This window comes from Corynebacterium wankanglinii, from assembly GCF_013601005.1.
In the GTDB taxonomy this organism is placed as follows: Bacteria; Actinomycetota; Actinomycetes; order Mycobacteriales; family Mycobacteriaceae; genus Corynebacterium; species Corynebacterium wankanglinii.
In genome coordinates, this window is the sequence record NZ_JABFED010000002.1 from 282,649 (window position 1) to 339,009 (window position 56,361).

General features: G+C 64.8%; 53 protein-coding genes and 1 pseudogene (2 of these 54 cut by a window edge). 13 read left to right on the forward strand and 41 right to left on the reverse strand.

Annotation, left to right across the window (positions count from 1 at the left end; translation table 11 throughout):
• The 9 genes from HMA55_RS04365 to rimP all read right to left on the reverse strand — a co-directional run.
• A protein-coding gene (locus tag HMA55_RS04365) for a 4'-phosphopantetheinyl transferase family protein (protein WP_181191842.1) crosses the window boundary here: on the reverse strand, positions 1-35 show its beginning. 628 nt of this gene lie to the left of the window's left edge; only the first 35 of its 663 coding nucleotides appear in the window; its start codon is at positions 33-35; its stop codon lies off the left edge, out of view.
• Entirely contained in the window at positions 35-835 is an 801-nt protein-coding gene (locus HMA55_RS04370; RefSeq protein ID WP_181191843.1) for a metallophosphoesterase family protein, read from the reverse strand. Before HMA55_RS04370 ends, HMA55_RS04365 begins: the two co-directional genes overlap by 1 nt.
• Positions 832-2,169, reverse strand: a complete 1,338-nt coding sequence (locus HMA55_RS04375; RefSeq protein WP_181191844.1) for an MATE family efflux transporter — start codon at positions 2,167-2,169, stop codon at positions 832-834. The genes HMA55_RS04370 and HMA55_RS04375 overlap by 4 nt, the downstream gene beginning before the upstream one ends.
• Positions 2,162-3,172, reverse strand: a complete 1,011-nt coding sequence (locus tag HMA55_RS04380) for a DHH family phosphoesterase (RefSeq protein WP_181191845.1) — start codon at positions 3,170-3,172, stop codon at positions 2,162-2,164. Before HMA55_RS04380 ends, HMA55_RS04375 begins: the two co-directional genes overlap by 8 nt.
• Positions 3,165-3,617, reverse strand: coding sequence for a 30S ribosome-binding factor RbfA (rbfA, locus tag HMA55_RS04385; RefSeq protein WP_181191846.1), 453 nt, complete (start codon positions 3,615-3,617; stop codon positions 3,165-3,167). Before rbfA ends, HMA55_RS04380 begins: the two co-directional genes overlap by 8 nt.
• A 99-nt stretch (positions 3,618-3,716) precedes the next feature.
• On the reverse strand, positions 3,717-6,605 hold the full coding sequence (gene infB / locus HMA55_RS04390; protein WP_181191847.1) for a translation initiation factor IF-2: 2,889 nt from the start codon (positions 6,603-6,605) through the stop codon (positions 3,717-3,719).
• Between the two features lie 104 nt (positions 6,606-6,709).
• Entirely contained in the window at positions 6,710-7,042 is a 333-nt protein-coding gene (locus HMA55_RS04395; protein ID WP_181191848.1) for a YlxR family protein, read from the reverse strand.
• Positions 7,043-7,210: 168 nt separating this feature from the next.
• Positions 7,211-8,218: a transcription termination factor NusA gene (gene nusA / locus HMA55_RS04400; protein ID WP_038612107.1), complete on the reverse strand. Its 1,008-nt coding sequence runs from the start codon at positions 8,216-8,218 to the stop codon at positions 7,211-7,213.
• The gene (rimP, locus tag HMA55_RS04405; RefSeq protein WP_181191849.1) at positions 8,215-8,766 is read right to left on the reverse strand and encodes a ribosome maturation factor RimP; all 552 of its coding nucleotides are present in this window, start codon (positions 8,764-8,766) and stop codon (positions 8,215-8,217) included. Before rimP ends, nusA begins: the two co-directional genes overlap by 4 nt.
• Positions 8,767-8,797: 31 nt before the next feature.
• Between rimP and HMA55_RS04410 the strand changes: the two genes are divergently transcribed.
• Positions 8,798-9,613, forward strand: a complete 816-nt coding sequence (locus HMA55_RS04410) for a DUF4439 domain-containing protein (protein ID WP_257802310.1) — start codon at positions 8,798-8,800, stop codon at positions 9,611-9,613.
• Positions 9,614-9,759: 146 nt separating this feature from the next.
• Here the strand turns inward: HMA55_RS04410 and HMA55_RS04415 are convergent, their stop codons facing one another.
• On the reverse strand, positions 9,760-11,547 hold the full coding sequence (locus tag HMA55_RS04415) for a proline--tRNA ligase (protein WP_181191850.1): 1,788 nt from the start codon (positions 11,545-11,547) through the stop codon (positions 9,760-9,762).
• A 31-nt stretch (positions 11,548-11,578) separates the two neighbouring features.
• Here HMA55_RS04415 and HMA55_RS04420 point away from each other — a divergent pair, with 31 nt between their 5' ends.
• Complete coding sequence (locus HMA55_RS04420; RefSeq protein WP_181191851.1) at positions 11,579-12,265, forward strand: YaaA family protein; 687 nt, start codon at positions 11,579-11,581, stop codon at positions 12,263-12,265.
• A gap of 10 nt (positions 12,266-12,275) precedes the next feature.
• On the forward strand, positions 12,276-13,001 hold the full coding sequence (locus HMA55_RS04425) for a DUF1648 domain-containing protein (RefSeq protein ID WP_181191852.1): 726 nt from the start codon (positions 12,276-12,278) through the stop codon (positions 12,999-13,001).
• An 89-nt stretch (positions 13,002-13,090) separates the two neighbouring features.
• Here the strand turns inward: HMA55_RS04425 and HMA55_RS04430 are convergent, their stop codons facing one another.
• Entirely contained in the window at positions 13,091-13,891 is an 801-nt protein-coding gene (locus HMA55_RS04430; protein ID WP_181191853.1) for a hypothetical protein, read from the reverse strand.
• A gap of 342 nt (positions 13,892-14,233) precedes the next feature.
• Here HMA55_RS04430 and HMA55_RS04435 point away from each other — a divergent pair, with 342 nt between their 5' ends.
• A complete protein-coding gene (locus HMA55_RS04435; RefSeq protein WP_181191854.1) occupies positions 14,234-14,971 on the forward strand; it encodes an NAD-dependent deacylase in 738 nt (245 codons plus the stop codon).
• On the opposite strand, the gene HMA55_RS04440 is transcribed toward HMA55_RS04435, so the two are convergent.
• The 3 genes from HMA55_RS04440 to cobA are packed head-to-tail and all read right to left on the reverse strand — an operon-like array spanning position 14,968 to position 16,905.
• Complete coding sequence (locus tag HMA55_RS04440; RefSeq protein ID WP_181191855.1) at positions 14,968-15,186, reverse strand: type II toxin-antitoxin system Phd/YefM family antitoxin; 219 nt, start codon at positions 15,184-15,186, stop codon at positions 14,968-14,970. The two genes, HMA55_RS04435 and HMA55_RS04440, sit on opposite strands and share 4 nt — an antisense overlap.
• A 23-nt stretch (positions 15,187-15,209) precedes the next feature.
• On the reverse strand, positions 15,210-16,163 hold the full coding sequence (locus tag HMA55_RS04445; RefSeq protein ID WP_235961733.1) for a class I SAM-dependent methyltransferase: 954 nt from the start codon (positions 16,161-16,163) through the stop codon (positions 15,210-15,212).
• Between the two features lies 1 nt (position 16,164).
• Complete coding sequence (gene cobA, locus HMA55_RS04450; protein ID WP_181191857.1) at positions 16,165-16,905, reverse strand: uroporphyrinogen-III C-methyltransferase; 741 nt, start codon at positions 16,903-16,905, stop codon at positions 16,165-16,167.
• A gap of 24 nt (positions 16,906-16,929) precedes the next feature.
• Here cobA and HMA55_RS04455 point away from each other — a divergent pair, with 24 nt between their 5' ends.
• A complete protein-coding gene (locus HMA55_RS04455) occupies positions 16,930-18,135 on the forward strand; it encodes a protein adenylyltransferase SelO family protein (protein WP_181191858.1) in 1,206 nt (401 codons plus the stop codon).
• A gap of 32 nt (positions 18,136-18,167) precedes the next feature.
• Here the strand turns inward: HMA55_RS04455 and mqo are convergent, their stop codons facing one another.
• Complete coding sequence (gene mqo, locus HMA55_RS04460) at positions 18,168-19,679, reverse strand: malate dehydrogenase (quinone) (RefSeq protein WP_181191859.1); 1,512 nt, start codon at positions 19,677-19,679, stop codon at positions 18,168-18,170.
• 128 nt (positions 19,680-19,807) lie between these two features.
• Between mqo and HMA55_RS04465 the strand changes: the two genes are divergently transcribed.
• From HMA55_RS04465 to HMA55_RS04480, 4 genes are all read left to right on the forward strand, one after another.
• Complete coding sequence (locus tag HMA55_RS04465) at positions 19,808-20,812, forward strand: alpha/beta hydrolase (RefSeq protein ID WP_181191860.1); 1,005 nt, start codon at positions 19,808-19,810, stop codon at positions 20,810-20,812.
• Positions 20,813-20,853: 41 nt separating this feature from the next.
• Complete coding sequence (gene mtr, locus HMA55_RS04470; RefSeq protein WP_181191861.1) at positions 20,854-22,281, forward strand: mycothione reductase; 1,428 nt, start codon at positions 20,854-20,856, stop codon at positions 22,279-22,281.
• A gap of 322 nt (positions 22,282-22,603) precedes the next feature.
• Positions 22,604-23,014: a hypothetical protein gene (locus HMA55_RS04475; protein ID WP_181191862.1), complete on the forward strand. Its 411-nt coding sequence runs from the start codon at positions 22,604-22,606 to the stop codon at positions 23,012-23,014.
• Positions 23,015-23,066: 52 nt separating this feature from the next.
• On the forward strand, positions 23,067-23,564 hold the full coding sequence (locus HMA55_RS04480; protein ID WP_181191863.1) for a hypothetical protein: 498 nt from the start codon (positions 23,067-23,069) through the stop codon (positions 23,562-23,564).
• A gap of 119 nt (positions 23,565-23,683) precedes the next feature.
• On the opposite strand, the gene map is transcribed toward HMA55_RS04480, so the two are convergent.
• Genes map through dxr form a run of 5 tightly spaced genes read right to left on the reverse strand, consistent with a single transcriptional unit; the run spans position 23,684 to position 30,050 of the window.
• The gene (map, locus tag HMA55_RS04485; protein ID WP_181191864.1) at positions 23,684-24,583 is read right to left on the reverse strand and encodes a type I methionyl aminopeptidase; all 900 of its coding nucleotides are present in this window, start codon (positions 24,581-24,583) and stop codon (positions 23,684-23,686) included.
• A 52-nt stretch (positions 24,584-24,635) separates the two neighbouring features.
• Entirely contained in the window at positions 24,636-26,450 is a 1,815-nt protein-coding gene (locus HMA55_RS04490) for a penicillin-binding transpeptidase domain-containing protein (RefSeq protein ID WP_181191865.1), read from the reverse strand.
• Position 26,451: 1 nt separating this feature from the next.
• The gene (gene ispG, locus HMA55_RS04495; RefSeq protein WP_181191866.1) at positions 26,452-27,615 is read right to left on the reverse strand and encodes a flavodoxin-dependent (E)-4-hydroxy-3-methylbut-2-enyl-diphosphate synthase; all 1,164 of its coding nucleotides are present in this window, start codon (positions 27,613-27,615) and stop codon (positions 26,452-26,454) included.
• 20 nt (positions 27,616-27,635) lie between these two features.
• Positions 27,636-28,844 carry a M50 family metallopeptidase gene (locus HMA55_RS04500; RefSeq protein ID WP_181191867.1) on the reverse strand — a complete coding sequence of 403 codons (1,209 nt, stop codon included), beginning with the start codon at positions 28,842-28,844 and terminating at the stop codon, positions 27,636-27,638.
• Between the two features lie 15 nt (positions 28,845-28,859).
• A complete protein-coding gene (dxr, locus tag HMA55_RS04505) occupies positions 28,860-30,050 on the reverse strand; it encodes a 1-deoxy-D-xylulose-5-phosphate reductoisomerase (RefSeq protein ID WP_181191868.1) in 1,191 nt (396 codons plus the stop codon).
• A 159-nt stretch (positions 30,051-30,209) separates the two neighbouring features.
• Here dxr and HMA55_RS04510 point away from each other — a divergent pair, with 159 nt between their 5' ends.
• Positions 30,210-30,644 carry a DUF2631 domain-containing protein gene (locus HMA55_RS04510; RefSeq protein WP_257802319.1) on the forward strand — a complete coding sequence of 145 codons (435 nt, stop codon included), beginning with the start codon at positions 30,210-30,212 and terminating at the stop codon, positions 30,642-30,644.
• A 145-nt stretch (positions 30,645-30,789) separates the two neighbouring features.
• On the opposite strand, the gene rlmN is transcribed toward HMA55_RS04510, so the two are convergent.
• Genes rlmN through frr form a run of 3 tightly spaced genes read right to left on the reverse strand, consistent with a single transcriptional unit; the run spans position 30,790 to position 33,435 of the window.
• On the reverse strand, positions 30,790-31,893 hold the full coding sequence (gene rlmN / locus HMA55_RS04515; protein WP_181191870.1) for a 23S rRNA (adenine(2503)-C(2))-methyltransferase RlmN: 1,104 nt from the start codon (positions 31,891-31,893) through the stop codon (positions 30,790-30,792).
• A 54-nt stretch (positions 31,894-31,947) separates the two neighbouring features.
• Complete coding sequence (locus HMA55_RS04520) at positions 31,948-32,871, reverse strand: phosphatidate cytidylyltransferase (protein WP_181191871.1); 924 nt, start codon at positions 32,869-32,871, stop codon at positions 31,948-31,950.
• 6 nt (positions 32,872-32,877) lie between these two features.
• A complete protein-coding gene (gene frr / locus HMA55_RS04525) occupies positions 32,878-33,435 on the reverse strand; it encodes a ribosome recycling factor (RefSeq protein ID WP_181191872.1) in 558 nt (185 codons plus the stop codon).
• Between the two features lie 76 nt (positions 33,436-33,511).
• On the opposite strand from frr, the gene HMA55_RS04530 reads away from it, so the two are divergent.
• Entirely contained in the window at positions 33,512-34,597 is a 1,086-nt protein-coding gene (locus tag HMA55_RS04530) for an amidase family protein (protein ID WP_181191873.1), read from the forward strand.
• Here HMA55_RS04530 and pyrH read toward each other — a convergent pair.
• From pyrH to rpsB, 3 genes are all read right to left on the reverse strand, one after another.
• Positions 34,594-35,277, reverse strand: a complete 684-nt coding sequence (gene pyrH / locus HMA55_RS04535; RefSeq protein WP_219910414.1) for a UMP kinase — start codon at positions 35,275-35,277, stop codon at positions 34,594-34,596. The genes HMA55_RS04530 and pyrH overlap by 4 nt on opposite strands.
• Before the next feature lie 226 nt (positions 35,278-35,503).
• On the reverse strand, positions 35,504-36,322 hold the full coding sequence (gene tsf, locus HMA55_RS04540; protein ID WP_181191875.1) for a translation elongation factor Ts: 819 nt from the start codon (positions 36,320-36,322) through the stop codon (positions 35,504-35,506).
• A 211-nt stretch (positions 36,323-36,533) separates the two neighbouring features.
• Positions 36,534-37,517 (reverse strand): 30S ribosomal protein S2, encoded by a 984-nt coding sequence (gene rpsB, locus HMA55_RS04545; RefSeq protein ID WP_235961734.1) that lies wholly within the window; start codon positions 37,515-37,517, stop codon positions 36,534-36,536.
• Between the two features lie 302 nt (positions 37,518-37,819).
• On the opposite strand from rpsB, the gene HMA55_RS04550 reads away from it, so the two are divergent.
• Positions 37,820-38,359 (forward strand): M23 family metallopeptidase, encoded by a 540-nt coding sequence (locus HMA55_RS04550; RefSeq protein ID WP_181191876.1) that lies wholly within the window; start codon positions 37,820-37,822, stop codon positions 38,357-38,359.
• On the opposite strand, the gene HMA55_RS04555 is transcribed toward HMA55_RS04550, so the two are convergent.
• From HMA55_RS04555 to rpsP, 13 genes and pseudogenes are all read right to left on the reverse strand, one after another.
• Positions 38,322-39,215 carry a tyrosine recombinase XerC gene (locus HMA55_RS04555; RefSeq protein ID WP_181191877.1) on the reverse strand — a complete coding sequence of 298 codons (894 nt, stop codon included), beginning with the start codon at positions 39,213-39,215 and terminating at the stop codon, positions 38,322-38,324. The genes HMA55_RS04550 and HMA55_RS04555 overlap by 38 nt on opposite strands.
• A gap of 11 nt (positions 39,216-39,226) precedes the next feature.
• Complete coding sequence (locus HMA55_RS04560; protein WP_181191878.1) at positions 39,227-40,414, reverse strand: DNA-processing protein DprA; 1,188 nt, start codon at positions 40,412-40,414, stop codon at positions 39,227-39,229.
• A complete protein-coding gene (locus HMA55_RS04565) occupies positions 40,415-41,938 on the reverse strand; it encodes a YifB family Mg chelatase-like AAA ATPase (RefSeq protein WP_181191879.1) in 1,524 nt (507 codons plus the stop codon).
• Positions 41,925-42,305: a YraN family protein gene (locus tag HMA55_RS04570; RefSeq protein WP_181191880.1), complete on the reverse strand. Its 381-nt coding sequence runs from the start codon at positions 42,303-42,305 to the stop codon at positions 41,925-41,927. The genes HMA55_RS04565 and HMA55_RS04570 overlap by 14 nt, the downstream gene beginning before the upstream one ends.
• Positions 42,306-42,402: 97 nt before the next feature.
• Positions 42,403-42,708: a DUF2469 domain-containing protein gene (locus HMA55_RS04575; protein WP_038612190.1), complete on the reverse strand. Its 306-nt coding sequence runs from the start codon at positions 42,706-42,708 to the stop codon at positions 42,403-42,405.
• Positions 42,705-43,361 carry a ribonuclease HII gene (locus tag HMA55_RS04580; RefSeq protein WP_181191881.1) on the reverse strand — a complete coding sequence of 219 codons (657 nt, stop codon included), beginning with the start codon at positions 43,359-43,361 and terminating at the stop codon, positions 42,705-42,707. The genes HMA55_RS04575 and HMA55_RS04580 overlap by 4 nt, the downstream gene beginning before the upstream one ends.
• Positions 43,362-43,365: 4 nt before the next feature.
• On the reverse strand, positions 43,366-44,088 hold the full coding sequence (lepB, locus tag HMA55_RS04585) for a signal peptidase I (protein WP_257802344.1): 723 nt from the start codon (positions 44,086-44,088) through the stop codon (positions 43,366-43,368).
• 218 nt (positions 44,089-44,306) lie between these two features.
• A complete protein-coding gene (gene rplS, locus HMA55_RS04590; protein ID WP_181191882.1) occupies positions 44,307-44,654 on the reverse strand; it encodes a 50S ribosomal protein L19 in 348 nt (115 codons plus the stop codon).
• Between the two features lie 113 nt (positions 44,655-44,767).
• Positions 44,768-47,062 carry a Tex family protein gene (locus HMA55_RS04595; RefSeq protein WP_181191883.1) on the reverse strand — a complete coding sequence of 765 codons (2,295 nt, stop codon included), beginning with the start codon at positions 47,060-47,062 and terminating at the stop codon, positions 44,768-44,770.
• Between the two features lie 24 nt (positions 47,063-47,086).
• Positions 47,087-48,472: an anaerobic C4-dicarboxylate transporter gene (locus HMA55_RS04600; RefSeq protein ID WP_181191884.1), complete on the reverse strand. Its 1,386-nt coding sequence runs from the start codon at positions 48,470-48,472 to the stop codon at positions 47,087-47,089.
• Between the two features lie 326 nt (positions 48,473-48,798).
• A pseudogene (gene trmD, locus HMA55_RS04605) lies at positions 48,799-49,635 on the reverse strand (tRNA (guanosine(37)-N1)-methyltransferase TrmD); the annotation flags it as partial.
• Positions 49,628-50,128: a ribosome maturation factor RimM gene (gene rimM / locus HMA55_RS04610; protein WP_181191886.1), complete on the reverse strand. Its 501-nt coding sequence runs from the start codon at positions 50,126-50,128 to the stop codon at positions 49,628-49,630. The gene rimM and the pseudogene trmD, both read right to left, overlap by 8 nt.
• A 159-nt stretch (positions 50,129-50,287) precedes the next feature.
• The gene (rpsP, locus tag HMA55_RS04615; protein WP_181191887.1) at positions 50,288-50,794 is read right to left on the reverse strand and encodes a 30S ribosomal protein S16; all 507 of its coding nucleotides are present in this window, start codon (positions 50,792-50,794) and stop codon (positions 50,288-50,290) included.
• 343 nt (positions 50,795-51,137) lie between these two features.
• Here rpsP and HMA55_RS04620 point away from each other — a divergent pair, with 343 nt between their 5' ends.
• Positions 51,138-53,291 carry an acyltransferase family protein gene (locus HMA55_RS04620; protein WP_235961735.1) on the forward strand — a complete coding sequence of 718 codons (2,154 nt, stop codon included), beginning with the start codon at positions 51,138-51,140 and terminating at the stop codon, positions 53,289-53,291.
• Positions 53,292-53,416: 125 nt separating this feature from the next.
• Here the strand turns inward: HMA55_RS04620 and ffh are convergent, their stop codons facing one another.
• Both ffh and ftsY read right to left on the reverse strand, forming a co-directional pair.
• On the reverse strand, positions 53,417-55,042 hold the full coding sequence (ffh, locus tag HMA55_RS04625; protein WP_181191888.1) for a signal recognition particle protein: 1,626 nt from the start codon (positions 55,040-55,042) through the stop codon (positions 53,417-53,419).
• 110 nt (positions 55,043-55,152) lie between these two features.
• Positions 55,153-56,361 carry the 3' portion of a signal recognition particle-docking protein FtsY gene (ftsY, locus tag HMA55_RS04630; protein WP_181191889.1) on the reverse strand. The gene runs 501 nt beyond the window's last position, so only the last 1,209 of its 1,710 coding nucleotides appear in the window; its start codon lies off the right edge, out of view; it ends in the stop codon at positions 55,153-55,155.

A 56,361-nucleotide genomic window follows, 5' to 3' on the forward strand; every position in this document is an offset into this window, starting at 1 on the left:
CGAGCCTCCGGAGGAAAGAGTGCGACGTCTTGCATCACTGCTCAACCTCCATGACCGGGTACGGGAACTGCCGTGCTGACGGGTAGTGCTCCCATTCGCGCGGATAACCGAGGGACGCTTCGATGTGCGGGATTCCTTCGACAGTTGTCACCCCCGGCATGTGCAGGTGACCGTACACCACCGCCTGCGCACCATATCGTTTGGGCCACGTCCGCGTGTGGCGAGTCCCACACCAAAGGGCGATGTCCGACCACCGCATCCGCTGCACGGGTTCCTGCACCAGGGGCCAATGGTTGACCAGAATCGTCGAGCCACTGATACGCGAAAGGCGCTTGGTGGTGTACGCCAGCCGGTCCCAACACCAGGCACGGATGTCCACGAAAGGTGCGATCGCCACCTCGTCCGTCATCACCACATTGTTTTCGTGCGCCGCGGCCAGTGCTTCCTCAACTGTCAGGTCGCGGGCCCGAAACGAGTAATCGTAGAGGGTGAACAGCGGGCATATGGTCACCCCGCCAAACACCGGGAACCGGTCCTCCGGGGTGACCACGCCGATGGAACGCATCGCCTGCACCAGCATCGTGTACTTCTCCCGGCCCCGGTAGCGGTCTGCAGAGCGGCAAAACAACTCGTGGTTTCCGGGGACCCAGATCACGGTGTCAAACCTGTCTGCAAGCTCCTCCATCACCTGGACGATCAATTCGCCTCGCTCCGCCACGTCTCCGGCGACGATGAGCCAATCGGACGGATCAGCCGGCCGGATCGCGTCGATCTGCGCTGCGTTGCGCTTTACCGCCGCGTGCAGGTCGCTGACGGCCCAGAGCGTCGTGGTCATCCTTCTTTCTTACCATCGACACCCGACACAGCCCACCGCATCGAGCGGAAGCGCCACACCACGCCAACCAGTCGGGTGAGCACCTGGCCGAGCTGACCGATCCAGATGCCGGCAAGCCCCCAGCCGAACACGGCCGACAACAGGATCACCGGCAGTGCCACTGCCAGCAACGAAAAAAGTGTGAGGTTGCGCAAAAATGCCGCGTCAGCTGCGCCGAGGAGCACCCCGTCGAGAGCGAAAACCGCTCCACCCGCCAAAATCATCGCGATAAGCAGCATCCACGGCACCCGAAGCGTATCCACGACTTCCGGATCGGATGTGAACACACCCTGGATCTGCGGCGCGAACACCGCGAAGACCGCGGAGAGCGCCACCGCGAACAGCATCGAGTACCGCAGCGCCTGCACCCCCACACCGCGTGCCTTCTCGGCGCCACCTCGGCCAAGCGCCGACCCGGTCAGCGTCTGAGCTGCAATGGCGAGGGAATCTAGCACTAGGGTCAGGAAGTTCCACAGCTGAAGCATGAGCTGGTGCGCTGCCAACGCCACCACACCGAAGCGGCCTGCCACCGCCGCGGCCGCAAGCAGCGACACCTGGAACGACAGGGACCGCAATACCAAATCTCGCCCGAGCACCAGCTGGCTTCTGATCACCCGCCAACGTGGTGACCAGTCGCCGTCGTACCTCGCGTGCTCGCGTGCCAACACCACGACAAAGAGTGACGATGTGATGCCCATTCCGACGACATTCGAGATGGCCGACCCGACCAGCCCGAAGCGCCCCACCAGGACTGGTAGTAGCGCCGCGCCGGGAATGACCCCGCAAAGTGTCAGGTAGAAGGGCAGCCGGGTGTTTTGTACCCCGCGCATCCAGCCGTTGCCCGCCATGATCACCAGCGTCATGGGCACTGCAAAGGCAGAAACACGCATCCACTGCGCGGCGCGGACAGCGGTGTCTTGGTCGCCGGCCAGTGCCTGGGCGAGAGGCTGTGCAAAGACCCCGACTATAAGCGCAAGCAGTGTACCGATGCCGAGCGCAACCCAGGTGGCCTGCACTCCCTCAGCAACTGCCCGGTCCCGTCGCCCAGCACCGAAAAACCGAGAGCTGCGAGCGGTGGTGCCGTATGAAAGGAACGTCAGCTGGGTAGTCACCGTCGACTGGATCGCTGACCCCGCGGCAAGCGCCGCAAGCTCGGCGGTGCCGAGTTGGCCCACCACAGCCGTGTCGAGCAGCAGGTAGAGCGGGTTCGCCGCCAGCACTCCGAGAGCTGGCAGCGCGAGCGCTAGGATCTCGCGGCCGACGGAGCGATTGCTTAAGTTCGTCGGCTTAGACATTGGACGCGGGGGGCTCCGGGAATGCGTCGAGAAGCTCGCGGATGACCTGATTGCGGCTTCCGGTGGCGGAATACCCCGCGGCCGCCCAGTGGCCACCGCCGCCGAGGCGCTGCGCTACGGCAGAAACGTCCACCGCTGTCGAGCGCAGCGACATCGCCCAATATTTCGGCGTTTGTTCTTTCAGCACCACACCAACGTCCGTGCCCTCCAGCGACCGGGCGTAATCGATAATCGCCTCCACCGCTGTTTGGCTCATACGTGAATGGATTCCCGCCGGGATGGTCAACACCGCGACCGCCAGCCCCTTCGTCGGCACGATCTGCGTTTTAGCCAGCACTGCACCCATGAGTTGCAGATCCACGGGACTCATCGTGTCCATGAGATCCAGCGCGATCTGGCGGGTATCCAGACCGAACTGCATGAGCTCCGCCGCAAATTCATGCATGCGGGGCGTGCCCCACCGGAAGCTACCTGTATCCGTAACCAAACCGGCGTAGAGGCCGTAGGCGATGTCCGCATCCAAGTCCACGCCCAGGTATCCGAGCAGTTCGCGGACCATCACCGTGGTGGACTCGCTCTCGACGATCACGTTGATGCCGCCGAACCCTGGGTTGGTGTTGTGGTGGTCGACGACGACCACGCGCGACGGGTCGCGCAGAATCGCGGGCATGAGCGCACCAGTGCGGTCCGCGGAGGCGCAGTCGACGGTGACCACCAAGCCGTCCGCAGGCAGTGGCTCGTCGTAAAGAATTTCGTCCACGCCCGGGATGGTGCGCATGTTCGCCGAGTGCGGTAGCGGCTGGCCGATAAGCACCTGCACGTCCACGCCCAACTTGCGCAGCCCGAAAGCCAGTGCGCAAGCGGAACCGATAGCGTCCGCGTCCGGCTTGATGTGGGCGACCACCGACACTTTCGACGCGCCGCGCATACGGGAGGCGGCGGCCTCGAACTGCGCCGCCGCCTCCGGCAGATACCTCAATGGCTGGGGTGTCTGGCTAGACATCGTCACCCGGGCGATCGGATGCCCGCTTGTACGGGTCGCTCTCCCCCGCCGGCTTCGCGTTCGCGCGGAGCTGGGCCAGCTCCTCGTCGCGCGCACGGGCCCGGTTCAGCAGCGCCTCCATATGGGCGGAAGTCTCCGGGACAGTGTCGCGCTCAAAGGCGATAGTCGGTGTAAACCGCACGCTGAGCTGGTCGCCCACAATCTTGCGGATCTGGCCGCGTGCGCGATTCAGCGCCTCCGCGGCTTGGTCGTAATCCGGCTCGTCGTTGATGTCGCGGCCGCGCACGGTGTAGTACACCGTTGCGTCGTGCAGGTCGCCGGTGACGCGGGTGTCGGTGACGGTGACAAGTTCCAAGCGCGGATCTTTCACCTCGCGCTCGATGGCAGACGCCACAATCGTCTGAATCTGCTTTGCCAGGCGCTGTGCGCGAGGGTTCTCAGCCATTCTCAACTCCTATGTCCAAAACTTTCAATAGTGTAACCCCCGCCCCGCGCAGGTCGCGCGGAACGGGGGTTGCGTGGATAAGCAACTGCTTAGCAGCGCCTAGTCTCGCGGCACCTCAACCATCTCGTAGGTCTGGATGAGGTCGCCCACCTGGATATCCGGGTAAGACAGCACCATGCCGCACTCGTAACCCTTGGCAACTTCGTTGGCATCGTCCTTTTCCCGGCGCAGCGACTCGATCGTCGCGTCCGGGGTGATGACGTTGCCGTCGCGCACCAGGCGCAGCTTCGCGCCGCGCTTGACCTTGCCCTCGGTGACCATGCAGCCGGCGATGAGGCCGACGGCGGAGGCCTTGAAGATTTGGCGGATCTCCGCCTCGCCGAGGTCCCGCTCCTCGTAAACGGGCTTGAGCATGCCCTTGAGCGCGTTCTCCACGTCCTCGATGGCCTGATAGATCACCGAGTAGTAGCGGATCTCCACGCCTTCGGCATTGGCCTCTTCGGTGGCCTTCCCGTCAGCACGGACGTTGAACCCGATGATGATCGCGTCCGACGCCGCCGCCAACGTGACGTTGGTCTGGGTCACAGCACCGACGCCACGGTCGATGATGTTGACCTCGACCTCGTCGTCGATCTCGATCTTGAGCAACGCCTCCTCCAGGGCTTCCACGGAGCCTGCGTTGTCGCCCTTGAGGATGAGGTTGAGCTGGCTGCGCTCCTTGAGCGCCTGATCCAGGTTCTCAAGCGAGACGCGCTTCTTGCTGCGCGCCTGCATCGCCGCCCGGTGGCGGGCGTCGCGCTGCGCAGCAATCTGGCGCGCCACGCGGTCGTCTTCCACCACGAGCAGGTTGTCGCCCGGGCCCGGGACGCCGTTGAGACCCTGCACCTGGACCGGGCGGGACGGTCCCGCCTCTTCCACGTCGTTGCCCCACTCGTCCACCATGCGGCGCACGCGGCCGAAATTGCCGCCGACGACGATGGAGTCGCCGACCCGCAAAGTACCGCGCTGCACGATCACGGTGGACACCGGTCCGCGGCCGCGGTCCAGGTGGGACTCGATGGCCACACCTTGCGCGTCCATGTCCGGGTTCGCGGTCAGCTCCAGCGCGGCATCGGCAGTCAGCAACACAGCCTCGAGAAGGTCGTCGATGCCCGTGCCCTGCTTCGCGGAGATGTCGATGAACATGGTGTCGCCGCCATACTCCTCTGGAATCAGCCCGTACTCGGTGAGCTGGCCGCGGATCTTGTCCGGCTGCGCCTCCGGCTTATCCACCTTGTTCACGGCAACCACGATCGGCAGATCCGCCGCCTTCGCGTGGTTGATCGCCTCAACCGTCTGCGGCATCACGCCGTCGTCAGCGGCCACCACCAGGATGGCCAAGTCCGTCGACTTCGCACCACGGGCACGCATGGCGGTAAACGCCTCGTGGCCCGGGGTATCCAGGAACGTAATCTTGCGCGGCTCGTCCTCGAGGGTGACCTCCGTCTGGTACGCGCCGATGCCCTGGGTGATGCCGCCGGCCTCGCCGCGGCCCACGTTCGCCTGACGGATGGAGTCCAGCAGGCGAGTCTTGCCGTGGTCGACGTGGCCCATGACGGAGACCACCGGCGGGCGCTGCTCCAGCGCCTCGTCGCCGCCCTCGTCCTCGCCGAACTGCAGGTCGAAGGACTCGAGCAGCTCGCGGTCCTCGTCCTCGGGCGAGACGATCTGCACCTCGTAGTTGATCTCGGCGCCCAGAAGCTGCAGCGTCTCCTCGGAGACCGACTGCGTCGCGGTCACCATCTCGCCGAGGTTGAACAGCGCCTGCACTAGCGACGACGCCTCGGTGTTGATCTTCTCAGCCAAGTCGGACAGGGTCGCACCTTGACGCAGGCGCACAGTCTGGCCGCCGCCGTCGGGGAGACGAACGCCACCGATGACGTTCGGCTTGTGCATCTCCTCGTACTCGGCCCTCTTCTGGCCTTTAGACTTGCGGCGCTTGCCGGGCGCGCCACCCGGACGGCCGAATGCACCGGCGGTGCCGCCGCGACGGCCGCCGCGTCCGCGGAAGCCACCACCGCCGGCACCCGGGCCACCGAAGCCGCCCCGGTTCGGGCCGCCCTGACCGCCACGGCCACGTCCGCCGCCAGCACCGCCGCGACCGCGGCCACCGGGTGCCGCCGCCTTGGACGGCATCTGGGTCGGAGACGGACCTGCCGCCATATCAGCCGGCGACGGACGGGAGCCGCCACCCTGGCGCGCGCCACCCGGACGCGGACCACCCTGGCCCGGACCCGGACGCCCCTGGCCCTGGCCGGGACGACCGCCACCCGGACGCGGTGGGCGCTGCCCGCCGCCGGAGTTGGACGAGAACGGGTTGTTGGCCACACGCGGGCGCCCCGGCTTCGGCACCGGTCGCGGCATCGCACCCGGCGTCGGGCCATCGCCCTTCGCCGCCGGCTTCGGCGCCGCGGGCTTCGCTGCGCCCGGCTTGGGGGCGCCAGCGGGCTTCGGTGCGGCCGACTTTGCCGCCGCAGGCTTCGGGGCCGCGGGCTTTGCAGCACCGGGCTTGGCGGCACCGGGCTTCACGGCACCAGGCTTGGCCGCACCTGGCTTCGGGCCACCAGCTTGTTTGGGGGTCGGCTCACCCGCCGCGGGCTTCGCGGCTGGGGGCTTCGGCGCTGCCGGCACCGGCTTCGCCTCCGCAGGCTTCGCAGCTGCTGGCTTGGGAGCGCCGGCCGGTTTCGGAGCCGCCGGCTTCGCACGATTCTGGCCCGGCTTCTTCAGCGGCGGCTTCTTCGGCGCGGCTTCGTCCTTCTTCTGGTCAACCGCATCCCCACCGCCGTTTTGCTTGGCGTAGTAGGCCTTCATCTTCTTCACGACAGGCGGCTCGATCGTCGACGACGCCGTCTTCACAAACTCGCCCTGCTCCTTGAGTGTGGCGAGCAGTTCCTTACTTGTTACGCCGAGCTGCTTGGCCAACTCGTGAACGCGTAGCTTTCCGGACACGTATCTCCTCTTGGTTGTTGCTAGGAGCAGTGCCCTTCGGCTACCTGCCCCTAGACGTTGGCAGTGACATTCATCGCTGATGCTGCTTCATCGCTGCGTACTCATCAGTGTTCAGTCTTTCCTTTTTCGTCTGGGTCGTTCACCTCGCCGCAGTTGCTTTGCGACGACGCAAGGTACGTACGTACATGACCTAGGTCCACCGCGGTGGACAGACGGAGCGCGCGCCCGAAAGCACGACGTTGTTCCGCCAGCTCGACTGCATCCAACGAGGGCGTGATCCACGCACCCCGGCCAGGAAGTTTCCTGCCAGGATCCGCGAGAACCCGCCCAGGCACCTCCGGATCGGCGACAACCCGCAGCAGCTGGGTATCCGGCTGCACGGTACGGGTGGCGATACAGGTGCGGGTGCGAATCGGCTGCTTACGCGCAACGCCCATCCGCGATCCCTTCCTTCATCAGCTCACTCGGTCGCCGCACCTAAAGCGTGCGGACACAAAAGCCGTAAAACACTCTACGCCAAAACCCGCCGGATCTATATTTCCAGCGGGTTTGATGGTTACAACGGTGTGATTCCGTTGTGTATTCCAGCGACTACGGCTCGAGCGCTACTGCGCTGCGTCGGCGTCGGAGCGAATGTCGATCTTCCAGCCCGTCAAGCGGGCGGCCAGCCGCGCATTTTGGCCCTCTTTACCGATAGCTAGGGACAGCTGGTAGTCCGGCACAGTCACCCTGGCCGCCTGGGCTTCGCGGTCGAGCACCTCCACGCTTACTACCTTCGACGGTGCAAGCGAGTTGCCTACGTATTTCGCCGGATCCTCGTCCCAATCGATGATGTCGATTTTCTCGCCGCCGAGCTCCTGCATGATGTTGGTGACGCGGGCGCCGCGCGGGCCGATGCATGCGCCCTTCGCGTTCACGCCCTTCACCGTTGCGCGCACCGCCACCTTGGAACGGTGGCCAGCCTCGCGGGCAATGCCCACGATCTCCACGGAGCCGTCCGCCACCTCAGGCACCTCGAGCGCGAACAGGCCGCGCACCAGCTCCGGGTGAGTGCGCGACAGGTTCACCTGCACACGCTTATCCCCCTTGTTCACGCCGACCACGTAGGCCTTGATGCGGTCGCCGTGCTTCAGACGCTCCCCCGGGATTTTCTCCGCGGGCAGCAAAATGCCGTCCTGCGGATCCGCCTCGGTACCAAGCTGGACAATGTTCAGGCCGCGGGACTCCGCCTGGGCGTCGCGCTGCACGATGCCGGAGACAACCTTGCCCTCGAAGCCGGCGTACTCGTCGTACACGCGGCCGGCCTCGGCCTGGCGCAGACGGCCCTTGATCGCGTCGCGTACCGCCACCGAGCCGATGCGGGAGAAATTCACCGGGGTGTCGTCGTACTCGGAGATGACCTCACCGTCAGCGTTCAGTTCGCTGACGATGACCGCGACGTTGCCGGTCTCGGTATCAATGTCGACGCGGGCCTTAGCAGCCTCGTCTGCTTCCCCCTCCTTGAACTCGCGGTAGGAAAACAGCAGCGCGTTCGCAATGGTGCCCAGGAGGTCGTCCATGGGGATGCCTTGCTGTTCCTCGATCGCCTTCAGCGCGTTCAAGTCGATATTCACTTGTTTTCCTTCCCTGCCGTCGCAGCGGCCTCAAGATCTTCAAATACACGGTCCGCCAGCAGCGTTTCTGCTGCCAGCGGCGCGTTGAACTCAATTTCTACCACTGCGCCGGACAATTCAGAAACCGGCGAAATACGAATCTCTTCGTCCTTCTTCGTCGCCCGCACCAGCGCCACCTGCGTCTCGTCCGCGTTCAACGGGCCGAGGCGCCACAGCTGATCGCCCACCTTCACTTTGCGCCCGCGGTTGCGGCGGAAGTGGCGCGCAGCCGTCAGCGGCAGATCAACGCCCGGCGTGGTCAGTTCCAGGGTGTAGCCCGCGCCGAAGTTCACCTCGCCGCGTTCCTCGGCATCGTCGAAAAGCGTAGAGAGCTCGTTCGACACCTCCTCGAGGTCGTCGAGCGTCGGATGCTCGTCAGCGTCCAGAGCGATGACCACCTGCGACTTCTTGCCCGCCTTAACCGTGCGGATCTTTTCAACGTCCATGCCGTAGGTGCGCGCAACCGGTTCGACCAAGCGCTCGATTGCCTCGTTTGTGGGAAAAGCCATGCCGACCAACCTAGCGTGTAACGTGCAGCGCGTGAAGAAACTCCTCCTGCTGCCCGCCGCCGCGCTTGTGCTCACCGGCTGCTCCGTGATGGACGTTGTGGGCCCACGCGCGAACGGCGAGATCATGGCGCTGGCGAAGCAGGCGTCCGCCGACTGGGTTTTCGGGGACCCCGCACGGGAGCAGTGGCGCGAGATGCGCAAGAAGCAAGGCGAGGAGCTGCAGGGGGAAGCGCTCAGGCTGTGCGGTGTGGACGCTTCCGGCAACACCCCCTCCTCCTGCAACGTGGGCTACGGCGACACGGACCTGCCCGCCACGGGAAACGCGGACACGCTGCTCGAACACACCGTCGCCGCCGCCGACAAGGTGCCGGCGGAGTCCGTCGACCTCATCGTCGCCCAGGCTATCGACGCACTCACGCTCTCCCCCGTCGACCTCGCGCCTATCACCGAAACTGTCGCGAATGCCGCGGACACAGAAGCGGCCCACGACCTGCTCGCCCGCGAAAACGCCATGTACTACGGTCTCGGCGTCGCACTCGCCTACGCCGATTCCGATCTGCGCGAGCGCGTTAGCGAGCTGCGCGAGGCCTCCCACGAGCGCACCGCGGCGCTCACCCGCGTGCTGGGCCCTGTCGAAGGCGCGGGCGAGGAGGCCCCCGTCCCCGCCGCCGGCTACGAATTCGCCGACGGCTACAACGAGCCCGCAAACGCGGAAGAGGCCGCCCAGCTGGTCAAAACCATGCAGAGCGACCTGGTCGCACAGTGGCGCTACGCCGCCGCCCACGCTGAGTCGGCGGCCTGGCGCGAGGACGCCATCCGGTTGGCCGCACACGCCCAGTGGGTCTAGGCCGGTGGCAGCAGGCCGCGGACGCCGCAAACGGCAAACCTCGTTAGTCGCACCTCGTTACTCGCGGTATTCCGGCGACTAACGAGGTGCAACTAACGAGGTTTGGACAGTGGGTTGGGCGCCCCCGCGCCCCCGCGCCCCCGGAACTAGCCGAGGCGCTCGGCGACGAGCTCTTGGACCTTGGCCACGATCTCGTCGGCCGGAACCTCCAGCGTCTCGCCGCCGCGGATACGCAGCTCCACCACGCCGTCGGCGAAGGAACGGCCGAGGATGACGATAAACGGCATGCCGAGCAGCTCGGCATCCTTGAACTTCACACCCGGTGACACCTTGGGGCGGTCGTCGAACAGCACTTCGAGGCCGGCGTCGGAAAGCTCCGCCGCGATGCGGTCGCCCGCCTCAAGTGCTGCGGCGTCCTTGTTCGCCACCGCCACGTGCACCTGGTACGGCGCGATCTCGACCGGCCAGACCAAGCCTTTGTCGTCGTGGCGCTGCTCGGCCACCACCGCGAGCATGCGGGAGATGCCGATGCCGTAGGAGCCCATGGTGGGCACGGCGCGCTTGCCGTTTTCATCCAGGATCTGCACGTCCATGGCCTCGGTGTACTTGCGGCCCAGCTGAAAAATGTGGCCCAGCTCGATGCCGCGGGCGAGTTCCACGGTGCCGTTGCCGGACGGGGACGGGTCGCCCTCCTTGATCTCCGCAGCCTCGACGTAGCCGTCGACGGTGAAGTCGCGGCCCGCCACTAAGCCCACCACGTGCCGCTGCGGGGCGTCGGCGCCGGTGATCCAGGAGGTGCCCTCCACCACGCGCGGGTCCGCCAGCACGCGCACGCCGTTTGCCAGCAGGGCGCGCGGGCCGACGTAGCCCTTGACCAAGAAGTCGTTCTTGGCAAAGTCTTCCTCGGAGGCGAGCTCGAACGTCGCGGGTTCCAACGACGCCTCGAGCCGCTTCTCGTCCAGCTCGCGGTCGCCCGGGATGAGCACGCCGACAAGCTGCGGGCCTACCGGCTGACCGTCCTCGTCGACCTGGCGCGGGTCGTTGACCTTCACCATCATGCATTTGAGGGTGTCGCAGGCTTCGGCGGAGCGGCCGTCGACAAGCACGCCCGCGCCCTGCGCCCACTCCACAAGTGCGGCGATGGTCTCGGAAGACGGCGTGTCGTACTCGACCGCCTCGGGCAGGCCGTCGAACGAGCGCGGCTCGGGCGCAACCGTAGTCACAGCCTCGACGTTGGCCGCGTAATCGCCCGCGGTGGAGATGACGAAGGTGTCCTCACCGTTGTCGGAGTACGCCAGAAACTCCTCGGACGCGGAGCCGCCCATGGCGCCGGAGGTGGCCTTGCAAATCTCGTAGCGCAGACCCACACGGTCGAAGATGCGCTGGTACGCGGCCCGGTGCTTGGCGTATGACTGCTCCAGGCCCTCGTCCGTCATGTCGAAGGAGTAGCTGTCCTTCATCACAAATTCGCGCCCGCGCAGGATGCCGGCGCGGGGGCGCGCCTCGTCGCGGTACTTCGTCTGAATCTGATACAGCGTGACCGGGAAGTCCTTGTAGGAGGAGTACAGGTCCTTCACCGCGGTGGTGAACATCTCCTCGTGCGTGGGGCCGAGCAGCATGTCCGCGCCCTTGCGGTCCTTCAGCCGGAACAGGTCGTCGCCGTACTCGGTCCAGCGGTTGGTGGCCTCGTAGGGCTCGCGCGGCAGCAGCGCCGGGAAGAGGAGTTCTTGGCCGCCCATTGCGTCCATCTCCTCGCGCACCACGCCTTCGATCTTGCGCAGGGCGCGCAGGCCCAGCGGCAGCCAGGAGTACACGCCAGGCGCGGCGCGGCGCACGTAGCCAGCGCGCACCAGCAGCTTGTGGCTGGGCACCTCAGCGTCGGCGGGATCTTCGCGCAGCGTGCGCAGGAACAGCGTGGACAGGCGTGTAATCATGGTTGGAAAGCTTACCGCTAGGGTTTTGCGCATGCTGATCGTGCTCCCGCCTTCAGAGACCAAGGCACCCGGCGGCATCAAAGCGCCGATGGCGCTGTCGTTTCCGTCGCTTCACCCGGTTCGCACGTCGCTTCTCGACGCCCTCACGGCCACCGACGTGGACACCCAAATGTCCGAGCTGAAAATCCCCGCTGGCAAACGCGCCGAAGCCGAAGAGAACCTCGCGCTGCGCGCGGCGCCGGTGATGCCCGCGATCCGGCGCTACACCGGGGTGCTCTACGACGCGCTTGACCCGTCGACCTTGGCTGATGAGACCTTGTCCCGCCTGGCCGTGGGCTCGGCGTTGTTTGGGTTGGTGCGCGCGGGCGACATGATTCCGCGCTACCGCGTCTCCGGCGGATCCAAGTTGGGTGGGAAAACCATGAGGGCGTGGTGGGGCACATCGGTAAGCGATGCGCTCGCCCAGCAGGACTTCGTGGTGGACATGCGCTCCGGCGCCTACCAGCAGCTCGGGCCGGTCGCGGGAGCGCTAACGGTGCGCGTGGAGCAGGCAGACACCGGCAAAGTGGTCAGCCACTTTAACAAGCGGTACAAGGGCGAGCTGGCCCGCGCGCTTGCGCCGCATGACGCAGCGTCGGCCGAGGATGTTGCCGACATCGCTTCCGCCGCCGGCTTCGACGTTGCTGTCGACGGCACGCTGCTCACGATGCGTGTGTAGCGTGAGCGTTATGCCCGCCCACTACCGTCGCTACGCTGTGGCCGCACTGATCTACGCCGCCGGGTTCGCTTACATCTTGCTGCGCTGGGACGCAATCCCCGACCCGGTGCCGGTGCACATCGGCCCCACCGGCGAGGTGGACGGGTTCGCACCCAAGACGCTGCTCAGCACGACTGCGCTGATCATCATCGGCTTCGTCGTCTCTGCGGTGATGCCGCTGTTGCTGCCGCCGCGGGCGTTTGCCCGACGCACCGTCGACGTCCCGGCGGAGGACGCGCTGCCGTTTTCGGAGACGGTGGCCCGGCGCGTCGAGAAGCTTTGCGACGCCTCCGCAGACCTAGTCTCCAAAATCATCCTCGCGCTGGCCGCGCTGTTCGCGGTGATGAACATTGCCATGGTGGTACCCGACGTGAGCCTGCCATTCTGGCTAGAAGCCGCGCTGTGGGTCTGCTTTATCGTCTACGTGGTCGTGATTGCGGTGCGACTGACCTCCGAGAAGGACGGTATCGAACCGGACGCAGAGGAACAGGCGCGCAACGAGCAGCTGCGCTACCAGGGCGGCATGGGTACGTATTCGGCGCCGAACGATCCGATGGTAGCGGCGGTGCTGCCGTCGAATCCGGGAAAGATCGCGGTGAACACCGCGCACGCGCCGGGCAAGCGCTACTTACGCCGGATGATCCTCGGCGTGGTTGCGACCCCCGTCGTGTGCATCGTGCTTCCTTTCGTGATGTAGCGGGGGCTAAGCCTTCGCGGCCCGCAATTTATCGGTTTATCGGCCGAGGCGAATTTATCGGTTTATCGGTTGCACCTGCTCTACCTGCGTTAACTCGCCACCCGTTCAACCTTTTCTGCCAACGCGAGAAGCCGGCGCACATCGGCCACAAACTCTCCTTCCCTGAACAGTAGGTCGCTGGGCGACGGTCGCAGCAGCTTCGCGCCAACCTTCAGCAGATCCTTCTCGCGGCGACGTTCTTTCCTTAGCGTCTCGTCGGTGGGTTTGAACGTCACCCCGTCGTACTTGTAGTCCCCGTCAATCTCCGTCACGAACATCCCGCGACGCAGATCCACCTCGTAGCCGGCGAACATCCCGTTAACTATCCAGTCTTCTGCCACCCGTTCTATCAGTATCGCCCGACCATACGACTCGAACGGCGAGCGCGAGTTGTTCACCGCGAACTTCACTACTTTCCTCAACGTGCCAATCCCTCGCACCCGGCCCAGCTTCTCCATCTCGGCCTCGACTGTGGCCCTGTCCGCGTAGTATCTCAAGATCCAGTCCATCGCCACTAGCCCTTCCCGGAAACCATGTCGCAGCGCGATTTCGAACGCCGTTGTCAGTTCATCCGTTGCACGCAGAGTGTCGAAGTGCCGGATCGTCGCCGGCCGTCTCCTCGCCCGGTGATAGACCGTATTCGTCGGCTGCTGCTTCTTCGGCGGTGCTTTGCCGTTTGGCAGGAGTAACTCCACCGGCTCGTTTACATCGGTCGTTACCACCCACATATCCAGCGCTCGTGCTGCTGAGCGCCCCGCAAGTGCTGCCTTCCTCGCAGCTTTTCCCACAGCGATGGCTTGGATCCACCGCTTCTCAAAAAACGCGAGCTGAGCGAAGTCGGCCTGCGACATGCAATGCTTTGACGACAGGACCACTGCACCTGCGCCATCGTTACTCTTATCCCGTACGCGTAGCTTGCGCACTATCTCTACTTGTCGCCCCCGATCCATACCGCGATCGTGGCAGAGGGTCAAGCAAAACGGAAGGGCTTACGCTCTTGTGTGGATAACTCACCGGTGAAGTTGTCCACAGCTCCGGTTCTTGGGAACCACGACTGCACAAAAGACGATATCGGCGTTTACCATCCTGGCCCGACCGCGACCAGTGCTTTTACCGCCGTGCTTGCCCCAAATGCCGATATCGGCGTTTGCATCCGGATGCCCCCATACACCGCCGCGGGTAGCGTCACCACTATGACCACCCCGAGCACCATCGACACCGCCCGCGCTCTCCTCGCAGACGCCTCCCACATCGAGGTCTTCACCGGCGCAGGCATGAGCGCCGACAGCGGCATCGCCACCTACCGCGACGCGCAGACCGGCCTGTGGGAAAACGTGGACCCGCAGGACATGGCATCCATCGACGCGTGGCACGACGACCCGGACACCATGTTCGCCTGGTACCTCTGGCGCGCCCGCCTCGCACAGCAGGCGGAGCCGAACGCCGGCCACGTCGCTATCGCCCGCTGCCCGAAGACGACGGTGACAACGCAAAACATTGACAACCTCCACGAGCGCGCGGGGAGCAAGGAGGTCGTCCACCTGCACGGCTCGCTGTTTGAGTTTCGCTGTTCGCTTTGCGACGAAACCTTCGGCGAGCCCATCGCCCTGCCCACAGCCCCCGTGGAGGCAATCACTCCCCCGGCCTGCCCACTCTGTGGCGGGCCGGCGCGCCCCGGCGTGGTGTGGTTCGGCGAGGCCCTGCCGGAGGCCGAGTGGAAAGAGGCGGAGCGCCGGATGCGCACCGCGGACGCGCTGGTGATCGTGGGCACCTCCGGCGTGGTCTACCCCGCCGCCGGTCTGCCGTTGATGGCGCACGCCCGGGAGATCCCCATCATCGAGGTCACACCGATGCGCACGGAACTGTCCCACCTGGCCGACGTGGTCATCGAGGACACCGCCGCCAACGCGCTGCCCTCTCTTCTGGGCTAACGGGACACTGCTTGGTCGTAGGCCCGGATAAACCTACGTGCATTCGCGGGCGTGCCGAGAATGTGGGCAGTTTCCTTCCAGGATCGAAATTCGGCCGCAGGAATCAGCACGGCATCACCGACGCGTGACTGGATCTGTACGTGCTTGCCCGCAACGGTTACCTGCCGCATCAGCTCGTCGAAGTTCTCGCGTGCTTCGTCCACTGTCAGTGCCATCCTGCCTCCTTGCGCATTTCAGCCTAGCGGCTGGCCCGAAGCACCGTGAAGGTCTTATCGCGCGCGACCTGCTCCACGGATGCGAATCTGCGCTCCACCTCGCCGCGGTAGCGCAGGTGGGAGTTGTGCACCAGATACAGCGCGCCGCCGGGTGCGAGCAGGCGCACGGAGGCGTCGAGCAGGTGCTGCACGAGGGTGGCGTCGACGGTGGTGCCGTCGTGGAACGGCGGATTGAGCGCGATGGTGTCGAAGGACGCATCCGGCAAACGTGAGCCGGCGTCGTCCCACGTCGCCTCCAATCCAATGGCGCGCGCGGAGAGCACCGCGTCCGCGTCCGCGTCCGTGGCCACGCCGGAAAAGCCCCGGGTGACCGAACCGTTGCCACAGCCCAGGTCTAATAGGCGGCCGGGAGCGGCAGGCAGGCAGGAGCGGAGCAGCTCCCCGCCGCGGTCCGGCTTTGCGCCGGAAAAGACTCCGCCGACGGCGACCAGGCCGTCGCCAAGCGTTGGCTCATAGGTCACCTCCCGCGGGCCGGAAGCGACCAGGCAGCGGAACTTGCCGCGGCCGAGTGAAGCTGCAACGTCGTCAAAGGACTCCCCCAACACCGCGTTCATGCTGCGTGCGAGGTGCTTGTTGTTCGCGCCGAGCACGACACGCACACTGTCGTAGCCCGCGCCCGCGATGGAGCGCGCCAGGTAGTCCAGCCGGGCCAGGGACTTGGGCATCTCCCCGACCGCCACAGCTGAACCGGTTGCCCCGGCCAAGAACTCGTCCAGGCGCACGTCGCCCGCGATCTCGGCGCCCATTGCCGACGCCTTCCGGCTTCGCGCGTAGTCCGAGTCTAGAAACACCACTGGCGCGTCCGTCTCTACCGCGGCACGGGTGAGATCCAGCGTTGGGTCGTGGCAGATCAACACGGTCTCCGGCCCCTCGTTACCCAAACCTTCGGAGGCGCCTAACGCGGTGTCCCAGATCAAGCTATCCAGCGTGCGCAAGACCCGCGACCTCTCCGAACACGTACACGGCCGGCGCCGCGACGCTTTCAGTCTCCATCACGTCGGCCAAGCTCGCTGCGGTGGCGAAGTACACCCGCTGCGCGTCCGTCTCGCCCTCCTGGATCACGGCGGCGGGCGTCTCACCATCCAAACCGGCCTCCACCAGCGCCTCTGCGATGGCGCGGGCGTTGCGCACACCCATCACCACCACGATCGTGCCGCCGACGCGAGCCAGCGCGCCCCAGTCAACCAACGACTTCTCGTGTCCCGGCGGCAGGTGCCCGGATACCACCGTGAACGCGTGCGTGACCCCACGCTGCGTCACCGGCACATCCGCCGCCGCTGGCACGGACACCGCCGAGGTCACACCCGGCACCACCGAGCACTCCAGGCCGGCGGCCGCGCACGCCTGCAGCTCTTCGAAGCCGCGGCCAAACACGTACGGGTCGCCGCCTTTGAGACGCACCACGCGCTTTCCCGCACGCCCGTACTGCACCAAGAGTTCGTTGATGCGCTCCTGCGCCACCTGTCTCGCGTACGGCAGTTTGGCTACGTCCACGACCTCCTTGCCGGTTACGTCGAGGAAGTTCTCGAGCTGCGCAGCCGGACCAAGGTGGTCGGCGAGGATGACGTCGGCAGCCTCCAAAGCGCGAAGCCCGCGGATGGTGAGCAGGTCCCACGCGCCGGGGCCGCCGCCTACGAGTGTGATGTGGCCGGTACTCATGGACCATCAGTTTAGGGTGGAGCCATGAACCGACCTCAGCTCGCCCACACGCTCGCCGACACCCTGCCGGAGCTCGCACACGAGGAGCCCGGCACCCAGTTTGAGAACCCGCAGCTGGTAGCGTTCAACGAGCCACTTGCAGCGGAGCTCGGACTCGACGTGGATTGGCTGCAGTCTGACGACGGCCTGAAGTTCCTCACCGGCGCCGGCGGCGGCCACGCCATGGCCTACGCAGGCCACCAGTTCGGGCAGTTCGTGCCGTTGCTAGGCGACGGCCGCGCCCTCCTTCTCGGCGACATTGCCGGCTACGAGATCCAGCTCAAAGGCTCCGGGCCAACCGCGTTTTCCCGTCCGGGCTCCGACGGCGTGGGCGCGATTGGCCCGATGCTGCGCGAGCACCTGGTGTCTACATTCATGCACGCGGTCGGTGTGCCAACTACGCGCTCGCTTGCCGTGCTCACCACCGGCGGCACCGTCGTCCGCCAGCAGGGCGCGGTCCCCGGCGGCATTGTGGTGCGCGTGGCGAAAAGCCACCTGCGCGTGGGAACAGTGCAGTACGCGGCGACACAGTCGGAGGAACTGACACGCAAGGTCATGGAGGCCGCGGGCTTCGCCGACGCTGCCGAGATGCTTCAGACCGTCACGCGGCGGCAGTTCGACCTAGTCGCCCATTGGATGCGCCTCGGGTTCGTTCACGGTGTCATGAACACCGACAACGTGGCGCTGTCCGGCGAGACCATCGATTACGGCCCGTGCGCCTTTACGGAGCGGTTCGACAGCAACATAAGCTTCAGTTCGATCGACCGCCAGCACCGCTACGCGTTTGGCAACCAGCCGAACATCATTGCCTGGAACATGGCGCGGCTGGCGGAGGCGCTCTACCCGCTACTCGGCCAGGAGAAGGTGAACGAGTACGTCGGCACCGTCCAGTCGGCGTGGGACGAGGCGTGGAACCACTGGATCGGCCAGGACTTCGACGGCCTCAACGGGGCGGAAGACATCACCACCTACAACCGAGATCGCGGCATCAACGGCGCACCCGGCCCCGTCTTCGTGCCTCGCAACCAGATGCTGCAGGAGGCTATCGACGCCGCCGAGCTCCGCGGCGACTACGCACCGTACAACGAGCTGCTCGCTGCTACCAGCGACCCGTACAACGAAAAGGCCGGGCCCGAATGGATGGCCCGGCCTGAAGGACAGCTGCCCTACGTCACGTTCTGCGGGACGTAGGGCGGGCGCCCCCGTAGAGCGACGAAGGAGCTCTACAGCGTGTTCTCGGCGGTGTCGAGGCCCAGCGTCTTCTGCGTCCACGCCCACTGCTCCTCGTAGGCGTCCTTGTCGCGCTTGAGCGACTTGCCGTACGTCGGGAACATCTCGTGCAGCTTGTCCGCCCAGTCGATCATGTGCTCGCCGAAGCAGCGCTCCAGCAGCTCGATCATCGCCGCCGGGGTGATCGAGGCACCCGGGGATGCACCGAGCACACCGGCGATGGTGCCGTTCTGGTCGTTAACCAGAGCGGTGCCGAACTCGAGGGTGCCGAAACGCGGGAACGCGGCAGGCTTGATCACCTGGACGCGCTGACCTGCAACCACGACCTCCCAGTCCTTCCCGTCCGCCGCCGGGTAGTACTCGTGGAGCATGTCAACCTTGCCGTCGAAGTCGCGGAAGACTTCCTGCACCAGGTATTTCACCAACCCGACGTTGGTCGCGCCGACGCCGAGGTAGGACGGGATGTTGTCCAAACGGATGGACTTGAACAGGTCCAGGTAAGAGCCTTCCTTGAGGAACTTCGGGCTCCAGCCGCCGTACGGGCCGAACAGCAGCGACTCTTCGCCGCCCACCACGCGCAGGTCCAGGTGCGGCACGGACATCGGCGGAGCGCCCACTTTCGCCTTGCCGTACACCTTGGCCTTGTGCTGCTGCACCAGCTCCTGGTTCGTGGTCTTGAGCCACATGCCGGAAATGGGGAAGCCTGCGTAGCCGTGCACCTCGGGAACGCCCGCCTTGCGCAGCAGGTCGAGGGCGTAGCCGCCAGCTCCGACGAACACGAAGCGGGCACGCACGACCTGTTTGTCGCCGGTGTTGACGTTTTTGGCGGTGACCTTCCAGAAGTTGCCTTCGCGCTTGATGTTGGTCACTTCGCGCCCGTAGCGGATTTCGGTGCCGTTTTTCTTCGCGGCGTCCAGAAACTGCTGGGTCAGGGAGCCGTAGTTGATGTCTGTACCGGCGTCGGTCCAGGAAATGGCAACCTGTTCGGCGTCGAAGTCGCGGCCTTGGGACATCAGCGGCAGCTTTTCGGAGAAGGTCTCGCGGTCGTCTGCGAACTGCATGTTGGGGAACATGTGGTTCGCCGACAGGTTGTCGTAGCGCTTGCGGAGGTACTTCACCTGATCCTCGCCCTGGGCGAAGGAGACGTGCGGAACCGGGTTGATAAAGGCGCGCGGATCCGTGAGCACACCGTTTTCAACCTGGTAGGACCAAAACTGTCGAGAAAGCTGGAACTTCTCGTTGATGGCCATTGCCTTGGACACATCGACGCGGCCGTTCTTTTCCGGCGTGTAATTCAGCTCGCACAACGCGGAGTGCCCGGTACCGGCGTTGTTGAACGGGTAGGAGGACTCCTGGGCGGGCCCGTCGAGCCGCTCGAAGATCATCTGGCTCCACTCGGGCTCCAGCTCATGCAGCATCGAGCACAGCGTGGCGCTCATGATGCCGGCGCCGACGTGCAGGATGTCCACCTCGTCCGCGTACTTGTTACCACCGTTGTCAGACATACGTAGTCATCCTTTGAGGTTTTTCGACTTTTGGGAGTGATGCTCATATTACGTCCCCTTTCCTGCGAGAGTACAAAGGCTTGTCGACGACCACAGGTCACCCCCGCCCCGCCAGTACTATCGGCGCCATGGTCGACAGCGAAACACCTTTGAATTGGCAACCCGACGTCCTCGGCAGCGGCTTCGAACAGGTTGCGCTTCCTCAAGGCAAAGACCCGGATAGTGGCACTCGCGTAGATGCGGTGCTGGTACGGGACGTGCGCGCGTCGCAAAGCGCGATGCGCAAGCCGGCGGTGTTGTGGGTGCACGGCATGTCCGACTACTTCTTCCAGACGCATGTTGCGGACGAGTTCGCCTCTCAGGGCTACCCCTTTTACGCCTTGGACCTGCGCCGCTGCGGGCGGGCGCTAAACAAAGGCGAACGCCCGCACTTCACTTTGAGCATGACACGCTATTTTCCGGAGCTGACCCAGGCGCTGCGGATCTTGGCCCGCCAGCACGGCTCAGTGATAGTTCTCGCGCATTCCACCGGCGGGTTGATCGTGCCACTGTGGGCGGACCACCTGCGCCGCGAACATCCCGAAGACCACTCGAAACTCCACGCCGTCATCCTCAACAGCCCATGGCTGGACATGCAGTTCCCCGCGTGGCAGGTCGCGCTGCTAAAGCCAGTATTAAACGCCTTCGGCGCGATTTTTCCATCCCTGCCCCTACTGCAACGCGGGGAGGGCACGTACGGAAAGTCCATCCACAAGGACTTTCACGGCGAGTGGGACTTCAACACCACATGGAAGCCCATTAACGGCCACCGCAAGTACCTGGGCTGGATCCGCGCGGTGCTGCAGGGCCAGGAACAGATTCACGCTGGAAACGTTTATACCGGTGTGCCGACGCTGACCTTGTGCTCGTCGCACTCATACCTCGGCGAGGAATACTCACCCGCCGCGGACACCGCCGACACTGTGCTGGACGTGGATCAAATTCAGCGCTGGGCGCCAACCTTATCCGCGCATGCGCAGGTACAGGCCATCGACGGTGCGCGCCACGATGTATTCCTGTCCGAACGGCACGCACGCGAGGCTGCGTTCAAGGCGGTTTTCACCTGGCTCGACGGCCTCGCCGCCACACAGTAACGTTTCACACCGAAACACACATATATATAGAGGAGGACTCCATGCCCGCTGCATCGAGCGAAACGCAGGAAGCAACCCAATACGACGTAATCATTGTGGGGGCGGGTTCCGGAAACTCCATCCTCACCCCGGACTTCGACGATAAAAAGGTCGCTCTTGTTGAAAAGGGTGCGTTCGGTGGCACGTGCCTGAACGTGGGGTGCATCCCGACAAAGATGTACGTTCTCGCCGCCGAGAAGGCTTTCGCCGCCCGCGAAGCCGGCAAGCTGGGCATTGACCTGGAGTACAAGGGCGCGGACTGGCCAGCGATTGTGCAGCGCGTGTTTGACAACCGCATCGACCTCATTGCGAAAGGCGGCGAGGACTACCGCCGCAACGGCTGCGACAACGTCACCGTCTACGACATGGAGGCCTCTTTCGTCGGCCCCAAGACGTTGAAGACCGGACGCGGCGAGGACGAAGAGCTCATCACCGCCGAGACGATCATCCTCGCCGCAGGAGCTCGCCCCTACATCCCCGACTGGGCGCACGGCGTGACCTTCCACACCAACGAGGACATCATGCGGCTTGAGCGCCAGCCGAAGTCGCTGACCATCGTCGGCGGCGGCTTCATCGCCATGGAGTTCGCGCACGTCTTCGATGCGCTGGGCACCGACGTGACCGTGATTTCCCGCTCGCAGCTGCTGCGCAAGCTCGACTCCGACATCGCTGAGCCGTTTAACGCGCTCGCCGCCGAGCGCTACACGACCCACATCGGCCGCACTGTTGCCAGCGCCGAGGAAACCGACACTGGCATCACGCTCACGCTTGACGACGGCTCCGCAATCACCTCCGAAGCCCTCCTCATCGCCACCGGGCGTGTGCCCAACAGCGACACCCTCAACGTCCACGCAGGCGGGATAGACACCCACCCGGACGGCCGTGTCGCGGTTGACGAATACGGGCGCACCTCGGCCGACGGCGTGTGGTCACTCGGAGACCTCTCGTCGCCATATCAGCTCAAACACGTGGCGAACGCCGAGCAGCGTGCGGTCACGCACAACGTCCTCTCTACGTGGTCCGGCTCCGAAGACTCGTCGCTGGTCCCTTTGCCCCACGACCACGTTCCTTCGGCGATTTTCACGCGCCCCCAGATCGCTACCGTGGGCATGACGGAACAGGAAGCCACCGATGCCGGGTTCGATGTCACGGTCAAGGTCCAAAACTACGGCGACGTGGCCTACGGCTGGGGCCTGGAGGACTCAACCGGTTTGGTGAAGCTCGTCGCCGACCGATCTTCCGGCAAGCTCCTCGGCGCGCATTACATGGGCCCGCAGGCGTCCACGCTCATCCAGCAAATGATCACTGTGATGGCCTACGGGCTCGACCTCCGGACCTTCCCCCGCGCTCAATACTGGATCCACCCGTCCCTCGCCGAAGTGACGGAAAACGCGATCCTCGGTCTCGACCTGACGTTCAAAGAAGTTTAAACCTCTGCTTCACCCCACTTTCGGGGGCTGCGAGCTAGCCCCCCTTCTTTTTGGTCGCAGCAGTCTAAAAGAGCAAGTGAGAGTTCATTTGCCTAGCCGAATGCTCCCAGCCAACCCCAAGCTTTCAAACCTTTGGTTGAACTTCTGGATAATTATCCGGGCCAACTTGCATTCAGCTGGAAGTGTTCGGCTATTGTCGAAGCAGACACCGGGACCGAGCCCCACAAGGGCTTGCTATCGGTCCTAGGAGCTCAATGCCCCTGGACTTCTTTGAATTCCACCCGGACGTCGTGCAAGAACTATCAGAGAAGGATTTCGTTTCATGCGTAATTTCCGTAAGGCAGCCCTCGCCGGCGCTACCGCCGTCGCTGTGGCATTCGGCTCCACCGCAGTCGCAACCGCCGTTGAGGGCGCCGAGGACAGCAAGGTAGCTGAGTCCACCTACGTCGCTCCGACCCGTAAGATCGACGCGGACGTCGACGCTGCTAAGGACCAGGAGCCGGGCCTCTCCTCCAAGATCGCCGGTTCCAAGACCCTTGGTTTCCAGAAGGACGGCGAGCTCCAGGGTGCCGATGGCCAGGCCATCTTTGGTAAGGACAATAACCTCGAGTCCCAGCCTGTGTGGGCAAAGGTTGCCTTCGCCCTGACCATCTTCACCTCTGTTTCCGCTGTAATCGGTCTGATTGTCGGCCCCCTGTACAACTTCATCGTTCACGGCCCGGTTAACTTCTAAGTAGCGGATTCCCGCAAACCGATCCCTATTAACTTCCGAAAGAAGGAACAAGATGCGTAACATCCGCACCGCCGCTGTTGCATCCGCAACCGCTCTGACCGTCCTCGCTGGCGGCACCGCAATCGCTTCCGCCGAGGGTGCGCCCCAGAACAAGCCGGCAGAAGAGACCAACTCCTCTTCCAAGGCTGAGGACAACAAGGATGCCAAGGCTGACCGCGCCGTAATTTTCGCCGGCAAGCAGACCGACGGCGTCAAGGCTAACGGTAAGACCGAGGCCGATAAGGATTTCGGTCAGGTCGTCTCAGACGGTACCAAGGGCCTCTTCGGTGGCCACGGCTCCTCCCAGTACGTCACCCAGGAAGACGCTAAGACCCCGTTCTACCCGACCGACGCTTTCGGCAAGAAGACCAACCCGGAGCTCGTTCCGCAGTGGGCACGTCTTTGGATCGACGGCACCGTCGTTGCCGGTATCGGCGCTCTCGTCGGCCTGGTCATCGCTGGTGTGAACTTCGCTTCCTACAACGGCTGGATCCAGCTGCCGCAGTTCTAAGCCCATATTCTTAGAATTGCTTATCCCCGTCACAGCGTGGCGGGGATTTCGCATGTGATATCCAGCAACAGAAAGGGCCACCCATGACTACGCCACGGGTGGCCCTTCGTGATGCTGGTCTACTCCCCCAGCATGTGCTGTCCGGCAGCGATGTCAGCGTCCGGGATGGTGAGGATCTCGTTGCCGTCATCGGTGATCACGATGGTGTGCTCGAACTGGGCGGTGTACTCGCCGTCGATGTTCTGCACGGTCCAGCCGTCGTCCCACACGCGGTATGGCAGCTCGCCGAGATTGATCATGGGCTCGATGGTGAGCGTCATCCCCGGCTCGAGGACGTCTGTGTAGGCGTCAGAGTCGTAGTGCAGAACCACCAGGCCGTTGTGGAAGGTGGTCCCCACGCCGTGGCCCGTGAAATCGGTGACCACGTTGTAACCGAAGCGCTTGGCGTAGGACTCGATCACGCGCCCGATCACGTTAATCTGGCGGCCGGGTTTCGCTGCCTTGATGCCGCGCATCATCGCCTGGTAGGTGCGGTCGACGAGGTCCTTGTGCTCCTGCGCCACCTCGCCGGCCAAGAACGTGGCGTTAGTGTCGCCGTGCACGCCGTTCTTGTAGGCGGTGACGTCGATGTTGACGATGTCGCCTTCCTGAATCACCGTGGTGTCCGGGATGCCGTGGCAGACGATCTCGTTCAGGGAGATACAGCTGGACTTGGGGTACCCGCGGTAGCCGAGGGTGGAGGGGTAGGCGCCGTGGTCGATGAGGTAGTCGTGGACGATACCGTCGACTTCGTCGGTGGTTTTCCCGGGGGCGACGGCCGCACCCGCGAGAGCGAGCGCGTTGGCGGCGATCTTGCTGGCCTCACGCATGGCCTCGATGGTCTCCGAGGACTGCACTACCGGCTCGCCGATATTCTCTTGAACCTCGTCCTTCCACGCGTATTCAGGGCGCTCGATCGACTTCGGAACCTTGCGCTCAGGGGTGGATTTTCCTGGGGTAAGTAAGCCTCGTGGATTCATGGTCTCAATGGTAGACCTCCGGTCAAACGGGCTAGCTCACCGTTAAAGTCGGCTACGGCGCGGGCGTATCCAGGTTGAGCAACATGCGGTCGGTGACCGCCACCGCCGCCTCGGAACCGCCGCCGAGGACAACCAGGGTCGCAAACGCAATGTCGTCATCTACCCGGTAGCCGGTAAACCAAGCATGGGAGCCTCCATTGATCTCCGCCTCGCCGGTTTTGCCGCGGATATCGCCGCCGGCGCTGAGGCCCCCTGCGGTGCCGCCGGGACCGGTGACTGCCGCCATGAGTTGGCGGAGCTCGTCGATAGCCTGCGGGTCTACGGGAGCCGGGTCTTCGCTTAAATTCGTCTGCTCCCCCTGTACGAGGAACGGTACCGGCAGCGTGCCCCGCGCAGCCGTGGCGGACACGAGCGCCATCCCGAACGGGCTGGCCAAATCCAGACCCTGGCCGTAGCCGGCTTCGGTGCGGTCCAGAGGCTCTTCGCCCTCCGGGATGGAACCGGTGATGGTTTCCACGCCGGGAATCTCCATGTCCAGCCCAAGGCCGAATTGCTTGCCTAGTGCTTTCAGCTCCCCCGGTGCCAGCTTCGTCGAGATGTCGGCGAAAGTGGTGTTGCAGGAACGGGCGAAGGCTGTCTCTAGCGGCACCGTGCCCAAGCCGAAGCCCGCGTAGTTGGTCACGGTTCGCCCGAAAATGTTCATGGTGCCGGGGCACGGCACGGGCGAGCCGGGTACGAGGCCCAGTTTGGTCAGGCCCGCAAAGGCCGTGAGGATCTTAAACGTAGAGCCCGGCGGGTACTGGCCCATCGTGGCCAGGTTGCCCTCCGCGTCCGCGGCCGGAGTCTGAGCGACGGCCAAGATGCCCCCGGTGGAAGGGCGGATGGCCACGATCATGGCTTGCTGGCCCGCCACCGGCTCCAGCGCCCGCTCGGCGGCGCGCTGCACGCGGTGGTCGAGGCTGATGTGCACCGCGGGAGCAGGTGCCGGATCTTCGCGTGTGATCTCCTCGTAGGAGGCCCCGTTTTCGTTAACCACGTCAACGCTCCAACCGGAATCGCCCTGCAGGTCGTCGCGAACCAGCTCGCCGACGCGAGCCATGATGTCCGGCGCGAAATCGGGTTGCGCGTTGACCATCGCGGCCTCTTCGTTGAGCCGCACACCGGGCTCTGCGCCCAAAGCGGCTTCGAACGCATCGCGAGCGGGAGCCGGCACCACGGCCACCGAGTAGGTTCCGGAGGCCCCCTCCAGCTCCCTGGTAAGGCCCTCCTCGTCGCGCAGAGGCACCCCGCGGTCCGTCTCGTGCGCGCTCCCGAGCGCACGGCTAATCCCCGCCGCTGCGGCACCCGCCGAGCGCATCTGATCGGTGTCGACCAGGACGCGGTAGGCGGTACCGGGCGTGAGCAGCTCCACTCCATCTGAGGAAACCACGCTGGCCTGCGAAGGAGCAACGGCTCGCAGCTCTAGGTGCTGGTTCGCTCCCAGCCGGGGGTGGAGCACGGATGGCTGCCAGCGCACCCCCCAGTTGTCGCCGCTTTGCGTCAACGTCATCTGCGCCGTGTACGTGAGGTCACGCTCGCGCGGGAGATCCCAGTGCAGCTCATACGTTGCGGTGGCGAGGTTGTCTTCCTGGTTGACGCTGAGAAGCGAGGCGCTCAGCCCCTCCGCCTGGAGCCCGCCCCACGTTTCGTTGAGGGAGGACTCGGCGGCGGAGGCGTCGTCGGTAAGCGACGCGTTTACCTCACGCTCCTCCAGCGCCTTCAGAAACGCCGTTGCGGCAGGCTCCGCGTCGTTCGGACGCGGGGTGCAGCTGCTTATCGACGCCGCCAGCGCCACCACCGCAACCCCCGCCACACTGCGACGGAGCATGTCAGCGCGTGACCTTGACCTCAGCCTTTGCACCGGCGACCTCCTCGAGGCCCTCCTCCTCGGCGATGCGGTGCGCGTAGTCAATGAGCGTCTCCACGATCTTCGACTCCGGCACCGTTTCCACTACCTCGCCCTTGACAAAGATCTGACCCTTGCCGTTGCCGGACGCCACGCCGAGGTCCGCATCGCGCGCCTCGCCCGGGCCGTTGACCACGCAGCCCATGACGGCCACGCGCAGCGGGAACTCCATGCCGTCCAGGCCAGCGGTGACCTCCTCGGCCAGCTTGTACACGTCCACCTGCGCGCGGCCGCAGGACGGGCAAGAAACGATCTCCAGCTTGCGGGGGCGCAGGTTGAGCGACTGCAGGATCTGGTCGCCGACCTTGATCTCCTCCACCGGGTCGGCGGACAGGGATACGCGGATGGTATCGCCGATACCCTCGGACAGCAGCGCGCCGAAGGCCACGGAAGACTTGATCGTGCCCATGAACTTCGGGCCCGCCTCGGTCACACCCAGGTGCAGCGGGTAGTCCGTCTTCTCTGCCAGCTGGCGGTACGCCTCGACCATGAGCACCGGGTCGGAGTGCTTCACGGAAATCGCGATGTCGCCGTAGCCGTGCTCCTCGAACAGGCCGGCCTCATAGATAGCCGACTCCACCAATGCCTCCGGGGTGGCCTTGCCGTACTTAGCCAAAAGACGGGGATCCAGGGAGCCACCGTTGACGCCGATACGGATCGGGATGCCCGCGTCACCCGCAGCCTTCGCCACCTCCTTGACTCGGCCGTCGAACTCCTTGATGTTGCCCGGGTTCACGCGCACCGCCGCGCAACCAGCATCGATGGCGGCGAAGATGTACTTGGGCTGGAAGTGGATATCCGCGATAACCGGGATCGGCGATTTCGCGGCGATGGCCGGCAGCGCGTCCGCGTCCACGGTCTTCGGGCACGCGACGCGCACGATGTCGCAGCCAGCGGTGGTCAGCTGCGCGATCTGCTGCAGTGTGGCGTTGATGTCGTGTGTCTTCGTGGTGGTCATGGACTGCACGGAGATCGGGTGATCCGAACCGACACCCACATCCCCCACCATCAGCTGGCGGGTCTTGCGGCGCGGAGCCAACGTCGGTGCCGGGCCTTCTGGCATACCTAATCCGATGGGGGTGTTCATGGTGGCTAACTCTAGCACCGTCAGCCAAATATCCGGACGGGGTTGACCACGTCCGCGGCCATCACCAGCACGCCCACTCCGAGCAGCACCGCCGCCATCACGTAGGTCAGCGGCATCAACTTTTCGTAGTCGGCCGGGGCGCCGGGGCCGAGGCCCCGGAGGCGTCGAAAAGCGTCGCGAACCCGCTCGTAGAGCACGACCGCAATGTGACCACCGTCCAGCGGCGGCAATGGCACCAGGTTGAACAAGGCGAGGAAGAAATTCAGGCTCGCCAGCATCATCCAGAACGCGGACCACATGTTTTGCTCGACTAGCTCACCACCCGTGCGCGAGGCACCAATGACACTGATAGGGCCAGCGACGTCGCGCTCAGCACCGAAAAGCGAGGCGACCACGCCCGGGATCTTGCCCGGGAATGACACGATGCCCTCGACCGTCGCACCGAGCATTTGACCGGTGAAGCGCGCAGTCGCTGGCACCGCTTCAACTGGGCCGAACTGCTTCACCGCATCCTGCACGGGGGCTGCAACAATGCCGACTGCCCCTTGCGTGACGCGCTCCCCGGTGGCCGGATCAATCCGCTGCACTGCGGCCACGGGCACGTCTATGACCATGGGGACCCCGTCGCGCGAGACTTCAAGAGCCACGGTTTCGCCAGGCCGCTTTGCGACGGCGTCCCGCAGATCCCCAAACCCATCAATGCTCTGCCCGTCCACCGACACCAACGTGTCACCCGCGCGCACACCCGCCCGGCCGGCGGGCCCCTCGCCCGAGCACTCGTCCAGCGTTTGGGCATCCTTTTGATCCGCAACACACACCGTTTGGCCCACGCGCGGCGTGAAGTCCGCATCTGGGTTGGGGATGCCGGAGAATACAGCAACAAGGTAGGTGATTACCACGCCAATGAGCAGGTTCATCACAATTCCACCGGCGAGCACCGCGATACGCTGCCACGCAGGCTTGTTCACCATTGCGTGCGGAGCCTCTTCAGGCGTGAGGGGATCCATCGCCGTCATGCCGGCGATATCGCAAAAACCACCGAACGGCAGTGCCGCGATGCCGTACTCTGTGTGCCCCTTGGTGGTCGACCACACCGTGGGCCCGAAGCCGATGAAGTAACGCCGCACACGCATGCCGAACGCACGGGCGGTGAACATGTGCCCGGCCTCGTGCAGCGCAATGGACAAGGCAATCGCAAGCGCGAACGCCAGAATGCCTACAGCACCCACAAAACCCCTTCGCCGCTACGCACCAGTAATGCGCTCGATGACAGCCTCGGCCCGCTCGCGCGCCCGCGCCTCGGTGCGCATGACGGCATTGACGTTCGCCGGTGACTCAGCGAAGTCAGCCGCACTATCGAGCACTTCGGCAATAATGTCCACGATGTGTGGGAACTTCACCCGGCCAGCAACAAATGCTGCCACCGCCACCTCGTTGGCGGCGTTGTAGATAGCCGGGTAGGGATCCCCCTGCTCCGCGGCCTGGCGTGCTAGCTTCACCGCGGGGAACGCGTCCTCATCCAGCGGTTCGAAGGTCCACTCAGAAGCCTGGGAGAAATCCAGCGCACGCTGCGCGCCAGCAATTCGGTTCGGCCAATTCAGCGCGTGCGAAATGGGAAGCATCATCGAGGGCGGAGAAGCCTGTGCGATAGTCGCGCCGTCGGCGAACGTGACCATGGAATGCACGATCGATTGCGGGTGCACCGTAACGTCGATTTTGTCCGGCTCCACGTCGAACAGTAGCGAGGCCTCGATAAGCTCGAGCCCCTTATTCACCATGGTCGCAGAGTTCAGAGAGTTCATGGAACCCATAGACCACGTCGGGTGCGCCACTGCTTGCTCAGGTGTGACTTCCATGAGCTCGGCGCGGGATTTGCCGCGGAACGGCCCACCGGAAGCGGTGAGCACAAACCGCTCTACTTCCGCCCGGTCCCCCGCGCGCAGGGCCTGCGCCATCGCAGAGTGCTCCGAATCGACGGGCACGATCTGCCCCGGGCGAGCGGCCTCCAGGACAAAACGGCCGCCGGCGACAAGTGATTCCTTATTGGCAAGGGCCAGTGTCGCACCCGTTTTGAGCGCTGCCAAGGTGGCGGGCAACCCAACCGAACCGACGAGCGCGTTCAGCACAATGTCGGCCTCCTGTGACTCCACCAGCGCGGTGGCGCAGTTGTCGCCGGTGATGACGAAGCCCTCGAGTTCCTTGGACACGCGCTTGGCGCCCTCAAGGTCGCGAACGGCAACCTGGTCCGAGCTCAACCCGAACTCGCGGGCTTGCGCGACCACCTGGTCCGGATTAGACCCTGCGGAGGCGATGCCGACAACCGTGAATTGGTCACGATGCTCGCGGATCACCTCTATCGCCTGCGAGCCGATAGAACCGGTGGAGCCCAAGATCACTACATTCTTCACGCGACCATTGTGACACGTCGAAGCCATTCCGGCACTAAGCAAGCGTTATCCCCGGGCTCGTGATGCGAAAGTTTGAACACAATGGGGGTGACGTGTCCCCTTGTTCATGCCTGGTATGCGATGATAGTTGCTGACAGTTTTGACCAATCTTGGCAACCGCTATCCAGGCTAAGAAGGAGCATTCCAGTGGCCCACGCGAAGGACAACGCACCCCAGGTGTACAACGGTGTTTCTGAGGCGGATGTTCCGTCCGCACGCTTCGGCTGGAGCGCGTTCACCGACCGCACCATTCAGATCGCCGGTTGGATCTCCGTGCTCTTCCTCGTCGCTTACAACTTTGGCAACCACCAGGGCCACGTGGAGACCATTTGGTTGGTCGCCCTCGCCGTGCTTATCGCTCTTGGGCTGATCCTGCACGCCACCAAGCCGAAGCTGAGCCAGGTACGCACCGTCACCTCGCACAACAAGCCGGTGGGCCACCAAGAGCCGGACTGGATCTACAACCAGGCGACCTTGTCGGGCGACGTGTACGAGAACCTCACGGACTCTCAGCTGCGTTCCCTGAACATCGAGCCGTGTCGCTCACCTGCGCCCGGCCCGCGGCCAGGAGCGCGTGGTTGAGCGCACCACCGCGCGACCGGTGGAGCCCGCTCGCCAGCGCGAGGACGTCGAGGTCATCACCGTAGACTCCCGCGGCAAGCACGAGCGCATCTAGCCACGATCTCGTCGAAAACCGCCAGCCCTTCGCTGGCGGTTTTTCCTGCCGCTATACCGCTTTTTCGTCGGCAGCGAGCTGACCGCAAGCCGCGGCGATCTCCTGCCCCTTGGTGTCGCGTACGGTGCACGGTACCCCCTGGGCTGCAACACGCCGGACGAACTCGTCTTGGCGCGCCCGCGGCGAGGCGTCCCATTTAGAACCAGGGGTGGGGTTGAGCGGGATGACGTTGACGTGGACGCGCGAGCCGAGCGCGGAGTGCAGCTTCTTTCCCAGCATGTCGGCGCGGAAATCCTGGTCGTTCATGTCGCGGATCAGCGCGTACTCGATGGAAACGCGACGCCCAGTCTGGTCGGCGTAGTACCGCGCGGCGTCCAGCACTTCGGCGACCTCAAAGCGGTTGTTCACCGGGACGAGTTCGTCGCGGAGCTCGTCGTCAGGCGTGTGCAGGCTCACCGCGAGCGTGCACGACAGCCCCTCGTCCGCGAGCATGCGGATCTGCGGTGCCAGGCCCACCGTGGAGACGGTGACGTTGCGCTGGGAGATGCCGAAGCCGTCCGGGGACGGCTGGGTGATCTGGCGCACTGCGGAGACCACGCGCTTGTAATTGGCCAGCGGCTCCCCCATGCCCATGAACACGATGTTGGAGAGGCGCGAGCCCTCTGCTTGCATCATCGCCGCCGCGGCGCGTACCTGGTCCACGATCTCGGCGGTAGAGAGGTTTCGGTCCAACCCGCCCTGCCCGGTGGCGCAGAACGGGCAGGCCATACCGCAGCCAGCCTGGGAGGAGATGCACAACGTGGCGCGACCCGGATAGCGCATGAGGACGGATTCCAGCAGAATGCCGTCGTGCAACCGCCACAGCGTCTTCGTGGTGTCGCCCTCGTCGGTTTCCACCGTGCGCACGGGGGTGAGCAGCGTGGGAAACAATGCGTCTTTGACGGTTTGGCGCTGCCCCTCAGGCAAGTCCGTCATGGTCAGCGGATCCGCCTCGAACTTGCCGTAGTAATGACGCGCGATCTGGTCCGCGCGGAATTTCGGAAGCCCGAGCTCGTTGAGCGCCTCAACGCGCTCATTTTTAGTCAGGTCCGCGAAGTGCTTCGGGGGCATGCCGCGCTTCGGCGCGAGCAGCTGGATTTGTGGGAAGTCGCTCATAATGCGCCCATTTTGGCACGTTGGGGCGGCAACTTCGAATCTTGCGGGCGGCTACTACGCGCCGTTCATCAACGAGATGGCGGTGAGCAGGATGTAGGTGGCCGCAGCGGCTGGGAGCATGCCGTCGAGGCGGTCCATGATCCCGCCGTGGCCCGGCAGGAGGTTGGACATGTCTTTGATACCCAGCTCGCGCTTGAACTGGCTTTCCACCAGGTCGCCCATCGTGGCGCAAATAACCAAGGCGATGCCGAGGACAATGCCCATCCACCATGGGCCGTGGATGAGGAAGGAAACCACCAGTACGCCGGTGACGACCCCGGCAATGAGCGAGCCGGCAAACCCCTCCCACGACTTGTTCGGGCTCACGGCCGGTGCCATCGGGTGGGACCCGAACATGACGCCGGCGGCATAACCGCCCACGTCATTAGCCACCACGCACAGCATGAACGCGATGATGTAGGCCGAGCCGTCCACGCCGGCCTCGGTAATCCGGGAGATCATTGCAGCGAACGTGCCGAACAGCGGGATCCACGCAAGGACGAAGATGGCTACCGCCGTATCGCGCAGGTAGTTTTCCGGCCTGCTGTGGCGGCCCCTGTGGAACATCCCCCAGAACATCACCACCAAGACCGTGAAGGCGAATCCGGCCACCAACCCCGAGGTGCCGTATGGAACAGAAAGCCACAGCATGGCCTGGCCGAGGATGATCAGCAGCGTACGCGGCTGGATGTAGCCGGCCTCACGCAAGCGGGTCATCACCTCCCACATAGCCAGCGCCACAGCAACAGCGACGAGCGGGTACCAGGCGACTGGCCCAACCCACACGGCGGCAATCACCAGTGCGCCGAGAACCACGCCGGTGGTGATTGCCGCGGGCAAGTCCCGCCCCGCTTTGTTCTTCGGCTTCGGGGCGTGGGTGGGCCAACGGCTCGGCGTCGCCTCCGCCTCCGCCGGGGTTTCCGCTTGCGTCTCGGCCACGTCGGTCTAGACCTCCAGCAGCTCGTTTTCCTTGCGCTGCACGATCTCGTCGATCTGCGCGACGAAGCCCTGGGTGGTTTTGTCCAGGGTTTTTTCGGCGGTGGTGACCTCGTCCTCACCCGCGTCGCCGTCCTTTTGGATCTTCTTCAGCGCATCCATGCCCTGGCGGCGCACGTTGCGGATAGCAATCTTGCCGTCCTCGCCCTTTTGCCTCGCCTGCTTCACCAGATCCTTACGGCGCTCCTCCGTCAGCTGCGGGATGGTCACGCGAATGACCTGTCCGTCGTCCGTTGGGTTAACACCCAGGTCGGAGTTGCGGATCGCGTTTTCGATCTCGCCCATGGTGGACATGTCGTACGGCTTGATCAGCAGCATGCGCGGCTCCGGCACCGAGATGGTGGCCATCTGGTTGATCGGCGTCGGCGAGCCGTAGAAATCCGCCATCACGCCGTTGAACATCGCCGGGTTCGCACGCCCGGTGCGGATGGTTGCCAGCTCATCGCGGGTGTGCTCAACCGAGGAGGTCATACGCTCTTCGGCGTCCAACAAAACGTCATCAATCATGGGTGTACCCCTATCGTTTCTCGGGTTTGCGTCCCCTTTAACCTACCAGCGTCGCGCGAGTGCCTAGACTGTCGCCATGCCGCACCCCGCCTTCACTTATGTCGCCGAACCCGGCGCAGCTCCGGTAGGGCCGCCGGGCGGACGCCTGAGCGGATGGCGCATTCCAATCAAGGACGGCACCGACGTTGCTGGCATGCCCACCACCAACGGCAACCCAGCTCGCGCCTACACCGCCCGCGAGACGGACCCCTTCGTCCGGCAGCTGCTCAACGCCGGTGCGGAGATCCACGCAAAAACCCTCACCTCCGAGCTTGGGGCAACCTGCTACGCGGAGCGGCCCGGGGTGCCCGTACTCGAATCACCCGCATTCCCAGGCTGCACCCCCGGGGGCTCGTCCACGGGAGCTGCGGTGGTGGTCGCGGACGGGACCGCGAGGGCCGCGCACGGCACCGACGCGGGGGGCTCGATCCGCGTTCCGGCTGCCGCCTGCAATGTCGTGGGATTGAAACTTTCCAGCCAGGAGCTACCTGCCCACGGGTTCCTCACGGGGAACGTGGCGGACCTGTTCACACTGACTGGGTGGGTCCAACCGATAGAACGGCGGATGCGTGTCGGAGTGCTCACCACCGGGGTGTTTGCGCGCCCCGAGGTGGCAAAGCGGCGCGGAGCTGACGTCGAGAAGCTTGCTGGCCTCCTCGGACGCCGCCACGAGGTGGTTGAGATCTCGCCGTACGCCGAGTCGCGCGAAACATACGCGCACTTCACCACCACCATCACGCGCTCGTTCAGAGACATCGACCCACGGGATAACGCCTACATCGCCTGGCTCGTGGAAGAAGCGAAGCGGTTAACACCGGTGCAAGTGGCGGCGGCGTGGACGCACACGCGCGCGCTCCCCGAGCTTATTGCCCGCCAATGGGACGTGGACGCGGTGCTCAGCCCCACCATCGCGTACGACCCGCCACCGCTGGGCCACTTCCCCGCCCTCGCCCCCGAAGAGAGCTTTCACGCGCAGACGCACTGGTCACCGTGGTGCTCCGTGTTCAACATGTTGGGCACCCCGGCTATCGCACTCGGCGGCGTTCACTTGGGGAGCCTGCGCCTGAGCGGCCCGGAACTGCTCGCCCTTGCCCGCGAGGCCGAGGAGCTGCTCGGGCGCTAAGCCACGAGGGTGCCCACCTGCTCGCCGGAGACTGCCCGCGCGATGTTGCCTTCCTCGAGCAGGTTGAACACCAGGATCGGCATATTGTTGTCCATGCAAAGGCTGAACGCGGTCGCGTCCGCCACCTTCAGGCCCAGCTCGATAACCTCGCGCGGGGAGATCTCAGAGTACAACTGCGCGTCGGGGTTCTCTCGCGGGTCGGAGTCGTACACCCCGTCCACGGCCTTCGCCATCAACAGCACCTCGCACCCGATCTCCAGCGCTCGCTGCGCCGCGGTGGTGTCGGTAGAGAAGTACGGCATGCCCATGCCCGCGCCGAAAATCACCACGCGGCCCTTCTCAAGGTGGCGGGCGGCGCGCAGCGGCAGGTACGGCTCGGCGATCTGGGCCATGTTGATGGAGGTCTGCACACGGCAATCCACCCCCATTTGCTGCAGGAAGTCCTGCAGCGCCAGACAGTTCATCACGGTGCCCAGCATGCCCATGTAGTCGGACCGAGCGCGATCCATGCCGCGCTGCTGCAGTTCCGCGCCGCGGAAGAAATTGCCGCCGCCGATAACTACGGCAACTTCTGTTCCGCCGCGCGCGATGTCGGCGATCTGGCGGGCGACCGACTCCACGACGTCCGGATCGATGCCGACCTTGCCACCGCCGAACATTTCACCGCCCAACTTCAGCATCACTCGCTTAAAACCTGTGCGGCTGGGATTGAGGTCAGTCACCGAAGATCGCTCCTTTTACGCGGGATGTGCAGATGTCCGCCGACGATTCTAGACGGGCGGGCCGACAGGTACCGAACCGCGCGCGTGCAGCCCCCGCTCCACGGCAAAGCCCCGCACCGCCCACCAGCTCAACGGATGGTGCGGGTGCGGGGCGAGAAGGACGCTCAGCGTCCTCGGCAGACGGTTAGGCCTGGCCGACCTCGTAACGCACGAAGTCGGTGACCTCGATGCCGTTCTCCTCGGCGTACTGCTTCACGGTCTTCTTGGAATCAGACAGGGACGGCTGATCCAACAGAACAACGTCCTTGAAGAAGCCACCCATGCGGCCCTCGACAATCTTCGCGATGGCGGCCTCAGGCTTGCCCTCGTTGCGGGTGATCTCTTCCTGGACTGCACGCTCCTTCTCAACGACGTCAGCCGGCACAGCCTCCTGATTGAGGTAACGGGCCTTCATCGCCGCAATCTGGAGTGCAATCTGGTGCGCGGCCTCAGCGTTGTCGCCCTTGTACGCGACGAGCACGCCGACGGCCGGCGGCAGGTCCGCTGCCTTCTGGTGCAGGTATGCCTCAACCTTGTCGCCCTCGACGGTGGCCGCGCGGCGCAGCTCGAGCTTCTCACCGATCTTCGCGGACAGGCGCTCCAGCACGTCGTGCGCGGTCTCGCCGTTGACGTCTGCGTTTGCCAGCTCCTCCTGGGAGTTCGCCTTCACAGCGGCAGCGCCGTCGGCGATCTGCGCGGCAATGTCCTTGAACTCCTGGTTCTTGGCCACGAAGTCAGTCTCGGAGTTGATCTCGACGATGGTGTTGCCGGACACGGCGACCAGGCCCTCGAGGGCGTTGCGCTCTGCGCGCTTGCCCACGTCCTTAGCGCCCTTGATGCGGAGGTTCTCAACGGCCTTATCGAAGTCGCCGCCAGTCTCCTCGAGAGCCTTCTTGCAGTCGAGCATGCCGGAGCCGGTGGTCTCGCGGAGCTTCTTGACGTCAGCAGCAGTGTAGTTCGCCATGTGGGCGATCCTCCTCATAGAAGTGTTGCGTAAAGATGATTAACCGTTAATAGCGTAGCCGACGTTACCCACGACGGCATGGCTGGCGCACGGTTACAGCGCGTTCATACGACAAACACCCCGGGTCCGCCGCTGCCCACCGGACCGGCCGGGAGGAACTGGCGAACACGGGGTGCGCGAGTGTGCGAATCGAAGATCCGTGCCCTGTGGCTTACGCCTGGGTGGCGGACTCGGTGCCCGAAATCTGGACGCCCTCGTCGACTTTGCCGGTCTCGTTCGCGGCCTCAGCCTCGTTCGCCTGCGCAGCCGCGCGGACGGAAGCCGGCTGCTCAACCTCAGCGACCTCTTGCGGAGCTGCGGTCTCAGCGGCAACGGCAGCCTTGGCTGCGTCAGCTGCGGACACTTCGTCGGAGGCGGCGGCCTGGGCAGCAGCCTCTGCGGCTTCGGCCTGACGCTTCGCGTCGGAGTCGCCTGCAGCGTCGCGTGCGGAAGCGAGCTGGCGCTCTTCGCGCTGCTGCTTACCGGCGATGACAGCCTCGCCGACGATGTGGGTGAGCAGCTTGACGGCGCCGATGGCATCGTCGTTGCCCGGGATCGGGAAGTCCACAACGTCCGGGTCGCAGTTCGTGTCCAACACTGCGACAACCGGGATGCGCAGCTTCTGGGCCTCGGAGACGGCGATGTGCTCCTTGTTAGTGTCCACGATCCACAGCGCGGAAGGCGCCTTGGTCATGTCGGCGATGCCGCCCAGCACACGCTCGAGCTTGACGCGCTCGCGGGTCAGCATAAGGACTTCCTTCTTGCCGCGGCCAGCGTAGCCGTCCTCAGCCGCGTCCATTGCCTGCAGTTCCTTCATGCGGCCAATGCGCTTGGACACAGTCTGGAAGTTGGTGAGCATGCCGCCCAGCCAACGGTGGGTCACGTACGGCATACCGACGCGCTGCGCCTCTTCCTGGATCGGCTCCTGCGCCTGCTTCTTGGTGCCGACGAACAGGATAGTGCCGCCGTGAGCGACGGTCTCCTTCACAAACTCGTACGCCTCATCGATGTAGGTCAGCGTCTGCTGCAGGTCGATGATGTAGATGCCGTTGCGGTCGGTGAAGATGAAGCGGCGCATCTTCGGGTTCCAGCGACGCGTCTGGTGGCCGAAGTGCACACCAGCGTCGAGGAGTTCACTCATGGTTACAACTGCCATGGTTTTGTCTCCTTCGGAGAAAGTAGTTCGGTTCTCTTGCATGTCTCACGCACGGGTTTTTATCCCGTGCCCTGGCACCGTGCTCGCCCCGCACCCTGTGAGAGGGACCGTCACTGAGCAGGCATTATCCGGCGCGCGTAGTCAGCCCATAAAAGCTGCCGGTGCAACATTACCCGCTCACGGGCGCAAAACCTAATCTCAACTGCGGCTTTGTGTGGATACGCCACCAACCACCGACGAGTTATCCACAGATCCCGCTCACGCTCTCGTTCTTGGCCAGTATTCGTGCTGGGATCAAAAACATGCGCTTCTCGACGTTCCTTCGGTCCGCCCTTGCCGCCCTCGCCCTGTCCGCCTTTGATATCTCCCCCGCGGCCGCCTGGGTCGACCCATCTACGGGCTCCCGCCAGCCCTCCAGCGTGGGCCGGCCCGCCGATATCCCCCAGCAGAACTGGAAGCCCGGCCACCGTGGCGTCGATCTGCGGTTGCGCGTTGGGGACCCCGTGCTCGCGGCCGGCGACGGGGTCGTGGCTTTCGTCGGCTCGGTTGCCGGCACGCCCGTGGTGGCAGTCGACCACGCCGGCGGCATCCGTACCACGTACCAACCAGTGCGCTCCGGCCTCAAACTCGGCGACGACGTGCTGGAGGGTCAGGACATCGGTGCCCTTGACCGTGCGCCGGCGGGTTTTTCCGGGTCGCATGTCGGTCTGCATTGGGGCGCTCTGATAGCAAAGGACACCTATATTGACCCGTTGACACTCTTGGAGCCGCCCCGGATCCGGTTAAAGCCACTGGTTCCCGACGCTACGCCCGCGGATGCGCCTGGTCGTAGACGCGCTTAAGCCGCTGGGCGGAGACGTGTGTATAGATCTGCGTGGTCTGCAGGCTTGTGTGCCCGAGCATCTCCTGCACGACCCGCAGGTCGGCCCCACCTTCAAGCATGTGGGTTGCGGCGGTGTGGCGCAGCGTGTGCGGGCTCACGTGTTCCACTCCAGCGCGCTGCCCAGCGCGTTCCACCACACGGCGGACCTGCCGCTGGTCGATGCGTTTTCCTCGGGAGCCGACGAACACAGCGCGGGTATCTCCTGCCAGCTGATCGCGTCCGAGCTCGAGCCACTCGGCTACAGCGGCGGCAGCCTTGTCGCCGAAGGGGACGACGCGCTGCTTGTTGCCCTTTCCGGTCACGTGCGCCAACCCGCGCGCCAGATCCACGTCGCCGATGTCTAAGCCAGTGAGCTCGCCGACACGCATTCCGGTGGCGTAGAGCAGCTCCAGCATGGCTCGGTCTCGCACGTCTTCGGCGCGGTGGCCGTCATCATCGGTGTCTGCCTCCACCAGTTCAGAGGCGCGCTCGCCTTTGACCACGGTAGGAAGGGCGCGGTTGATTTTCGGTGCTTTCAACCGCGCTGCCGCGTCGGTGTCGATATATCCCTGCCGGTAGGCCCAGGCAGAAAAGGCGCGGGCAGCTGCCGTCCTGCGCGCCAGGGTGGACCGGCTTTTGCCTGCGGTAAGCGCGTCGGCGAGCCACAGGCGCAGCGTGTCCAGCGTGAACTGATCAAAGGTGGCCGCGTACCCGTCCAGGCTCCGGAGGTCCGCGACGTATCCCTTTACCGTGTTCGGCGAGCGGCCCAGGACGAGCTCGGCGTAGTCGGCGAAGTCATCCACCGCCGCCTGCAACTGTCCCAGCCGTTTACTCATGCCCCGGGAGTCTACTCCCCTCCCTCTTCCGGCTGCTCCGCTCTGGACCAGAGGCGCCGGTCTCGTTCGACCATTCCCCGCTTGGACAGATCCATGAGGAGGTGCACGGTGAGTGCGATGGAGAGGCCGGAATCTGCGGCGATTTCTTCCGCTTCCCGGCCCCGCCGGCCGGCGGGCGGGAGTGCGTCATAGACTCGCAGCTCGTTGCGGGACAGCTTTTGGGTCATCGTGGGTGGGAACTGCATCTCCATCTGCTCCTCGGCGTCGAACTCGCCGATTGCGCTGAGTTGTTCGTGGATTTGCCCCGCGTTGAGCACCAACTGCGCCTCGTGCCGCTGAATGGCCAAGTTGGCGCCGAGGGACTGCGCGTCTGTGATTGGCCCCGGCACCGCCATCGCCCGCCGGTTGAAGGCGTTGACCCATTTCAGAGTGTTGAGCGCACCAGATCGAAACGGCGCCTCAACCAGAACTGTTCCTAAGGTGAGCGCCGCCACGAGGCGGTTTCGCGTGAGGAAGCGGTGCCTGTCGGGCGAGATCCCTGGCGGATACTCCGTGACAATCGAGCCACCGCGTGCCACTACCCGCTCAAACAGTGGTTTGTTCGATCGCGGGTAGTGCTCGCCCGGCCCGCACGCCGCGACCACGATGGTTGGCGTCTGCACGTCGAGGGCCGTCTGATGGGCGACAGTATCAATGCCCAGCGCCCCACCTGACACGATGGTGTACTTGTGCCCGCCTAGCCCGGCCACGAGGTCCTTTGTGGCCATGTGACCGTACTTCGTCGCGTGGCGCGTGCCTACCACGCCGACGGAATGAGCAAACAGTCCCGCGAGGTTGGTGTTGCCCTGCACCCACAACGCGTGCGGGGCGATCCCGTCCGGCTGGGGGCTGGCCTTGTTGGCCGCCCCGGTTTGTTGGCACCCGAAGGAGCGCTGCATTGCCTCAGCCGGCCACTGCGGTGAGTCCGGGGTGAGCAGCGTGTAGCCAAGGTCCGCGGCGCGTTCGAGGTCTTCGGCCGGGCGATCCCAGGTGTACCGGCTTTCGGTTTGACCGAGGAGCCCGCCCACCCAGGAGGCGCGGGTACGCACTGCGTGGGCGATTTCATCGGCCGTCCTCCCAACCGCCAAAAGCGCCTGGATGTGGTGCGACGGGCCCTCCACTACTCGGCTGAGGTATGCCCACGATTCCTGCGAAGACATCTACACCGCCTCCTGCAATGGGGACTCGCGCATTTCTACAGCGCGGTATGCGTGGTCGATGTCCGGCTGCTCTGCCTGATCCAAATCCGCTAAGGTCCAGGCAACTTTCAGGCACTTGTCCACCCCGCGTTGGGTAATCGCCCCGTCCGACAAGCGCGATTCCAGCAACGCCATCGCCGATTCTCGCGCGGGAAAGTCCCGCCGGATCACCGTGGCCGGCACCCGCCCATTGACGGACTCTGCAATGCCCGCCCGCGCCCAGCGGGTGGCCGCGCGCTCCCGGGCCGCAGCCACCCTCTCTGCGATAACACTCGACGGCTCGGCGTCCATGGGACTGAGCACAGCGGATTCGCCCGAGGTGGTGATAAACACGTCCAAACGGTCCCGCAGCGGGCCCGAAACATTGCTCAAGTGCCGCGCACGCTGCGGCGACTTACACGTGCACTGTCCTTTCACCCGTTGGCAGGCGCACGGGTTTGCGGCCAGCACGAGCTGGAAATCAGCGGGGTACACAACCTCCCGTTGCGCGCGGGTGAGCCGCACTTCCCGTTTCTCCAGCGGGATGCGCAGTGCATCGAGCACGTGGGCGTGGATCTCAGACGCCTCGTCCAGGAAAAGCACACCGCGGTGGGCTTGGCTCACCGCACCCGGAGTCGGAATGCCGCTGCCCCCGCCAATGAGCGCGACGCGTGTCAACGACGGGTGCGGGGCGACAAACGGCCGCGTCTGAACCACCGCGCCGCCCGAGATTCCCGCCGCGGAGTGGATAGCGGTTACCTCGACAGTCTCCGCGATCTCCATTGCAGGCAAGATTGACGGCAGGCGCTCTGCCAGCATCGATTTCCCAGATCCCGGCGGGCCAATCATCATCACGTGGTGCCCTCCCGCCGCAGCGACCTCGAGCGCCTCCCGCTCCTGCGACATACCGGCGAGATCGCGAAAGTCCGGGGCCACCGGTTTACGCACCGGTTCCGCGGGTGCGGCTGCCGGCTCGAGATCGGCCTCCCCGGTCACCCACCTACACACATCGGCCAGGGAATCAGCCACCAAAATATCCTTGCGTCCCAACAATGCCGCCTCGGCGGCGTTAGCCCGGGGCACAACGGCGGCTTCGACGGCGGGCTCGGGGCCGTTGAGCGTTGCGAGCAACATCGGCAGCACGCCTTCGGCTCGTCGTAAAGCACCGTCTAATGCAAGCTCCCCGCAGAACATGGTGGCCCTCAACCGACGCTCCACGCGCGGGTCGAGGCTGCCCAGCACAGCGAGGGCAATGGGCAGATCAAAGTGCGAACCCGCCTTCGGCACATGCGCCGGCGACAACGACACCATGATCTTGGTGCGCGGCCAGGGCAGTGCCGAATTGGAAATTGCGGTGCGAATCCGCTCCCGCGACTCTTTTACCGCCGCGTCGCCCAACCCGACAATGTGCATGCCGGGCAGACCTGCCCCCACGTTCGCCTCCACGGTGACAAGACGCGCGGCGACACCCTCGACGGTCGCGCTGATCGTGCTAGCAAGCGCCATCTTCGACCCCCGGGAAGCGACGGAGGATGTAGTCCTCTCCGTCGAAGACGACCTCAACAACGTCGAAGCGAAGGGGGCGGAACTCCCCCGCACTCCGCTCCTCCATCCACTGGGCCGCGCAACCGCGCATGGTGTTGAGCTTCTTCGCGGTGACAGCCTCGGCCGCACCAAATGCGTTGCCGCGGCGAGACTTCACCTCGACGAAGACGATAGTTCCATCCTCATCCTCGACGACAGCGTCAATCTCGCCCGCCCGCATGCGCTGCCGGTGGCCGAGCAGCCTGTACCCCTCGTCCTCGTACCACCGGATGGCGGCTTTCTCCCCCGCCCTCCCCAGCTCGTACTGGGCCTGATAATCCACCTGCACGGTTCCTCCCCATCTCTCGGAAAATCACAAACTGACTTCCCATAAGACGGAAGGAATGGCGCCGCGGTTCCCTCGGCCGCCCTTTTCGCGTCAGGCGCTACTCCGGGAAGGTCAACTCGGGCTTGTCCAGCTCTTCGATATTGACGTCCTTGTACGTAATAACGCGCACGTACCGCACGAAGCGGACTGCGCGATACATGTCCCACACCCAAGCGTCTGACATGAGCACCTCGTAGTACACATCGCCGCCCTCGGTATGCGGGATGAGCTTGACGCCGTTGGCCAGGTAGAAACGGCGCTCAGTCTCCACAACGTAGGAGAACTGGCTGGCCACGTCGCGGTATTCGCGGTAGAGGGAAAGCTCGACGTCTGCCTCGTAGTTGTCAAGATCCTCTGCGCTCATGCGTGCCCCTTCATGCAAGACTGCCTGTAGAACTCGTCAGCTTCCCTGACGTTCGCATAACTATAACGGTGCTCCGCGCTCGCACCGTGGCGGCGCACCGCGTCCATATGCGCCTTCGTGGAGTAGCCTTTGTGGCCCTCTAACCCGTACTGGGGAAACCGCTTCGCCATGTCGCACACCAGCCTGTCGCGGCTTACTTTCGCGAGCACACTGGCCGCGGCGATGCATCGTGCGGTGTAGTCCCCGCCCACCACCGGGAGCTGTGGTGAGACGAGACCGGGGATACGGAACGCGTCGACAAGCACGTAGCCCGGGCGCAGGGACAATCCGGCGATAGCGCGACGCGCACCGTCGATATTGGCGTGCTGGATGCCACGCCGGTCGATCTCTGCCGCCGGGATGTGCACAACCGAGTACGCGAGCGCGGTGTTGACCACAGCGTCGAAGAGCACATCACGCTTTCGAGCGGTGAGCTGCTTTGAGTCCGTCACCCCCTCCAGCGCAGGGTGCGGCCTAGTAGGTAGGACGCACGCAGCGATGGTGATGGGGCCGAAGCACGCGCCGCGGCCGGCCTCGTCCACACCGGCGACTGGCCCGAGACCGGCCTTGTCCAGCGCGACCTCGTAGGTGCGCAGCTGCTTGAGGCGGCGCACCTAGCTACTGCTGGATGTCCGGGTCGCCGACACCCTGCATGCGGTTGACCGGGAAGACTACGGCCTTGACCTTGCCACGGATGTTCTCCTCCGGGATGGTGCCCTGGTACTGATCGCCCATATGCGCACGCGAGTCAAGCGAGTTGGTGCGGTTATCGCCCATCATGAAGTAGTTGCCCTCCGGCACCGTCACCGGCCCGAAGTAGGGGCCGCCGCATGCGTCTGACCCAGTGGCCTGATCCACCGGGTAGAAGTTCGGCTGCAGGGTGTAGGACTGGTCGATGGGTTTGCCGTCGACCATGATCGCTGGGTCTCCCGCCTGGCAGGACACGGTCTGGCCACCGGTAGCCACGATGCGCTTGACCAGCGTGTTTTCGTCCTTAGGCACCAGGCCCACCCAAGAGCCGACCTCCTGCATACCCCGCACTACCGGGTTGGAGGAGCGGTTGGAATCGAAGCCCGTGTTCCATGAGTCCGTGCCGGCGAAGACAATCACGTCGCCCGGCTCCGGATCGGAGAAGTAGTAGCTGACCTTCTCCACGAAGATGCGGTCGCCGGAGCCGTTTTCACCGTGCAGCGTGGGCTCCATGGAGGCCGACGGAATGACGTAGAGGCGGCCGATGAACGTCTGGATCACAAACATGATCAACAGCGTCAACACCACCACAACGGGGATTTCGACGTACCAGGGAAGTTCCTTCTTCTCCTCCGCCGTAGCCGGGGCCACCTCGTAGGCGGACGCGGGGCGCGGGCTCGAGTGCCCCTCCGCCTGCGCGTACGGGTTGTGGGGCTGTGCAGGCCGGCTCTGGTGAGTCCCGCCTGCGGGTCCGTTCACATTCGTCACCCGGGATACGTTAGCACCGCCCCCGAGACACCCCAATACGACGCGATACGCAACGTGCCCCGGCCGAGCTGACTCGGACGGGGCACGTAAGCACGCTGGGACTAGCGGCGCTCCTTGATGCGGGCAGCCTTGCCACGCAGTTCGCGCATGTAGTACAGCTTGGCGCGGCGGACGTCACCCTTGCGGACAACCTCGATCTTCTCCAGGTTCGGGGAGTGCACCGGGAACGTGCGCTCAACACCGATGCCGAACGAAACCTTGCGCACGGTGAAGGTCTCGCGGATGCCTGCGCCCTGGCGGCGCACAACAAAGCCGGTGAAGACCTGGGTACGAGTCACAGAACCCTCAATCACCTTGACGTGCACGTCGAGGGTGTCACCCGGGCGGAAGTCGGGGATGTCGTCGCGCAGCTGACCTGCGTCGACAAGATCAATGATGCCGTTGCTCATGAAAGCAATCCTTTACGTGTTCGGACAGAGGACCCTGGCGGCACTTCCCCTCTGGGGCGCTCGGCCGGTTCATGTCGATTACAAGAACCTGGAAGATGTTACATACGCGCCGGTCACTTACCAAATCCGGCGCGCTTGAGCGCGTCCGCCATCGAGCCGGATGCTTGACGACGCCCCTCCGGTTTCCCACCACCCCGGCGCTTCTTGGCCTGCCTGTTCTGGCCGCCTTGGTTCCGAGCATTCTTCGGAGTGGGCTGTCCGGGTTCGTCGTCGAGCCGCAGGCTCAGGCCGATGCGGTTGCGGGCCACGTCTACGTCCATGACTTTGACCTTCACTACCTCACCGGAGCGCACCACCTCGTGCGGGTCGGAGACGAATTTGTGGCTCATGGCGGAGACGTGCACCAGCCCATCCTGGTGGACGCCGACGTCCACGAAGGCACCGAAGGCGGCCACGTTGGTCACCGTGCCCTCAAGGATCATGCCGGGCGCGAGGTCCTTGACCTCGTTGATGCCTTCTTTGAATTCGGCGGTCTTGAATTCTGGGCGCGGGTCGCGCCCCGGTTTGTCCAGCTCCGCGAGGATGTCCGTGACGGTGGGCACGCCGAAGGTCTCGTCGGCGAAATCAGCCGGCGCGAGCTTAGTCAGCACGGCGGTGTTGCCGATGAGCTGCTCGGTGCCCAGCCCCGTCGCCTGCGCGACGCGCTCGACCACCGGGTAGGCCTCCGGGTGCACTGCGGAGCCGTCCAGCGGGTTCGCGCCGCCCTGGATGCGCAAGAAGCCGGCGGCCTGCTCGAACGCCTTCGGCCCAAGACGCGGGACCTTGCCCAGCTCCTTGCGGGTGGTAAACCGGCCGTGCTCGTCGCGGTAGGCCACGATGTTCTTCGCCACCGTGCCGGACAGGCCGGCGACGCGCTCGAGCAGCGGCGCCGAGGCGGTGTTGACGTCCACTCCGACGGAGTTCACCGCATCCTCCACCACCGCGTCCAGCGTCTGCGCGAGCGCGGTCTGGTTCACGTCGTGCTGGTACTGGCCCACCCCGATGGATTTCGGGTCCACCTTCACCAACTCTGCAAGCGGGTCCTGCAGGCGTCTCGCGATGGACACCGCCGAGCGCAGGGAGACATCCATATCCGGGAACTCCTCCGCCGCGATCGGGCTTGCCGAGTACACCGACGCACCCGACTCGGAGACCACCACCGGGGTCGGCCGCTTACCGCCAGCCTGGGCTATGAGATCCGCGACTTCGCCGGCGAGCTTCTCCGACTCGCGCGAAGCGGTGCCATTGCCCACCGCGATCAGCTCCACGCCGTGCTCCGCGGCCAGCGACGCCAGCTCCGCCCGGGAGGCATCCCAGCGGTTCTGCGGCTGGTGCGGGTAAACAATCGTGGTGGCCACAACTTTGCCCGTCTCATCCACCACCGCGCACTTCACACCGTTGCGGTAGCCCGGATCCAACGCCAGGGTGGCGCGCTGTCCCGCCGGGGCGGCCAGGAGCACGTCGCGCAGGTTAGTTTTGAACACCTGCAGCGCGCCCTCTTCCGCCTTTTCCTTCAGGCGCATGCGGGTATCCAGGTTCGCGGAGACCTGCAGCTTGGTGCGCCAGCCCCAGCGAACCGCTTTGGCTACCCATTCGGAGTCTTTCACCGGCAAGTCGAAGCGCTCGGCGATCATCCCCTCGTACACGGCCTCCTCACCGGCATCCATGTCGAGGGTGAGCACGCCTTCTGCCTCGCCGCGCAATAGTGCCAGGATGCGGTGGCTGGGCAGCTTGTCAAACGGCTCGGAGAATTCGAAATAGTCCGCGAACTTCGCCCCCTCGGTCTCTTTGCCCGCCACCACGGCCGAGCGCATGGTGCCCTGCTCGTAAACACGGTCGCGCACCGCGCCCACCAGGTCGGCGTCGGTGGCAAATCGGTCCACCAGGATGGCGCGCGCACCTTCGAGCGCGGACTTCGCATCCGGGAAGCCCTCCGAAAGGTAGGCCGCAGCCAGGATTTCGGGGTCGGCCGAAGGGTCGTCGATAAGCTGCTGCTCAAGCGCCTCTAAGCCCGCCTCGCGCGCGATGTCCGCCTTGGTCTTGCGGCGCTTCTTGTACGGGAGATACAGGTCTTCCACGCGCGCCTTTGTGTCGGCGGCGAGGATTGCCCCCTTTAACTCATCCGTGAGTTTGCCCTGTTCCTCGATGCTTTCCAGCACCGCCTGCTTGCGCTCGGCGAGCTCGAGGAGGTAGGTGTTGCGCTCTGCAATGTGGCGCAGCTGTGCGTCGTCGAGGCCGCCCGTGGCCTCCTTGCGGTAGCGGGCGATGAACGGGACAGTGTTTCCCTCGGCCAGCAGCTTCAGCGCCTGCTCGACCTGGCTGTCCCGGACACTCAGTTCTTTCGCGATGGTGGCTGCGATTGATGTCATTCGGGCGAGTGTAGTCGCCCGCGACTAGAGCAAGACTTGCGCCAGAAGCGAGCCGACGACACACGAGGTGAACACCGAAATCGCTCCCGGTACCAAGAATGAGTGGTTGATTACGTACTTGCCAATGCGCGTCGTGCCCGTGCGGTCGAAGCCGATGCACGCAAGGTCTGACGGGTAGGTCGGCAGAATCCAGTACCCGTAGGCTGCACCGTAGAACCCGACGATGATTTTCGGGTCGATGCCCAGCGCCAGGCCGATCGGAGCGATGGCCACGAGCGCGGCCGCCTGCGAGTTCACCAGCTTGGACACGATGAGCAGCACGATCGCGTAGGCCCACGGGGCCGCCTCCACCACGGAGCCGAGCCCTTCTTCCAGCTGGTCGATGTGCGCCGCGAAGAACGTGTCGGCCATCCATGCGACGCCGAAGACCGAAAACACTGCGGTCATGCCGGCCTTGAACACCGGGGTCGAGGCAATCTTTTTGTGGTCTACCTTGCAGAACAGCAGGATCAGCGCACCCGCGAAGAGCATCACCATCTGGATTGCAAGGTTCATCGACAGCGGCTTCATGCCTCCCTCGCCGTCATCGAAGGCCGGGCGCAGTCCTTCGAACGCACCGAGGATGACCACAAACACGATCGCGCCGAGGAATACCCACACGGCGTTTTTGGCGGAGCGCGGGAAGACCTCGTCCATCAGCGAGTGGCTGGACTGGTTGATGGACTCTGCAAACGCCGGATCTTTCAACCGCTCCTGGAACACCGGGTCCTGGTCAAGGTCTTTGCCCCTGCGCAGCGACCACAACGCGGCCAGCACCACACCAGACAGCGACGCCGGAATGGCCACCATGAGGATCTGCGGGATGGAATACGCCTTGTCAATCACACCGGCGTTTTCCGCCAGGATGGATGCGAGCGACACGGTTGCAACCGAAACCGGGGAGGCCGTGATACCCATCTGCGCGGAGGTGGACGAGACGGCCATGGGCCGCTCGGGACGAATGCCCTTCTTCAGCGCGATGTCCTCAATGATGGGGAACATGGTGTAGACGACATGCCCCGTACCGCAGAGAACGGTGAGAAACCAGGTAGTCAGCGGCGCGAGGATGGTGATGCGCTCCGGATGGGCGCGCAAAACCTTCTCCGCCTGTTGCATCATGACTTCGAGGCCGCGCGATTGCTGCAGCGTTGCGGCGCAGCCGATCACGGCGATGATGGTGAGCATCACGCCCACGGGCGGCTCGCCAGGCTCGAGCCCGAAGACGAACACCATCAGCATGAGGCCGATGCCGGAAATCAGGCCGAGGCCCAGCCCGCCGTAGCGGGTGCCGAGCAACAGCGCACCAAGAATTATGACGACTTGCAGGACGATGGCGACCACAGACGTTGGGTCGAGCACTGACGCGAGCATTTGTGTCCTTTCTCCCGAACACGCGTAACACTCTCAACCTTATGCAGCAATGGTCAGATCATTAAATTTTCATAGGGTGATGTCAGCCACCAGATCGGCTAAACCTCTATGGTCTGGCCCGACTCATAGGTGCCCACAACATCACCGACCGCCCGCGTGGCCTGCTCCACCGGCAACGCAGTCCTCCCCTCGACAGTGAGCACACTGCCCTCCTGCGCAATCCGGGTAGCCCGGTACCCCGCCTTCTTCAGCGCCCTGCGCATTTGCTTTGCGACGATCCGCTTCGCCCCACCCACTTGCAGCGTTGTAACCACGTCGCGGGCATCGAGCATGAACCGGTCGTCGGCGCTGAGCTCTGCCTGCTCCAACAGCTCGGGGCGGACCGCACGCGTGCGCTTCAGGGATTGCTCGCGGCGCCAGGCCTCCACCTTGGCGTGGTCGCCGGATGTGAGCACCGCCGGCGCCTCAATGCCGCGCCACACGCGCGGTTTGGTGTAGCTGGGCCCCTCGAGCAAGCCATCGGAGAAGCTGTCGTCCTCGTGGCTTTCGGTGTTGCCCAGCACGCCCGGGATCAGGCGGGTGACGGCCTCGGCGATGACGAGCACGGCCACCTCACCGCCGATGAGCACGTAGTCTCCAATTGAGACCTCATGCACCCGGTACCGGTGTGTGGCGTCCTCGAAAACGCGCTGATCGATGCCCTCGTAGCGCCCGCAGGCGAACACGATGTGTTTCTCTCGCGACCACGCCTGCGCATCTTTCTGCGTGAAAGGCTTACCCGCCGGAGTGGGCACGAGCAGCAACGGCTTGTCGGTATCGCCACCGCCTTCGTACGGGCGAGGTGCGACATCATGGACGTCGTCATGGCGCAACTTATCGTTGCGGTGGGCCTCCGCCGAATCTAGCGCGGTGCCGGCGCGGCCCGCAGCAACGTCGTCGAGCGCAGGGCCCCACACCTCCGGCTTCATCACCATGCCCGGTCCCCCACCGAGTGGCGGCGAATCCACCGACTTGTGGTTGCCGGTTGCCCAATCGCGCAGGTCGTGCACGCCCACGGAGAGGATGCCCTGCTCGATCGCCTTGCCCAGCAGCGCGTGGCGCAGCGGATCGAGGTATCCGGGGAAGATGGTGACAACGTCTAAGCGCAGCTGCGGGTTAGACATCCAGCAGGCCCTCGGGCGGGGTAATAACGAGGTAGCCCTCATCCAGTTCGAGCTCCGGCACAAAATCCATCACGAACGGGACCATGACATCCTTGCCCTTGTAGTCGATCTCCAGGATCTTGCGGTTCGGCGCGTCCATCACGCCAGTGACCTCGCCGACCTCAGCGCCGTCGTGGCGCACCTTCAGGCCAATCAGCTCGTGATTGTAGTACTCATCCGAGTCCTCGTCGCGCTCCAGCGGTTCCGCGTAGAACTTCATGCCACGCAAGCTGTCCGCCGCGGTGCGGTCCTGCACCTCTTCAAAACTGACCAGCAAGCGCTTTTGGTGCGGCCTAACCGACTTCACGGTCAGCTCCCGCTCCTTGCCCGCCTGGCGGCCAGCCAGCACAGCGCCAACAACGATGTGCTGCTCCGATTCGTCCGCCAACAATTCGACGGCGACTTCGCCTTTCACACCGTGGGATTTCACCACCCGGCCAATAATGAGCTCCATGGGTGGTTACGGTAGCAGGGTGCCGGTTTCCGGCCTATCGTTCCTCCCTCCCGGGTCCACACTTACACCACTCAAATTGTTCAACCCCTCCTAAACGCGAAACCCCCGCTCCTGCACGTGGTGTGCGGGAGCGGGGGTTCGTCGAAAAGCGGGAAGCGCTTAGTTTTCCTCAGCCGGAGCGTCCTCGGAAGCCTCAGCGGACTCGCCTTCAGCCTCAGCGGCCTCAGCCTCTGCAGCGGCGGCGGCCTCGGCAGCCTCCTTCGCCTCAGCCTCTTCCTTGGCCTTCTTGCGCTTCTCGGTGATGGCCTCGGCGGTCGGGCCGTTCTTAGCCTCCTCGAGCGCCTGGTTGAACAGGTCGAGCTTGGACGGCTTCTCCTCGGCCACCTTCAGGCTGCCCTCAGCGCCGTCGAGGCCCTTGTGCTTCTGCCAGTCGCCGGTCACCTTGAGCAGTGCGAGCACCGGCTCGGTCGGCTGCGCGCCGACGCCCAGCCAGTACTGTGCGCGCTCGGAGTCGATGCGGATGAGCGACGGCTCTTCCTTCGGGTGGTAGATGCCGATGTTCTCGATGACGGCGCCGTCACGACGGGTGCGGGCGTCAGCGACAACAACGCGGTACTGGGCGTTGCGGATCTTACCAACGCGCTGCAGCTTGATCTTTACAGCCATGATGTACTTCCTTGTAGGTCACTGGGCAGTGCAGACACTCGCCGCTTGCCGACGAGCCGGTTCAACCCTTCTTATTTACCCTGCGCGTGCCTGGCCGGGCGACCTCCCCGTCGAGGTGCGACCTCGTGGAGTGCAGACGGTTCCGGCGCGTACGCAGTTATGGACTTGTCGTGCCTGACGCCAAAGCGCCGGGCAACCCAAGGGAGTCTACGCGGAACCCACTACGACGCCAAAACCGGTGGGGTTGCCGGTTCGGCGCAATGCGGATCGAGTTGTAATGTCTTCAATCGCTTGTGACGTTAGAGGATCACAGCATCACGATTGAGACGGGTTGGAGAAGCGGTTGACTACGACAGCGGGACACACGTCGCAGCCGACGAAGGGTTCAACCGCCTACAGGGTTGACTTGGACGGCCTGCGAGGCTTTGCCATCGCCCTCGTGGTCATCTTCCACGTGTTCGTCGGTCGCGTCTCCGGCGGCGTGGATGTCTTCCTGCTGCTGTCCGGCTACTTCTTCCTGGGCGGGCAACTGCGTTACGCATTACGCCCCAACCCGAATCTGAACCCGTGGTGGCCCCTGTGGCGCACGATCCGCAGACTGGTGCCCGCGCTGGCACTGGTGGTTGTGGCCGTTATCGGGCTCGTGCTGGCAGTAGCACCCGAACTCATGAGCGTGGAGCTGTCCCGCCAAGTCACCGCATCCATGCTGTACTACCAAAACTGGGAGCTGGTCGCCCAGAACGCGGACTACGCCGCCGCGAGCCAAGAGACCTCCCCGTTGCAACACCTATGGTCCATGTCGGTGCAGGGGCAGTTTTACCTGTTTGGCATTGCGATGGGCTGGCTGATCGCTATCGCTGTGGTGAAGCTCCGCGCCAACCCGGTGCACGCACGCCGCGCCGCGATCGGTGTTTTGGCCGTGATCACTGTCGTCTCCTTCGCCTGGGCATCCCGTTTCGGGCTCGAAGGAACTGGTGAGAACTACTACTCCACGTTCTCCCGCGCATGGGAACTGTCTCTGGGCGCCCTGCTGGCGTTCGTGCCTGCGCACCGGTTTTTGCCCGAAGCCACCGCGTGGCTCACCGCGCTGCTGGGCGTGGTCCTCATCGCCGTCACAGGGCTGATCGTGCCCACTTCGCTGGCGTTCCCCGGCCCCGTGGCCCTGATCCCCCTCACCGGCGCTGCGCTGGTAATTCTGTCCGGCAACTCGAACCCCGTCTCCGCCGTGCTCGCGTCTTCGCCCATGACCTGGCTGGGAAACGTCGCCTACTCGCTGTACCTGTGGCACTGGCCGCTGCTGATCATTGTCACCGTCCTCGGCGGCTACGACACACCGCCGGCATGGCTGGGAGCCCTTGTCATCGTGGTCTCGCTGTGCCTCGCGCACGTGACGCACACGCTAGTGGAAGATCCGCTTCGCCAGCACCGCCCCCGTCCGCGTGGGGACGACGATCCCGTCGCGGCCGCCCGCACGTCCCTTCGCACGGTGCCGGGTGCGGCGCGCGCAGTGGGCGGAATTGTAACCGGCGTTCTCTTTGTTGCCGCCCTGGCCCTGCAACCGTACTGGGACCACCGGGTGGATACCGCCGAAAAACCGCTCGACCCTGTGACGTACCCGGGAGCCCGCGCACTGCAAGGCGCAGCGGTGCCGGACGTGGAGGCTCGCCCAAACCCCCAGCTCATCGCCGGTGTATTCCCCCCGATCGGCGAGGAAGGCTGCATGATCTTCCTCCCCGAAGGCCCGGAGGAAATGCCACGCCCGGACTGCGTCTACGGCGACCTGGAGGCAGAGACCACCGTCGTACTCGCCGGCGGCTCCCACATCGAGCCGTTCATCGTTCCCTTAGACGCCCTAGGCAAGGAACACGGATTCAAGGTTGCCACGTTCGTGCGTCAGGAGTGCCCGCTTGTGGTCGGCGGCCCTGAGGACCCGGCCAACGAGATCGTCTCTCCCGAGTGCGCCGAGTGGGGCGAGAACGCGCTGCAGGAGATCCTCAACCTCGCACCCGCCATGGTCATCTCCACCTCCACCCGCCCGGCTGGCCATGCCGGCGGCGGCCTCGTCTCCGCCGATTACGTGCCGGACGCGTACGCCAATCTCTGGCAGCGCCTCGCGGAGCTGGGCATTCCGTTTGTGGGGCTGCGCGACAACCCGTGGATGTTCAACCCAGACGGCGATCCGATGGACCCCAACCTGTGCATTGTCTCCGGCTACCCGGAGTACGCCTGCTCCATGGCCGCGGACATGGTCTACGCGCCGGAGGACCCGGCTGCGGTGTTCCTCGACGGCAGCTTCGCCCAGTGGAGCATCGACACCTCCGGGTGGTACTGCGTCGACGGCATCTGCCCGCCGCAGATCGGCAACGTGTACATCTACCGCGACCAGAACCACATCTCCAACGCGTACGCTGAATCGCTCGCGCCCCTGCTCTGGGAGCAGCTCTCCCCCATCTTCGCGGAGCTTTCGCTTATCGACGCACCTCCGGCCACCCCCTAAACCCAGCCGTTCACGCCACCCGGGGTGCAACCCCCATCCAGGGCGTAGATCCCGGGCACAGACCCCGAGAAGCAAACCCCGAGAATGCGCCGAATGTGCGGGCGTTCTCGGGGTTTGGTGAGCGGTTAGAAGAACTTACCCTTCTGCATGCGCTTCATCGCCTCATTGAAGTCGAGGTTATTCAGATCCATGCCCTGCATTCCTGCCGGCAGTTGCTCCTGCAGCTTCTCCAGCTCCTTCGGGTCCGGCATCCCGCCGGGCATACCCGGCATGCCCGGCATCTCAGGCATCTTGGGCATGCCCGGCATACCCCCTCCGCGCTTCGGCGGCTTGCGCTTGCCGTTTTTACCCTTCCGCCCCTTCGGCTTTTTCTTGGTGGCAGAGCGCCCGCCCATACCCGGCATGCCCGGCAGACCGAACTGGCTGGCCATCTGGCCCATCATCTTCTTCGCTTCGAAGAAGCGGTCCACCAATTGGTTGACGTCGGAGACCTTCACACCGGAACCGTTGGCGATGCGCTTGCGCCGGGAAGCGTTGAGGATCTTCGGGTCCTTGCGCTCCTCCGGGGTCATGCCACGGATGATGGCCTGGATGCGGTCGAGCTGCTTCTCGTCCACCATGTCGGCCATCTCGTTCATGGCCTTGCCACCCGGCATCATCTTGAGCAGGTTGCCGATGGGCCCCATGCGGCGGATCATCAGCAGCTGGTCCAGGAAGTCCTCGAGCGTGAGCTCCCCCGATGCGAGCTTGTTCGCGGCGGCTTCAGCGTCCTGCTCGTTGTACGTCTGCTCCGCCTGTTCAATCAGGGACAGCAAATCGCCCATGCCAAGGATGCGGCTGGACATGCGCTCCGGGTGGAAGACGTCGAAGTCCTCGAGTTTCTCACCTGTGGAGGCGAACAGAATCGGCTTGCCGGTGACCTCCCGGATGGACAGGGCCGCACCGCCGCGGGCGTCGCCGTCGAGCTTGGTCAGCACCACGCTCGTGAAGTCCACGCCCTCGGCGAAAGCCTCGGCGGTCTTCACCGCGTCCTGGCCGATCATGGCGTCGATGACGAAGAGGACTTCATCGGGATTGACCGCGTCGCGGATGTTTCGCGCCTGGGTCATCAGCGTCTCGTCGATGCCGAGGCGACCCGCGGTATCGATGATCACCACATCGTTCTTTTGTTGCTTGGCGTACTCGATGCCTTGCTGCGCTACCGCGACCGGATCACCGTGGGAGGTGCCCATCTCGTGCTCGAAGGAATCCAGCGAGGTACCCGGATCCGGCGCGAATGTGGGCACGCCAGCGCGTTCGCCGACGATCTGCAGCTGTTGCACAGCGCCTGGGCGCTGCAGGTCACACGCCACCAGCATCGGGGTGTGACCCTGCTTGGCCAGGTGCTTGGCCAGCTTGCCGGCCAAGGTCGTCTTACCGGCGCCCTGCAAACCGGCGAGCATGATCACCGTCGGCGGGTTCTTCGCCATGTTCAGCCGGCGCGTTTCGCCGCCGAGGATGTTGGTCAGCTCCTCGTCGACGATCTTGATCACCTGCTGCGCAGGGTTCAATGCCGCGGAGACGTCCGCGCCGAGGGCACGCTCCTTGACGCGCTTGATAAACGCACGCACGACCGTCAAAGACACGTCCGCCTCAAGCAGCGCGAGCCGGATCTCGCGCGCTGTGGCGTTGATGTCTTCCTCAGTGAGCTTGCCCTTGCCTCGCAAGCCGCCGAGGGCTGATTGAAGCCGGTCGGACAGTGACTCGAACACGGTGTGCACGCTCCCTTGCGCTGCTAGCGGAAAAATATCCCCACAAGACTAGCGCGCGCCCCGGGTGGCTAGCACATCACCGGGGCGCAGGGCCGTGGTCGAGCGAGCGCCTAGCCAAGCAACGCGTCGACGAAGCTTTCCACCTCAAACGGCGCGAGATCGTCGGCCCCCTCGCCCAGGCCGACGAGTTTGACCGGCACGCCCAGCTCCTCTTGCACCTGGAAGACGATGCCGCCCTTGGCGGTGCCGTCCAGCTTGGTCAGCACCACGCCGGTGATGTCCACCACCTCGCGGAACACACGCGCCTGCATGATGCCGTTTTGGCCCACGGTGGCGTCGAGCACCAGCAGCACCTCGTCGACGTTGCTCTTCTTCTCCACCACACGCTTGACTTTGCCCAGCTGGTCCATGAGACCGGTGGAGGTGTGCAGTCGCCCGGCGGTGTCCACGAGCACGACGTCCGCACCCTCAGCGACACCGGTGGCCACGGCGTCGAAGGCCACCGACGCCGGGTCCGCACCCTCCTTGCCGCGCACGGTGGACGCGCCGACGCGCTTGCCCCAGGTTTCCAGCTGGTCGGCGGCCGCGGCGCGGAAGGTGTCGGCGGCGCCGAGGACCACGGAGTGGCCCATGGACACCAGCACGCGCGCGAGCTTGCCGGTGGTGGTGGTCTTGCCCGTGCCGTTCACGCCGACGACCAGGATCACGGCCGGCTTACCGTCGTTCGGCATGGCCTTGATAGAGCGGTCCAGGTCCGGGCGGGCGGCCTCGATGAGCGTCTCGCGCAGCATAGCGCGTGCCTGCTCCTCGGTCTCCACGCCGCGCTCAGCGATCTTCTCGCGCAGGGAGTCGGTGACCTTCATGGTCAGCTCCGCACCGAGGTCCGCCATGATGAGCGTATCCTCGATCTCCTCCCATGCGTCCTCGTCCAGGTCGCCGGCGGTCAGGATGCCCAACAGGCCCTGGCCGATGGCGTTCTGGGAGCGCGACAGGCGGCCACGCAGCTTGCCCATGCGGCCCGCTGCCGGAGCGATGTCATCCAGCGGCTCGTCGGCAGGCGCCTCAACCACGACGGCATCGTCGGAAACCTCAGCACCCTCCTGGCGGGCTTCATCGGCACCGGTTTGCGCAGCCGCTGCCGCTGCGGCGGCCTCCTCGGCCTCTTCCCGGGAGGCAGCCTCTGAAGTGGCCTCCGGCTCGACCGGGTCAGGTTCCGTGACGACGTCCTCCGCAACCGGGAGCTCTTCCTCCTGGACTCGCAGCTCCTCTTCGACGGCGCCATTGTCAGGAGCCGTTTGCTTATCGACGCGCTCCGCCGG

Excerpts from the sequence above, each read along its gene's own strand:
- rpsB (WP_235961734.1), bottom strand. The coding sequence starts at position 37,517 with ATGGCAGTTGTAACCATGAGTGAACTCCTCGACGCTGGTGTGCACTTC.
- map (WP_181191864.1), bottom strand. The coding sequence starts at position 24,583 with ATGAATCCACGAGGCTTACTTACCCCAGGAAAATCCACCCCTGAGCGC.
- rlmN (WP_181191870.1), bottom strand. The coding sequence starts at position 31,893 with ATGAGCGACTTCCCACAAATCCAGCTGCTCGCGCCGAAGCGCGGCATG.
- ispG (WP_181191866.1), bottom strand. The coding sequence starts at position 27,615 with ATGAACACCCCCATCGGATTAGGTATGCCAGAAGGCCCGGCACCGACG.
- HMA55_RS04550 (WP_181191876.1), top strand. The coding sequence starts at position 37,820 with ATGCGCTTCTCGACGTTCCTTCGGTCCGCCCTTGCCGCCCTCGCCCTG.
- HMA55_RS04560 (WP_181191878.1), bottom strand. The coding sequence starts at position 40,414 with ATGTCTTCGCAGGAATCGTGGGCATACCTCAGCCGAGTAGTGGAGGGC.
- rpsP (WP_181191887.1), bottom strand. The coding sequence starts at position 50,794 with ATGGCTGTAAAGATCAAGCTGCAGCGCGTTGGTAAGATCCGCAACGCC.
- HMA55_RS04430 (WP_181191853.1), bottom strand. The coding sequence starts at position 13,891 with ATGTCGCAGGCCGACTTCGCTCAGCTCGCGTTTTTTGAGAAGCGGTGG.
- HMA55_RS04420 (WP_181191851.1), top strand. The coding sequence starts at position 11,579 with ATGCTGATCGTGCTCCCGCCTTCAGAGACCAAGGCACCCGGCGGCATC.
- HMA55_RS04490 (WP_181191865.1), bottom strand. The coding sequence starts at position 26,450 with ATGCTCCGTCGCAGTGTGGCGGGGGTTGCGGTGGTGGCGCTGGCGGCG.
- dxr (WP_181191868.1), bottom strand. The coding sequence starts at position 30,050 with ATGGCTTCGACGTGTCACAATGGTCGCGTGAAGAATGTAGTGATCTTG.
- mqo (WP_181191859.1), bottom strand. The coding sequence starts at position 19,679 with ATGTCTGACAACGGTGGTAACAAGTACGCGGACGAGGTGGACATCCTG.
- HMA55_RS04595 (WP_181191883.1), bottom strand. The coding sequence starts at position 47,062 with ATGACATCAATCGCAGCCACCATCGCGAAAGAACTGAGTGTCCGGGAC.
- rbfA (WP_181191846.1), bottom strand. The coding sequence starts at position 3,617 with ATGGCTGAGAACCCTCGCGCACAGCGCCTGGCAAAGCAGATTCAGACG.
- HMA55_RS04475 (WP_181191862.1), top strand. The coding sequence starts at position 22,604 with ATGCGTAATTTCCGTAAGGCAGCCCTCGCCGGCGCTACCGCCGTCGCT.
- HMA55_RS04575 (WP_038612190.1), bottom strand. The coding sequence starts at position 42,708 with ATGAGCGCAGAGGATCTTGACAACTACGAGGCAGACGTCGAGCTTTCC.
- HMA55_RS04480 (WP_181191863.1), top strand. The coding sequence starts at position 23,067 with ATGCGTAACATCCGCACCGCCGCTGTTGCATCCGCAACCGCTCTGACC.
- HMA55_RS04415 (WP_181191850.1), bottom strand. The coding sequence starts at position 11,547 with ATGATTACACGCCTGTCCACGCTGTTCCTGCGCACGCTGCGCGAAGAT.
- rimM (WP_181191886.1), bottom strand. The coding sequence starts at position 50,128 with ATGGAGCTCATTATTGGCCGGGTGGTGAAATCCCACGGTGTGAAAGGC.
- HMA55_RS04600 (WP_181191884.1), bottom strand. The coding sequence starts at position 48,472 with ATGCTCGCGTCAGTGCTCGACCCAACGTCTGTGGTCGCCATCGTCCTG.
- HMA55_RS04565 (WP_181191879.1), bottom strand. The coding sequence starts at position 41,938 with ATGGCGCTTGCTAGCACGATCAGCGCGACCGTCGAGGGTGTCGCCGCG.
- HMA55_RS04375 (WP_181191844.1), bottom strand. The coding sequence starts at position 2,169 with ATGTCTAAGCCGACGAACTTAAGCAATCGCTCCGTCGGCCGCGAGATC.
- HMA55_RS04530 (WP_181191873.1), top strand. The coding sequence starts at position 33,512 with ATGCCGCACCCCGCCTTCACTTATGTCGCCGAACCCGGCGCAGCTCCG.
- tsf (WP_181191875.1), bottom strand. The coding sequence starts at position 36,322 with ATGGCGAACTACACTGCTGCTGACGTCAAGAAGCTCCGCGAGACCACC.
- mtr (WP_181191861.1), top strand. The coding sequence starts at position 20,854 with ATGCCCGCTGCATCGAGCGAAACGCAGGAAGCAACCCAATACGACGTA.
- HMA55_RS04380 (WP_181191845.1), bottom strand. The coding sequence starts at position 3,172 with ATGTCTAGCCAGACACCCCAGCCATTGAGGTATCTGCCGGAGGCGGCG.
- rplS (WP_181191882.1), bottom strand. The coding sequence starts at position 44,654 with ATGAGCAACGGCATCATTGATCTTGTCGACGCAGGTCAGCTGCGCGAC.
- cobA (WP_181191857.1), bottom strand. The coding sequence starts at position 16,905 with ATGAGTACCGGCCACATCACACTCGTAGGCGGCGGCCCCGGCGCGTGG.
- HMA55_RS04435 (WP_181191854.1), top strand. The coding sequence starts at position 14,234 with ATGACCACCCCGAGCACCATCGACACCGCCCGCGCTCTCCTCGCAGAC.
- HMA55_RS04370 (WP_181191843.1), bottom strand. The coding sequence starts at position 835 with ATGACCACGACGCTCTGGGCCGTCAGCGACCTGCACGCGGCGGTAAAG.
- pyrH (WP_219910414.1), bottom strand. The coding sequence starts at position 35,277 with ATGCTGAAGTTGGGCGGTGAAATGTTCGGCGGTGGCAAGGTCGGCATC.
- HMA55_RS04555 (WP_181191877.1), bottom strand. The coding sequence starts at position 39,215 with ATGAGTAAACGGCTGGGACAGTTGCAGGCGGCGGTGGATGACTTCGCC.
- frr (WP_181191872.1), bottom strand. The coding sequence starts at position 33,435 with ATGATTGATGACGTTTTGTTGGACGCCGAAGAGCGTATGACCTCCTCG.
- HMA55_RS04425 (WP_181191852.1), top strand. The coding sequence starts at position 12,276 with ATGCCCGCCCACTACCGTCGCTACGCTGTGGCCGCACTGATCTACGCC.
- HMA55_RS04465 (WP_181191860.1), top strand. The coding sequence starts at position 19,808 with ATGGTCGACAGCGAAACACCTTTGAATTGGCAACCCGACGTCCTCGGC.
- HMA55_RS04395 (WP_181191848.1), bottom strand. The coding sequence starts at position 7,042 with ATGGGCGTTGCGCGTAAGCAGCCGATTCGCACCCGCACCTGTATCGCC.
- rimP (WP_181191849.1), bottom strand. The coding sequence starts at position 8,766 with ATGGCTTTTCCCACAAACGAGGCAATCGAGCGCTTGGTCGAACCGGTT.
- HMA55_RS04455 (WP_181191858.1), top strand. The coding sequence starts at position 16,930 with ATGAACCGACCTCAGCTCGCCCACACGCTCGCCGACACCCTGCCGGAG.
- HMA55_RS04440 (WP_181191855.1), bottom strand. The coding sequence starts at position 15,186 with ATGGCACTGACAGTGGACGAAGCACGCGAGAACTTCGACGAGCTGATG.